Source organism: Nocardioides sp. YIM 152315, assembly GCF_029210375.1.
Taxonomy (GTDB): Bacteria; Actinomycetota; Actinomycetes; order Propionibacteriales; family Nocardioidaceae; genus Nocardioides.
This window is the reverse complement of sequence record NZ_JARGER010000033.1, coordinates 113,712-155,658: the sequence shown is the minus strand read 5'-3', so window position 1 is coordinate 155,658 and position 41,947 is coordinate 113,712. Positions and strand designations below refer to the sequence as shown.

The following is a 41,947-nucleotide window of genomic DNA, read 5'->3' as shown; positions in this document are numbered from 1 at the left end:
GCACCACAACCGCGCCCACGACCCCAGCTACGACACCACCTACCTGCCCACCGGGAAGGTCCAGTTCCACCGACGTACCTGACGGTCAGGCGGGCGCCGATCTCACCTGCTCGAGAATGCGGATCAGCCATCCGCGATATCCACCGAGTTCCTTCGGCGGTAGGTACTCACTGCCTTGGGCATCCAGGTACGCAGCGAGCTCGTCCTCGTCGTGGAAGTGATCGAGTATCCACTTGAGTTCGTTCTGCAGCTCGACCCGCTCTCTGGCGAAGTCCTCGAGGAACGCGTTGATCGACGCCTCTTCGCTGCCGTAGTCCTCCGGCCAGTCCTGGTTGAAGTAGATCCCGACCAAGTTCCAGAGCGCAGGTGTCTTGTTCATTGCCACTCCGTTACGGCTCCGGGAACGCTGTCTTGATCCAGTAACCCTCGGGCATCGATGACTCCCTGACAAGCACGATGCGGATGCCCTTGACCTCGGTCACGACCCCGGCACGATCTACCGATATGCCCGTGGCTTCGTCCAGGACAGCATCGAGCCGCTTTGTCCGGTCGCCCGACCGCAGCCACGCGACAACCTCGTCGGCGTGACGGTCGAGTGCCCGACTGATCGCACGATCGGCGGATCGCTCGTCGATTAAGGTTGACGCTCGTGTCGCGGTGGGATGCGTGGCCGCGCGATGACGCAGGTGCTCGATGGACTTCCCAACGTGTTTCGCGATTGTGTGCCCACGATTGGCTCCCTCGTGGGCGGCGATCTTGAGCGGTGTGCCCTTCCCTCCCGCTCCACTCGCCTCAATCAGCATCACGCGTGCGCGGGAGATCTTGCGCGTGTAGGCGCCGACCTCGCCGGCGGTGACGGCGACGGGGCGGGCCTGGAGGGCGGTGGCGGCCGTGAGGGCCCGGAGGCTGTCGAGGATGCCGCGGAACTTGCTGCTAGCCGACGCGACGCGGGCGGCGCCGGCGCCACTGCCGGCGACGAGTGCGGTGCCACCGGAGAGGAAGGTGAGGGTGCCGGCGGCGACGGCGCCGATGGCGAGCTCCTGGGCGAGGTCCTCGAGGAGCTCGACGAGCTCGTGGCGCTTGGCGTCGACGTGGTCGGCGTAGGTGGTGCAGGCGGCGGCGAGGTCGCCGAGCTGCGCGGTGAGGTCGCCGACGCGGCTGCGGAGCTCGGAGACCACGCCGAGGGCGAGGGGTGTCTCGGGGGAGCGCTCGTCCTCGAGCGCGGAGCTGGCCGAGTCGCAGTGGGCCGTGAGCAGGTGCAGCGCCTCGGCGGCCGCGGTCCAGGTCGAGGCGGCGGAGCGGACCCGATCGGTGTCGGCATTGGGCCAGAAGACGTCCTGGAGGGCGTCGAGCACGAGCCCGCTGAGGCCGCCGGGTGGCGAGGCCGAGGAGCCGCGGGAGGACGGCGGCTCGGGCAGCACGACGCCGACGGTGCGGGACGCCGCGGTCGGCGGCCCGACCAGCGGCCGCGCCCAGCCGGGCAGCACCGAGGAGGAGTCGGCGTGCGCGTGGTTGAGGCCCGTGGCCTCGACGAGCCGGGCCAGGGCCGCGAGCGCCCCGACCAGCGACTCCAGCGCCGCCACCGACGCGGCCGCGGCGTCGTCGTACGACGACGCGAACTCAGTCGCGGTGGAGTCGTCGCCCGCCATGCCGGCGTACGCCGCGAGCCGGTCGGCCAGCTTGACGGACGCCTGTGCCGCGAGCCGGTTGCCGTCGACCAGCGCCGTGACCGCCGACGCGTGTGCCTGCTCGCTGACCGCGACCCTCACGACACCTGTCCCCACATCAGCAGGTTGGTGTCGACGGCCGCGTGGTAGTTGTCGGCCGCGAGCTCGCCGGCCGCGCGCATCGCCGCCAGCCCCTCACGCATCGACTCGAACCCCGCCTCCCACTCCGCCTGCGCGGTCGCCTGGGCGTCGGCGGCGTCGCCCGTCCAGGTCGACTGCAGCGCGCCGACCTGCGCCGCGACCTCGGCGAGTCGCGCGTCGAGCGCCTCGCCGCAGTGCTTCATCGCGACCAGCGTCTCGGCGAGCAGGTCGAGGTCGACGGCGTGCATCAGCCGAGCCTCGCCGCGATCAGCGCGATCGACGACCCGCTGTCGTCGTCGGTCTCGACGAGGTCGGCGTCGGCCGCCCGCAACAGGCTCGTCATCGCCTCCAGGGCCGCCAGCACCTGGTCGGCCCCGTCGCGCCAACCGCTCCAGCCCTCGGCGTACGCCGTGGCCGCCGTGCCCCGCCAGCCGCCGTCGAGCAACGTCTCGACCCGGTGGGAGACGCGGTCGCGGTCGCAGCGGAGGCGCCCCGCGGCCGCGTCGACGCCGGCGAACGCGGTGAGGAAGGCATCGTGACTGGCAGTGATCCCGAGAGCCATGGAAGGCAGCATCCCCGGGCCGGGAGCCCGGGGACACCACCGTTCGTCGATCTGTGGATAACTCCCGACGAGGGAGATCGGGTCAGGGGAGCGGGTCGACCTCGTCGTACCCGGCGACGCCCGCGGCGAGCAGCCCCAGGTGGTGGTGGCCGTCGCCGAGCAGGTGGTCGAGCGCGGTGAGGTGACTGGTGTAGCTGCCGATGCTGTACTCCGCGGTCATGCCGATGCCGCCGTGCAGCTGGATCGCCTCCTGGCCGATGTGGCGACCGGCGCGACTGACGCCCAGCGACGCACGCGACGCGGCCTCGGCCGCCTGCTCGCCCGAGGCGGAGTCGTCGAGCACCATCGTCGCCCACAGCGCCAGGCTGCGCGCCTCCTCGAGCGACACGTACATGTCGGCCGCGCGGAAGGTCAGCGCCTGGAAGGTGTTGAGCGTGACCCCGAACTGCTTGCGGCTCTTGAGGTACTCCGAGGTCGTGTGCAGGGCGACCTCCATCGCGCCGACCGCCTCGCTGCACGCGGCGACGCGGGCGATGTCGACGACGCGCGCGATGATCTCGGTGCGGTCGTCGGCGGAGCCGAGCGGCGTCGCCGGTGTCGCGTCGAAGGCGACCTTGGCGGCCCGGCCCCCGTCGTGGGTGGCGTAGCCGACGCGGGTCAGACCCGACGCGTCGGGGCGGACGACGAAGAGCCCGGTGCCACCCGACGGCAGCGCCGCCGACACGACGAGCACGTCGGCGCGGGCGCCGTGCGGCACCGGCTCCTTCACGCCGCTCAGCGTCCAGGCGTCCCCGGAGGACGTGGCGGTCACCGCCGACGCGGCCGGCTGCCAGCGCGAGCCGGGCTCGGCGTGCGCGAAGGTCGGGACGCTCTCTCCGGAGGACAGCGCGCCCAGCAGCTCGCCCTTCTGCTCCTCCGACCCGGCCGCGGCGACCAGGCCGCCGGCCAGCACGACCGAGGTCAGGAAGGGTTCGGGAGCGAGCACCCGACCGAGCTCCTGGGCCACGATGCCGACCTCGACGGCACCGGCGCCCATCCCGCCGTGCTGCTCGTCGAACGGAAGCCCGAGGATGCCCATCTCCGCGAGCTGGGTCCAGACCTTCTCGCTGAACCCGGGGTCGTCGGCGACCGTCTGGCGACGGCTCTCGAAGTCGGCGTACGCCTTGCCGACCAGGCCCCGCACGGCCTCGCGCAGCGCCTGCTGCTCCTCGTCGTAGTTGAAGTCCATCGTGAAGCCCCCTCAGAGTCCCAGGATCGTGCGGGCGATGATCTGGCGCTGCACTTCGTTGGAGCCGCCGTAGATCGAGGCCTTGCGGAAGTTGAGGTACGTCGGGGTCGCGCGCCGGGTCCACCACGGCAGCGCGGAGTCGTCGCCGGCGCCGCTGGCCAGCGACGCCGGTCCGGCGAGGTCGACGATCAGCTCGGTGACCGCCTGCTGCAGCTCGGTGCCCCGCAGCTTGAGCACCGACGACGCCGGGTGCGGCTTGCCGTCGGCCGAGTGGGCGACGACCCGCAGCGCGGTGAGCTCGAGGGCGAGCAGCTCGTTCTCGAGCTCGGCGATCCGGGTCGAGACCAGCGGATCGTCGAGCAGCGTCGTGCCCTCACCGGTCGACACCGATGCCGCCCACTCCTTGGCCTGGGCCAGGTTGCGCTTGGTCGCGCCGACCGGGGCGACGCCGACGCGCTCGTTGCCGAGCAGGAACTTGGCGTAGTCCCAGGCGCGGTCCTCCTCGCCGACGAGGTTCTCGACGGGCACGCGCACGTCGGTGAACCACACCTCGTTGACCTCGTGGCCGCCGTCGATCAGCTCGATCGGGCGCACCTCGACGCCGGGGGAGGTCATGTCGATCAGCAGCATGGAGATGCCGGCCTGCTTCTTCACCTCCGGGTTGGTGCGGACGAGCGTGAAGATCCAGTCGCCGTACTGCCCGAGCGTCGTCCACGTCTTCTGGCCGTTCACGACGTACTCGTCGCCGTCGCGGACGGCTCGCGTCTTCAGCGAGGCGAGGTCGGAGCCGGCGTCGGGCTCGGAGAAGCCCTGGGACCACCAGATGTCGAGGTTGGCGGTCTTCGCGAGGAAGCGCTCCTTCAGCTCCTGCGAGCCGAACTGCGCGATGACCGGTCCGATCATCGAGGCGTTGAACGCCAGCGGCTGCGGCACGAACGCATGCTGCATCTCCTCGTGCCAGATGTGGCGACGCAGGGGGCTCCAGTCCTGACCGCCCCACTCGACCGGCCAGTTCGGGACGGCGAGGCCCGCGGCGTTCAGGATCTGCATGCTCTCCACGTACTGCTCCCGAGAGAGCTCGCGCCGCTCGGCGACGGCGTCGCGGGTCTCCTGCGGGATCTTCGTCGTGAAGAACTCCCGCATCCGGTCGCGGAACTCGGCGTCCTCGGCCGACAGCGCCAGCTGCATCGATGCACCTCCTGGTCGTGCGTGGGCGGGCTCCCGACGGGGCCGTTCCCATCATGCCGCACCTGGAAAGCGACCGCTCAGTAGGTTCGGAGTCTGGCAGTTCACGGTCAGTTTGGGGGAACGCCGGGGCCACGTCGGCGAAACCGACGTAGCCTTGGCGGAAGGGTCGGGAGCCAACGAACGGGGATAACGGTGCGTCGGGGAGTCATGGTCGTCGCCGCGGCTCTTGCCGCCGTGGCCGCGGGCACCGTCCCCGGAGCCTCCGCGGCCGGCAACGCCGACGTGACGGTCCGCGGCACCGCGTTCCCGCCCGGCAACCGGGCCCAGCTGACCGCGGTCGGCTGCGGCGACGTCTTCCAGCGCTCCACCGAGCCGCTGCGGCCGATGATCGGCCTGGCCACCGGGGCCGGCGCAACCGGCCAGCGCAGCCTCGGCTTCGACACCGGCGCCGGCACCGCGGCCGGCGTCGTCAGCTACGTCGAGGCGATCGGCGCGACCACCGTCGCCGGGGTCTCGGTCTCCGCCGCCGCGGGCACGACCGGGGTCGCGTACGTCGGCTACCAGGCGCCCGCGGACGCGGGGACGAGCAGGATGTGGATCGGCCGCGCCTCGCTCACCGTGCCGGCCTCCGCGGACTGGACCACGGTCGACGTGCCCGGCCTCGGCTACGCCTGGACGCAGTACGACATGGCCACGCACCGGCCGACCGGCGCCCAGGCCGGATCCTCCGGCGTCCCGGCCTTCGTGCAGACGATGGGCGGGGACGGCTACGGCTTCTACGTCGTGGGCTTCGGATGCGACGGCAGTCCCTTCGACGTCGACGCGTGGCGGATCGGCCGACCCGGCGCGACCACGACGTACGACCTCGAGGGCTACGGCACCCGTACGTCGATCGCCGGGCCGACCGGGACGGTGGCGGCCGGACAGAGGGTGACGCTCCAGAGCCGGGTCGTCGACGACCTGGGTGCCCCGATGAGTGGCGCGCGGGTGGTGCTCGAGGCGAAGCAGGACGACGGGACGTGGGAGACCGTCCGGGTCGCCGTCGGCGCGAGCGTCGCCGTGACGCTGCGCGTCGAGGAGACGACGACCTACCGCTGGGAGGTGTTCTCGACCCCGTCGACGCAGGGCAGCGTCTCGCAGCCGCTCGTGGTCACCGTCGAGGACCCCGCCACCGAGCCGTCCGAGGAACCGACGGACGAGCCGACCGACAAGACCGCGGAGAAGACTGCGGACAAGACTGCGGACGGCTCCTCGGACGGGGCGTCCGAGGAGCCGGCCGGCCCGGCGGGCGAGAAGTCGCCGACCCAGCAGCCCGCCCAGCAGCCCGCCTCGTCGGCGCCGCCCACGAGCCCACCGCCGACGAGTGCGGCGCCGACGAGTGCGGCGCCGACGAATGCACCGCCGACGGCCGAGCCGACGCCGGAGCCGACCGCCACGCCGACTGCCGAGCCGCCTCCCGCGTCCGACTCCGCGACCCCGGTGCCCGACGTCACGTCCACGGAGGCACCCGCGGGCTAACGTGACCGCATGCGTCCCCTCGTGGTGATGGGTGTCTCGGGCTCGGGCAAGTCGACGGTCGGCGCCGCGCTGGCGCAACGACTGCGGGTGCCCTTCGAGGACGCCGACGACCTGCATCCCTCCGCCAACGTCGCGAAGATGAGCCGCGGTGAGCCGCTCGACGACAACGACCGCTACCCGTGGCTCGCGCTCGTCGGCGAGTGGCTGGCCGTCCACGAGGACGGCGGCGTGATGAGCTGCTCGGCCCTGAAGCGGAAGTACCGCGACCAGATCCGCGGCCTCGCGCCCGACGTCGTCTTCCTCCTGCTGGACGGCACGCCGGAGCTGATCGCGGCGCGCCAGGCGGCCCGGCCCGGACACTTCATGCCGGCCTCGCTCCTCGCGTCGCAGTTCGCGACCCTCGAGCCGCTGGCGCCCGACGAGGACGGTGTGGTCCTCGACGTCGACCAGAGTGTGGACGCGATCGTGCAGGGGTACGTGGACCAGATGACCCGCGATGCCGAGGACCGCTGATGGACGTCGTCGACCCGGTCGCCCCGGGGTGGCAGCTGATCACCGCCGCACTCGTGGCGATCGCCCTGATCGTCCTGCTGATCACGGTCCTGAAGGTCCATCCCTTCCTCGCGCTGATCCTCGGCGGCCTGACCGTCGGCATCATCGCGGGGGAGAACGTCAGCGACGTGCTCGAGTCGTTCACGACCGGCTTCGGCGACACCGCGGCGGGGGTCGGCGCGCTGATCGCGCTCGGCGCGATGTTCGCGAAGCTGCTCGCCGACTCCGGCGGTGCCGACCAGATCGTCGACACGATCGTCGGTCGCGCCTCGGCGCGGATGCTCCCCTGGGCGATGGCGCTCGTCGGCGCGATCATCGGCCTGCCGATGTTCTTCGAGATCGGCCTGGTGCTGCTGATGCCGGTCATCTACCTGGTCGCCCGGCGCGCGCAGGTCTCGCTCATCACCGTCGGCATCCCGGCCCTCGCCGGCCTCTCGGCGATGCACGGCTTCGTGCCGCCCCACCCGGGACCGGTGACCGCGATCGACTACCTCGGCGCCGACCTGGGCGTCACCCTCGGCCTCGGCATCCTCGTGGCGGTGCCGACGATCGTCGTCGCGGGCCCGCTCTTCGGCACCCTCGCCGGACGCTGGGTGGTCGTCGAGCCGCCCGCCACCTGGGAGAGCCCGGACCGTGACGAGGCCACCCGCCCGTCGTTCGGGATCACCCTCGCGACCGTGCTGCTCCCGGTCGTCCTGATGCTCGGCAAGGCCGTCGTCGACATCGCGATCGACGACGAGGACGACCGGCTCCGGCAGGTCTTCGACGTGATCGGCAACCCGTTCGTCGCGCTGCTGATCGCGGTGCTGGTCGCGATGTTCACCTTCGGCGTCGGCACCGGCATGGACCGCGCGAGGATCTCCGACACCGTCGCCGGCTCGCTCGGCCCGATCGCCGGCATCCTGCTCATCGTGGCCGCCGGCGGCGGCTTCAAGCAGGTGCTCGTCGACACCGGCATCGGCACGCTGCTCGCCGATTGGGCCAAGGGCGCGAACTTCTCGGTGCTGCTGCTCGCGTGGGTCCTCGCCGTGCTGATCCGGCTCGCCACCGGCTCCGCGACCGTGGCGACGATCACCGCGAGCTCGCTGATGATCGGCCTGGTCGAGGGCATGCCCTCGGGCGAGGTCTCGCTGGTCGTGCTCGCGGTCGGCGCCGGCTCGCTCTTCTTCTCCCACGTCAACGACGCCGGCTTCTGGCTGGTCAAGGAGTACTTCGGCATGACCGTCGGTCAGACCGTGAAGACCTGGTCGTTGATGGAGACCGTGCTGTCGGTGACCGGCCTGGTCGTCGTGCTGATCCTCGGGATCTTCATCTAGCTAGAGCTCGTAGAGGTGACGGCTCGTCGGCACCAGGTCGAGGTCGCGGTCGGCGCCGATCCGGGCGACGCTGGCCATCAGCTCGCCGATGCGCCGGCCGAGCTCGGCGTCGTCACCGCGGCTGCCGTAGAAGGCGTGCATGTCGGTGACGGCGGCGGACGGGAAGAGCTCCTCCACGAGGCCGTCGACGGCGGGCGCGCCTGCGGTGAGGGGCGCGACGACGACGTTCTGGACGTAGCCGAAGGTCGCCTGGGTGCGGATGGCGACGGTGGTGTGGTCGACCATCCAGCGGCGCAGCCACTCGTCGTGGTCGAGCTCGGCGGGCCTGCGGAGCACGGCCACGTTGGCGAGCGCGTCGGCGCGGCTGCCGTCCCATGCCTCCGGCGGGTCGAGGCGGCGGTGCTCGTCGACGGCGTACCCGTGCACGACGCCCACCTGGCCGAGCACCTCGGCGACGGCGGCGGCGTCTGCGTCCCAGACGCTGACGAAGCCGGCGATCGGGTCGTCGACGTGGTCGATGCGCAGCGCGCCGGCGACGGGATCGTCGGTGACGTTGACCTGGAGACGGCGTACGCCGACCGCGGCGAGCCGCGCGTGCACCGCGCCGTCGCGGAGCGTGGTGGCGAGCTCGTCGCCCCACATCAGGAACATGCTCTTGCGCACGGGGCGACGCTAGCGGGTCATCGGAGCACGGACCGGTAGACCTCGACGGTTCGTGCGGCGATCGCCTCCCAGGAGAAGTCGGAGATCGCCCGCTCGCGGCCCGCCACGCCCATCGCGGCGGCGCGGGCCGGGTCGGAGACCACCGAGGCGAGGGCGGCGGCGAAGTCGGCGACGTACCGGTCCGGGTCGAGCGGCGTCCCCGTCCCGTCCGTCGCCTGCGAGATCGGGACCAGCACGCCGGTCACCCCCTCGACGACGACCTCCGGGATGCCGCCGGTCGCGGTCGCGACGACGGCGGTCTCGCAGGCCATCGCCTCGAGGTTCACGATCCCGAGCGGCTCGTAGATCGACGGGCACGCGAAGGCCGTCGCCGCGGAGAGCAGTGCCACGACGTCGTGGCGCGGGAGCATCTCCGGGATCCAGACGACCCCCGACCGCGAGGCGCGCAGGCCATGGACCAGCCCCTCCACCTCGGCGAGGATCTCCGGGGTGTCCGGCGCGCCCGCGCAGAGCACGATCTGCACGTCGGGTGGCAGCGACGCGCAGGCGCGCAGGAAGAGCGGCAGCCCCTTCTGACGGGTGATCCGTCCGACGAACGCGACCGAGGGGCGGTCCGGGTCGACTCCGAGCTCGCGCACTCGGTGGTGATCGTGGCGCGGGGCCCAGTCGGTGGTGTCGATGCCGTTGTGGACGACGTGCACCCGCGCGGGGTCGACGACGGGGTACGACGCCAGCACGTCGTCGCGCATCGCGGCCGAGACCGCGACCACCGCCGCCGCCTCCTCGTACGCCGTGCGCTCGGCCCACGACGAGATCGCGTATCCCCCGCCGAGCTGCTCGGCCTTCCACGGCCGCAGGGGTTCGAGCGAGTGGGCCGTGACGACGTGCGGCACGTCGTACATGAGCGACGCGAGGTGGCCGGCGAGGTTGGCGTACCACGTGTGCGAGTGCACGAGCTCGGTGCCGACGCAGCCGTCGGCGATGGCGAGGTCGACGCCGAGGGTGCGCAGCGCCGCGTTGGCCCCCGACAGCTCCGCGAGGTCGGCGTACGACGAGGTCAGCGCCTCGTCGCCGGGTTGGTCGTGACGGGGCGCGCCGAAGGCGTGCACGTGCGCCTCGACGTCGGACCGCGACCGCAGCGCCCGCACCAGCTCGGCGACGTGCACGCCGGCGCCGCCGTAGACCTCGGGTGGGTACTCGCGGGACAGCACGTCGACTCGCACATGGGCGAACCTATCCGTCGGGCACTAGGTTGAGAACATGCCGCCCAGCTCCCGCAAGAAGGTCCTCGCGATCGTCCTCGCGGGCGGGGAGGGCAAGCGGCTGATGCCGCTGACGGCCGACCGGGCGAAGCCGGCGGTGCCCTTCGCGGGCATCTACCGCCTCATCGACTTCGCGCTCTCGAACGTCGTCAACAGCGGCTACCTCCGGGTCGTCGTGCTCACCCAGTACAAGTCGCACAGCCTCGACCGGCACGTCACCCAGACCTGGCGGATGTCGACGATGCTCGGCAACTACGTGACACCGGTGCCGGCGCAGCAGCGGGTCGGCAAGCACTGGTACCTCGGCAGCGCCGACGCGATCTACCAGTCCCTCAACCTGATCCGCGACGAGAGGCCCGACATCGTCGTCGTGGTGGGTGCCGACCACGTCTACCGGATGGACTTCGGCCAGATGGTGCAGGCCCACTGCGACAGCGGTGCCGCGTGCACGGTGGCCGCGATCCGGCAGCCGATCGGGCTCGCCGACCAGTTCGGCGTCATCGACGTGCACCCCGACGACCCGACCCGGATCCGCGAGTTCCTCGAGAAGCCCACGGACGCGACCGGCCTGCCGGACAGTCCCGGCGAGGTGCTGGCGTCGATGGGCAACTACGTCTTCGACGCCGACGCGCTGGTCGAGGCGGTCACCCGCGACGCCACCGAGATCGGCTCGAAGCACGACATGGGCGGCGACATCGTGCCGGCGTTCGTGCGCCGCCAGCAGGCCGGCGTCTACGACTTCAAGGACAACGACGTGGCGGGCTCGACCGCCCGCGACCGCGACTACTGGCGCGACGTCGGGACGCTCGGCTCCTACTTCGCGGCGCACATGGACGTCGTCTCGCCGCTGCCGATCTTCAACCTCTACAACTTCAGGTGGCCGATCTACACCTCCTACGGCCCGCAGCCGCCCGCCAAGCTGGTGCAGGGTGAGGCGGGCGAGCACGCCCGCGTCGACGAGGCGGTGCTCTCTCCCGGGGTCGTCGTCACCGGCGGTCTGGTGCGGCGCTCCGTGCTGTCACCTTCGGTGCGCGTCGACGCCGGCGCCGACGTGGTGGGCTCGGTGCTGATGAACGGCGTGCACGTCGGCGCCGGCGCCGTGGTGCGCAACGCGATCGTCGACAAGTTCGTCGTCATCCCGCCCGGCGCCCGGCTCGGTCTCGATCCCGAGGAGGACCGGGCCCGCGGGTTCGTCGTCGAGGACGGGCTGACGGTGCTGGGCAAGGACCAGGTCTTCCCCGCCTGACAGTCACACGACCCCGGCCGCCCGCGCGGCCTCGGCATAGGCGACCGCCAGCGAGGCAACCGTCTCGTGGGCGTTGAGCCCGCTGGGGTTCGGCACGACCCACACCTCGGCGCCCTCGAGGGGCTCCGACTGGCGGCCGAGCGCGGCGCGGCGCTGGCCGAAGGCGACCCGGTACGCCGTGACCCCGGCGATCGCGACGACGCGCGGCGACGCGCGGCGTACGGTCTCGACGAGCTGCAGCCCGCCGGACCGCAGCTCGGCGTCGGAGAGCTCGGCCGCCCGGGCGGTCGCGCGGCGCACGATGTTGGTGATGCCGATGCCGCGGGCGCGCAGCCGGTCGCGGTCGGCGTCCGTCATGCCGTCCGACGGGCTGATCGGCTCGGTGACGATCCCGGCGAGGAGCAGTGCGGGATAGAAGCGGTTGCCCGGGTGCGCGAAGTGCGTCTGCGTCGCGGCCGTCCACAGCCCGGGGTTGATGCCGACGAACAGCAGCCGGAGCTCGGGATCGTCCGGGCCCGGCAGCAGGTCCGGGACCTCCGCGTCGCGGAAGGACTCCAGCTCGGCGCGGGTGAAGCGGGCCACGGCGGCAAGCCTGCCACGTCCGGCGGGGCTCGCCGGAACCCGGTGGCCACCACTACCGTCGAACCACCATGCGACGAACACTCGGGACGCTCGTGCTGGTCCTGCTCCTGACGGCGTCGGGCTGCGGTGACGACACCGGCGAGGGAGGCGATGCTCCCGGGGGAGTCCCGGGCGCTCCGGCGAGCACGGCGATCGAGGAGGTCGCCGTGCTGACCGGCACCTCCGCCGGTGGCCACGTGACGACCGAGCCGACCCTGCTGCCCGACGAGCCGGCGGTGCGGGCGTACGCCGACCAGTTCCGCAATGACCGCCTCCAGGGCGAGATCGTGCGGGCCGCGCGGCGGACGGACGTGCCGGAGGGGCGACGGCTGGCCGCGGCGGTGGTCGCCATCGGCTGCGAGGTGCCGACCCGGGTGACGGGGACGGCCACCGGGGACCAGCTCACCGTGCGGGCGGTGCTGCCGTCGCCGACCAAGCAGTGCTTCGCGCCGATCACCAGCGTGGCGCTCGTGCTCGTGCCGGCCTGAGCCGCCCGAGCCTGACCCGGGCTACGGCTTGTAGGTCACCTGGATCCCGTTCGCGACCCAGCGCTGGTAGCCGTCGGAGGGCCGGTTGAGCACCTGGTCGGCGCCGGTCGCGTCCCGCGCGATCATCGTCGACGAGCCACCGCCGTCGAGGTTGAGCGCCTCGTCGGCACCGAGGTCGATCATCAGGTTGGCGAGCTCGACCATCGTGTAGCCGCGACTCGCCGACGAGCGGCCGTCGATGACCAGCAGCAGGATCTGGCCGGACTCCCGGTCGACGCCGACCGCGGTCCGCGGATGCATCACGCGGTTGTCGACGACCTTGATGACGCCGTCGTCGATCAGCGGCCGGTCGCCGCTGATCGCCATCTTGGGGTGACCCTTGAGCCAGGCCTTGACGACGACCTTGCGGCCCTTCTTCAGCTTCTTCAGCTGCCGGGCGCCGTCGCCGCGGCCGACGAGGATCGTGCCGGGGATCTTGCGGTTGTTCTTCAGGACCCTGCGGACCTTGTAGACGCGGTGCTTGCGCACCCACACCACGCGGATGTGCTTCCGCTGCCCCTGGGTCATCGTGTAGCCGTCGGTCTTGCCCCACGCCTTCGTGTAGACGCCGACGCCGTTGCGCGCGACGAACGGCTGGTTGAGCCCCGTCACGTCGATGCGCCGGTGCTTGCGCACGCGGGCGATCATCGGAAGCTCACCGATCTGGGGGTCGCCGGACTTGTCGAAGTAGAAGGCGGAGTTCCACCCCTCTACGCGCCCGTGGAGCAGCTTCTTCGCCTTGGCCAGCCCCAGGCCGAGGGGGGCGCCGGTGCGGCCGATGTCGAAGAAGTCGCCGTTGACGCCGGCCACCGCCTTCGATTCGTCCTCGAGCATGGTCCCCAGCGGGGAGGTCTCGGCGACCCGCTTCGGTGCGAGGTAGTTGACCCCGACACCGGGAGCCTTCGGGTCGACGGTCAGCAGGTGGGCGACGATCGGCCCGCGCGCGTCGGTCTGCGTCCAGGTCGAGTAGGTCACGCCCGGCACGACGGCGTACGACGTCGCCTCGGTCTTGCGGGCCGGTGCGCGACGCTGCCCCGGGGAGAGCCGCGGCGCGATCCACCCCGGCTCGTCACCCGAGGTGTGCCGTGGGTTGAGCGAGCGTCCCTGCGAGTGGTCCTTCTGCACCGCGTAGTGCCGCCCCGACGTCGGCGGCCGGTCCGGTCCGGGGTCGCCGAGGGCGGGAGAGGCCGCGACGAGAGCACAGGCGGTGAGTCCGGCGGTCAAGGTAAGCCGAGTGCGCACCTGCCCAAGGGTAGGTCGCGCATGGGCGTGGATCGCTCACCCGGGTCACGTGTGTCTCTACGCTGCCGGTGTGGGCGAGCCGTGGAACGTCTTCGTCGAGGGCGACAACCTCGACGTGCTGCCGACGCTGCCGGCGCTGCTGGGCCGCGCCGTCGACCTGGTCTACATCGACCCGCCGTACAACACCGGCAACGACTTCGCCTACCGCGACGACTTCCGCGCGGATGGTTCGCGCCGCAGCCGGCACGAGGCGTGGGTGGCGATGATGCGGCCGCGGCTGGTCGCCGCCCGCGACGTGCTGGCCCGGACCGGCGCGATCTTCGTCAGCATCGACGACAACGAGGTGGCCCACCTGCGGCTGCTCATGGACGAGGTGTTCGGCGAGGACAACCTGCTCGCGCAGGTCGTGGTCAACCTCAACCCGAAGGGTCGGCAGCTGGGCAAGGGCTTCGCGACGAGCCACGAGTACCTGCTCGTCTACGCCCGCGACGTTCGCCGTACCGTCCTCGACGCCAGCAGCCCGGACACCGTCGACGAGCGCGACTTCCCGCTGACCGCGGCGGACGGGCGCCGCTACCGCCACCTGCCGCTGCGCAACACCAACAAGAAGTTCAACCCGGTCACGGCCCGCACCCTGCACTTCCCGGTCTGGGGCGACGCCGCGAGCGGGCGGGTGAGCACGGCGCCGTTCGAGGGTGCGGTGGAGATCACGCCGGTCTTCGGCGACGGCACGCCGGCCGTGTGGCGGTGGAGCCGGCCGCTGATCGAGGCGCGGCCCGACGACGTGGTCTGCCGGGTGGTGAAGGGCAGGACGGGGGAGCGGATCGACGTCTACCAGCGCGACTGGCTGCACCGTGACACCCCCGGCGGTCGTCGCAAGAAGCTGCGCACGATCTGGCTGGCGGAGGAGGTCGGCTCCACCGACACCGCCGTCGCCGAGCTCAAGGAGCTGGTCGGTCACGTCTTCGAGTCGCCGAAGCCGACCGGGCTGGTGCGGCGGATCCTGGGCACCATGCCCGACGACGCGCTGGTGGTCGACTTCTTCGCCGGCAGCGGCACGACCGGGCACGCCGTCGCGCTCCAGAACGACCTCGACGGCGGCACCCGCCGCTGCGTGAGCATCAACTCCGCCGAGCCCACCCGCGTCGGGTCGAACGCCCAGGTCGCCGGGCTCCGCACCGTCGCGGACATCACCCGCGCCCGGCTCCAGGCGGTCGCCGACACCGTCGGCGGCGGCTACGAGGAGCTGTCCTAGACGGCCGCGGCCTTCTCCAGGGCGGCGAGCTCGTCATCGAGGTGGGTGAGCATCCGCTGCAGGTGGGGCACGGTGCGACGGCAGCCGATCAGCCCGAAGGCGAGCTTGCCGTCGTACGACGTGCAGGTGATGTTGAGCGCCATGCCGTTGATCGGGATGGAGAGCGGGTAGGTGCCGTCCAGACGCGCGCCGTTCCAGTAGTGCGTGGTGCGCGGGCCGGGCACGTTGCTGATCACCAGGTTGTACGGCGGGCGCACCACGCCCTCCATCCGCAGCAGCGGCGCGATGATCGCGGGCGCCTGGCCGAGGGCGCTCATCGCGAGGATCTGGGCGGGCGTCATGCTCGAGAGCGCCTGCTTGCCGTCGGCCATCGACGTGTGGATGACGGTCAGCCGGTCCGCGGGGTCCGCCAGGTCGGTGCCGAGCTGGCACATCACCGAGCCGACCGCGTTGCCGCCGTCGGTCGACGCCGCGTGCGCCTGCCTCGCGTTGAGGCCGACCGGCACCATCGCCACGAGTGGTGCGTCCGGGAGGGCGTCGAGCTCGAGCAGGTAGGCGCGCACGGCGCCGGCGCACATCGCGAGCACGACGTCGTTGATCGTGGTGCCGGTCGCCCTGCCGATCGCGCGCAGCCGCGCGATCGGCCAGTCCTGCGCGGCGAAGCGGCGCGACCCCGTGATCTTCTGGTTGAAGATCGTGCGCGGCGCGTGCAGAGAGATCGACGAGGTCTCGTTGCGCACGCCCTTGGTCACGGTGCGTGCCAGGGCGCCCGGCATCCCCGCCGCCTGCGCCGCGATGCCCAGCGCCGAGCGGAGGGTGCGCGCCGGGAGGTCGGTGAGGTCGCCCGGCTCGGTGCCCGACGTACGGCGCTCCCGGGTGCGGGCGTCCCACGGCGCCGGCATGCCGGCGCGCTCGCCGTCGGTCGACAGCACGCTCTGCAGCAGCCGCATCGCGGAGATGCCGTCGACGAGCGCGTGGTGGGTCTTCGTGTAGAGCGCGATCCGGCCGTCGCGCAGGCCCTCGATGACCGTCGCCTCCCAGAGCGGGCGCTCCCACGCGAGACGGGTGCCGTGGAGCCGACCGGTGAGCTCGAGCAGCTCGCGGATCCGGCCCGGCTTCGGCAACGCGCCGTGCCGCACGTGGTGCTCGATGTCGAACTGGTCGTCCTCGACCCAGACCAGCTGCCCGGCCGTCGTCAGCGACCGGTGCGGGCGCTTGAGGAAGAGCGGCGCGACCTCCGCGACGTCGCGCATCGCCTCGTACATCTGCCGCCCGTAGCCGCGGCCGGCCCCCTCGGGCTTCTCGAAGAGGTGCAGACCGCCGACGTGCATGGGCATGCTGCGGCTCTCCGCGAGCAGGAACGCCGTCCCCGTGGGATCGATGAGTGAGACCACGCTGCACTATCGCCGCTCGTGACTGCCGCCACAACCCGTCCTCCGACGCAAGGGTTTCCACCGTTGCGCCACGCCGGGCAGTCGAGATGGGCTCGAGGCGAACATCGTCGACCCGCCCCGGGAGCACCCATGGTCCGCCGTCCGCTGCTCACTGCACTCTCCGTCCTCATCGCCGCCGGCGCCGCGACGGGAGCGCTCGTCGGCGGGCGCGGCGGGCGCAGTTTCATCAAGGGATGAAGGTCAGCCCCCGGTTCCCGTGGTGAGCTCGGTCGGGGAGGCGCGACGTCGACCACATCCCTTGATGAAGCCTCGATGAAGCCTCGATCAAGCCTCGATCAAGCCACGCCCGACCGCACCCCGGCCGCGGGGTACGACGGACTGCCGGCAGAGCCGGATTTCGTCCACAGGGGCCCTCCCGACGTCGTTCTCCCCAGGCGCCGGCGCCCCGGCCGGTCGATGTCGCCGAGCGCTCCTAGCGTCGTCGGCGCACCGGAATCGGCCGGTGCCCGAGCTTCCGGGAGGCACCATGCGCAACCTGACCGTCCTGATCGCCGCCGTCGTCGCCACCACCGGCTGCGGCTTCGGTGTCGCCGCGGCGGCGAAGGGGGACCCGCCGGCTCCGCGGGGCGACACGGTCGTCGAGGTCACCGGCGACGCCGAGAACGGGTTCGGCATCCGGCATCTCGACGGCACCGAGCTCTTCCCGCCGACCCGGTCCGAGGCGCGCGCCGAGTGCGGGGAGTACGACCGCCGCGTCGACCGGGTGCGCTGCCGCGCCGAGGTGCGCACCTGGTACGACGACCTCGCCGTCCTCCAGCAGGCGCTCGCGTGGGCGCACGCGTCGTGAGCAACGCGCCGGTCCCCGGGCGCAGTGAGCGCACCGGGCGCACCGGGCGGCCGACGCGCCGGTCGGGTCCGCCGATCGTGGCAGGATCGGCGCTGTGGAGGAGGCCGGACCGCTCGACCGGGCGTGGGACCGGGGCCGCACGTCCGTCCGGGCCCGTCTGCGGCGGTGGCGCTCGAAGTGGTGGCAGATCGGCCAGTGCGCCGTCGCCGCGGGCGCCGCGTGGTTCGTCGCCGCCGATCTGTTCGGACATCCGACGCCGTTCTTCGCCCCGGTCGCCGCCGTGGTCGCCCTCGGCACCTCCTACGGCCAACGGATCCGCCGGGTCATCGAGGTCACCGTCGGCGTCGCCGTCGGCGTCTTCCTCGCCGACCTGCTCGTCGTCTGGCTGGGCTCCGGGGCGTGGCAGATCGCCCTGATCGTGGCCTTGTCGATGACCGCGGCGATCCTGCTCGACGGCGGCCCGCTGCTGGTCACCCAGGCGGCGGTGCAGTCGATCGTGGTCGCCTCGCTGGTGCCGGACCCGGGCGCCGCGTTCACCCGCTGGACCGACGCCGTCATCGGTGGAACGGTGGCGCTCCTGGCCGCCACAGTGGTGCCCGCCGCCCCGCTGCGACGGCCCCGCGAGCAGGCGTCGGTCGTGATGCGCAAGATCGCCGGGCTACTGCGAGCGGCGGCGGACGTGATGGCGGACGGCGAGGCGGAGGCCGCGCTCGACCTGCTCGCCGACGCGCGCTCGACCGACTACCTGATCCGGGAGCTCCAGGCCGCCGCCGACGAGGGGCTCGACGTGGTCACGTCGTCGCCGTTCCGGGTGCGACACCGCGACGACCTGCGCAAGATGTCCGAGCTGGTCGACCCGCTCGACAGGGCACTGCGCAGCACCCGGGTGCTCGTCCGGCAGACCGCGGTCGCGGCCTACCACCGGCGGCCGGTGCCCCAGTCGTACGCCCGGCTGACACGCGACCTGGCCGACGCCGCCGAGCTGGCCGCCGCCGAGCTGGCGGCCGACCGGATGGCGGTGGCCGCCCGGCTGCCGCTGCTGACGGTCGGTGAGGCGACCGGTCGCGTGGAGCGCACCGACGTGCTGGCCTCCGAGGCGGTGCTCGCCCAGCTCCGGTCCGTGATCGTCGACCTGCTGATGGTCTCGGGCCTCGAGCAGCTCGAGTCCACCGACGCCCTGCCCCCGCCGCCCAGATGACGGTCCGTCAGGGTCCCGAGGGGCAGCCGTGGGTGCTGCACGTCGACCTCGACCAGTTCCTGGCGGCGGTCGAGGTGCTGCGCCACCCCGAGCTGGCCGGACTGCCGGTGGTCGTGGGCGGGCGGGGCGATCCGACCGAGCGTGGGGTGGTGTCGACCGCGTCGTACGAAGCACGCGCGTTCGGCGTCGGCTCCGGCATGCCGCTGCGGGTCGCGGCCCGCAAGTGCCCCGAGGCGGTGTTCCTCCCCGTCGACAAGGAGGCCTACAACGAGGCCTCGGCGCAGGTGATGGCGGCGCTGCGGGCCCTCACCTGGGGTGGCGCCCCGGTCGTGCTGGAGGTGCTCGGGTGGGACGAGGCGTTCCTGGCCCCCGGTCCGGCGCACGGGGAGCTCGGCGACCCGCGGGAGTACGCCGGTCGGGTCCGGAGCGCCGTGCTCGAGGCGAGCGGGCTGCACTGCTCGGTGGGCATCGGCGACAACAAGCTGCGCGCGAAGATCGCGACCGACTTCGGCAAGCCGCGCGGCGTGTGGCAGCTGACGGCGCAGAACTGGCAGGAGGTGATGGGCCGACGCCCGACGACGGCGTTGTGGGGCATCGGCAGCAGGACCGGCAAGCGGCTGGCCGCGCTCGGCATCGACACGGTCGATCAGCTCGCCGCCTCCGACGCCCGGGCGCTGGCGGCCGAGATCGGGCCCACGATGGGGCCGTGGTTCCACCGACTCGGCCGCGGCGTCGACACCAGCCCCGTGGACGCGACGCCGTGGGTGCCACGGGCGCACGGCCGGGAGGAGACCTTCCAGGAGGACCTGGAGGACTGGCACGAGGTGGCCGAGGCCACGCGGCGGATCACCCGGCGCGCGGTCGAGGACATCGACGCCGAGGGGCGCCCGGCCGCCCGCGTGGGCCTGAAGATCCGGCTGAGACCCTTCATCACGCTCAGCCGCAGCCTCACCCTGCCCGAGCCGAGCAACGACCCCGACGTGCTCGCCGAGGCCGCCGTGTCGCTGCTCGACCGGGTGGAGCACGACCGACCGGTCCGGCTGCTCGGTGTCCGCCTCGAGATGGTGCCGCCACCCGACGGCTACTGACGGCGGCCGACGGGGCGGCCTCCTGCCGTGGCTACCGGCCGGCGTAGCGCGGACCCAGGCTGGCGCGCAGCTCCCGCACGACCGAGTCGACCACCGCCACCAGGTCGCCCTCGGTGTCCGCGGCCACGGCCCGCTGGCGCTGGTACGACGCGCCGCCGTGCCAGATGTCGGCGACCGAGGCGAGCTCGGCGGCGCACCCCAGCCGCTCGGCGACGGGGGCGAGCCGCTCGAGCAGATCGGTCAGGTCGTCGGTGACGAGCCGCTCGTGGGAGTCCGCGTCGGTGATGATGATCGCGTCGAGGCCGTAGCGGGCGGCGCGCCACTTGTTCTCCTGCACGTGCCACGGCGGGAGGGTGGGCAGCTCCTCGCCGGCCGCCATCCGGGCGTCGAGGTCGACGACCAGGCAGTGCATCAGGGCGGTCAGCGCGGCCAGCTCGGCCAGCGTGGAGACGCCGTCGCAGACTCGGTTCTCGAGCGTGCCGAGGTGCGGGGCCGGCCGGACGTCCCAGCGGATCTCGGAGAGCACCTCGATCACCCCGGTGGTCAGCTGGTCCTGCACGAACGTCTCGAACTCCGGCCACTCGGTGAACTGGAAGGGCAGCCCCGCGGTCGGCAGCTGCTGGAACATCAGCGCCCGGTTGGAGGCGTAGCCGGTGTCGAGTCCGGCCCAGATCGGCGACGAGGCGGAGAGCGCCTGGAGGTGCGGGTGGTAGTTCAGCAGCGCCGAGAGCACGCCCATGACGCGCTTCTGCTCGGGCAGCCCGACGTGCACGTGCACCCCCCAGATCAGCATCTGTCGACCCCACCACTGGGTGCGGTTGATCAGCTCCTCGTAGCGGTGCCCCTCGCTGAGCTGCTGCACGGTCCACGACGCGAACGGATGGGTGCCGGCGCCGTAGAGGTCGATGTCGAGCTCGTCGCCGGCCGGGACCACGACCTCGAGGGTGCCGCGCAGGTCGGCCATCGCCTCCTCGACCGTGTGGCAGACGCCGCTGACGACCTCGACGGTGTTGCGAAGCAGCTCCTTGTGCAACCTGGACGGGTCCGCGAGCCGCGGCTTGACGCGGGCGAAGAGGTGGGTGGCGTCGTTGCGCAGGTCCCGGGTGCGGCGGTCGACGAGCGCGAGCTCCCACTCGACGCCCAGCGTCGGCTCCGGCGAACCGTGGAAGTCGATGCGCACGGCACCAGCGTTCCACACCTCAACGGGGCAACAAGTCCCCCAGCCGGGCGAGCCAGACGGTCGCACTGCCGTCGTACGGCGCGTGCCCGCGGGCCACGAGAGCGTGCACCCGGTCGCAGGAGGCCATGGCGGCCCGGGTGACCTCGTCGGGGTAGCCGAACCGGATCCGGTGGTCGGCGAACTCGTCCTCGTCGTCCACCCACGCCCGGCCCGTGTGGCCGAGGATGACGTCGAGGTCGAGGTCGACCGCCCGGAGCGTCGGGCCGTCCCAGGTCGGTGGGGTGGTGATGTCGACGTAGACCCGCACCGGCCCGCCGACGTCGTGGATGGTCGCGAGCCATCCGCGCTCCGCGTCGGGTCCGGCCGGGGGCACCAGGCCGACCTGGTGGGTCGGCGCGACGTAGGTCGCGCCGGGTCGCGCCATCGCGGTGCCGGCCGGGATGCCGAGCCAGTCGCCGTGTGGGTCGCTGCCGAGGAAGATCGCGTCGAACTCCCAGTGCGGGCGGTCTCCCCACTTGGACATCACGACACGGACGTCGTCTCCCCGGGCGAGTGGCACGTGCACAACCTAGACCTGCGAGCATGGCGGCCATGTTGGAGGCTCGCGAGCTGAACCTGACTCTCGACTTCTGCCTCCGCGTCGGCGAGCTGCTTCTCTCCTCGGGCGCCGGCGCGGCGGACGTCACCGCGACGATGCAGGCGCTGTCGTGGCAGCTCGGCGTCCGCCACCCCGAGGTGGACGTGACGTTCACGTCGCTGTCGATGAGCTTCCAGCCCGACCCGGAGCTCCCGTCGTTCGTGCTCATCCGGCAGGTCAAGCAGCGTGACATCGACTACGAGGACCTGACGCTGGTCGACCACCTGGTGCGCGACGTGCTCCGCGGCGAGGCCGACCTCAAGGACGCGCGGGGCCGGCTGGCCCGCATCGTCTCGTCCGGCCACACCCTGCCGCGCTGGGCGGCGACGCTCGGCTGGGGCGCGATGTGCGCGGGCGTGGGCCTCCAGCTCGGAGGTGGCTGGGAGGTCGTGTCGATCGCGTTCGTGGCGGCGGTCTGCATCGACCGGCTCCAGATGGTGATGGCCCGGCGACGACTGCCGTTCTTCTACCTCCAGGTCGCCGGTGGCGGGGTCGCGACCCTGATCGCCGTCGCGGTCGCCGCCACGCCGGCCGACCTCGACCCCTCGGTCGTGGTGACCGCGAACATCATCATGCTGCTCGCCGGCATCGGCTTCATGGGCGCCCTGCAGGACGCCCTGTCCGGCTTCTACGTCACCGCCGGCGCCCGGCTGACCGAGGCGCTGCTCGCGACCGCCGGCATCATCGCCGGCGTCGGCGGCGGCCTCCAGATCGGCACCGTGCTCGGCGTCGACGTCGGCCGTCTCGACCCGGGTGCGGCGGCCGACCTGAAGCAGGCCTCGGTCGCGGCGATCGGCGCCGCGATCTGTGCGGCGGCGTTCGCGTTCGCCTCCTACGCCCCCCGCCGCGCGCTGGCCACCATCGGCCTGGTGGCCGCGATCGCGATGCTGATCTCGCAGTCGGCCAACGTCAGCGGCATCGGCCGTTCGTGGCCGACCGCGGTCGCGGCGTTCTTCGTCGGGCTGGTCAGCTACGGCGTCGCCGCCCGGCTGCGGGTCCCGCCCCTCGTCGTGGTCGTCCCGGCGGTCGTGCCGATGCTGCCGGGCCTCTCGATCTACCGCGGCCTGAGCCTGCTCTCCGAGGGCGGCGCCGCCACGTCGGAGGGGCTGCTGGCGCTCTTCACCGCCGGCTCGGTCGCACTCGCGCTCGCGGCCGGGGTGATCCTCGGGGAGTACGTCGCCCAGCCGATCCAGCGCGAGGCCCGCAAGCTCGAGAGCCGGCTCGCCGGCCCGCGCCTGGTCGGACCGCTGCGCATCAAGGCGCGCAACCGGAGCGAGACGAGGCTCAGACGATCGTCGTCTTCGCAGGCATGACCTTGCGGTAGCCGCGCGCCACGATGTCCTGGTAGCGCGACCCGGTCAGCTTCGCGAGGTGGTGCACGGCGTGGGCGTCGAGGCCGACGAGCACGCGCGCCTTGTCCTTCTCGACTCCGGCGACGATGATCTCGGCGGCCCGCTCGGGGGTCATCTTCGCGAGCTTCTCGTCGAACCTCTTCGCGCTCTCGACGCCGTCCTCGGCCGCCGAGTAGCGGGCGTTGCGGGCGATCGCGGTCTTGATGCCGCCCGGGTGCACGACGGTGACGCCGACCCGGTGGCCGGCGACGAGCATCTCCTCGCGCACCGCCTCGGAGAGTCCGCGCACGGCGTACTTCGCCGAGTTGTACAGGCTCTGGCCGGGCATCGACACCAGCCCGAAGAGCGAGGAGATGTTCACGAGGTGGCCGTCGCCGGACGCGATCAGGTGCGGCAGGAACTCCTTCGTGCCGTGCACGACACCCCAGAAGTTGATGCCCATGATCCAGTCCATGTCGTCGTACTCGAGGTCGACGAGGTCGCCGGCCAGGGCGACGCCGGCGTTGTTGACCACGAGGTTCACCTGACCGAAGTGGTCGACCACGGTCGCGGCGTACGTCGCGAACGCGGCCCGGTCGGCCACGTCGAGGTGGTCCGAACGGACCTCGCGCGCACCCGCGCCCTTCACGAGGTCGACGGTCTCGGCGAGGCCGTCGTCGTTCACGTCGGAGATCGCGAGCCGGGCGCCGCGGCCGGCGAGGTTGACCGCCAGCGCCCTGCCGATCCCCGAGCCGGAGCCCGTGATCACGACGACCTTGCCGTTGAAGTCCTTCACGCTGTCATCTCCTGTCGTACGTCGTAGGCGTCCGCGTCGAATCGGGCGAGCCGGCGCCGGAAGGTGAACGTCGCCTTCGGCCACAGGGTCGTGTTGTGGCCGTGTTCGTCGAGGTACCAGCTCCGGCAGCCGCCGCGCGTCCAGACCGTGCGCTTCATCCGGCGCTGCAGGTCGGCGTTCCAGCGGCGGAACGCGCCCGCGCGCGGCTCGACGGCCGCCCAGCCGCGCTCGCGCAGGGTGCGGATGGCATCGCGGATGTAGGCGACCTGCGCCTCGATGATGAAGACCATGCTGGTGTGGCCCTGGCCGGTGTTGGGGCCGACGATCATGAAGAGGTTCGGGAAGCCCGGCACGGTCGTGCCCTTGTAGGCCGCCATGCCGCCCTCGCGCCAGACGTCGGCGAGGCTGCGCCCGGCCGGGCCGGAGATGTGTTCGGTCACCGGCAGCTCGGTCGTCCAGAACCCGGTCGCCACGACGAGCACGTCGACCGGCCGCTCGACGCCGTCGGCGGTCACGATCGCGTCGCCGGTCACCTTCGCGACCGGGTCGGTGACCAGCTCGGTGTTGTCGGCGGCGAGCGCGGGGTAGTAGGTGTTCGAGCGCAGGATCCGCTTGCACCCGATCGCGAAGTGCGGCGTCACCTTCGCGCGCAGCGTCGGGTCGCCGATGCCCTTGCGGATGTTGGCCTCCGCGGCCTTGCGGGCGGGCAGCGCGATCCTCGGCTCGATCGTGAACGCCGGCACGTAGGCCTCGTGGGCCCAGTAGATCCCGGTCCGGTAGAGGCGTCCCAGCGCCGGGACGCGGCGCAGCGCCTGCCGCTCGAGCGCGCCGTACCTGCGGTCGTTGCGGGGAATCACCCACGGCGCCGTGCGCTGGTAGACGTCGAGGTGGCCGCCGGTGGCTGCCAGGGTCCGCTGCAGCTCCGGCACGATCTGGATCGCCGAGGCGCCGGTGCCGATCACCGCGACCCGCTTGCCGGCGAGGTCGACCGTGTGGTCCCAGCGTGCGGAGTGGAAGAGGGGCCCCTGGAAGGTCTCAATGCCCTCGATGTCGGGCAGCCGCGGCTCCGAGAGCCCGCCGGCGCCGACGATCAGCGTGCGGGCGCCGATGGTGCGCCGGCCGGCCGGACCGGTGACCTGCACGATCCAGCGAGCGGTGGCGTCGTCCCAGGCGGCGTCGTCGAACGAGGTGTCGAGCTCGAAGCGGTCGAGCGTGCCGGAGCGCTCGGCGACCCTGCGCAGGTACGCCTGGATCTCCGGCTGCGGGCTGTAGGACATCGACCACTCGGGGTTGGGCGCGAACGAGAACGAGTAGAGCTGGCTCGGCACGTCGCACGCCGCCCCGGGGTAGGTGTTGTCGCGCCAGGTGCCGCCCACGTCGGAGCCCTTCTCGACGACGAGGAAGTCGCGCTCGCCGTCCTCCTGCAGCTTGATCGCGGCGCAGAGGCCCGCGAAGCCGGCGCCGACGACGAGGTGGTCGACGAGGTGGTCGACGAGGTGGTCGACGAGGTGGTCGACGTGCTGGACACCCATGGCGTCGACGGTACTGGCGCTATTGAACGGACGTCAATAGAGTGGTCGCGTGACCACGACCCCTCGTACCCGGCTCTCGCCGGAGCGGCGCCGCGAGCAGCTGCTCGACCTCGGCGTGCGCCTGCTCGCTCACCGGTCGCTCGACGAGCTCTCGATCGACCTGCTCGCCGAGGAGGCGGGCATCTCCCGGGGTCTTCTCTACCACTACTTCGGCAGCAAGCAGGCCTTCCACGAGGCGGTCGTACGGCACGCCGCCGACGACCTCATCGCGCAGACCACGCCGCCGACCGACGGCGACCCCCTGGAGCGACTGCTGACGTCGGTGACGGCGTACGTCGACTACGTGGTCGCCAACCACGAGGGCTATGTCTCGCTGGTCAAGGCCGCCGCGGGCGGCAACGAGAGCCTCCGCGCGATCTACGAGGACGCCCGGTCGGCGCTCAACGGCCGCGTGTTCCGCGAGGACGTGCATGGCGAGATCGTCCCCGACACCCCGGCCAACAGACTGGTGGTGCGCGGCTGGTCCGCGATGGTCGAGGAGCTCGTGCTGTCGTGGATCGACGATCCGCGCGGCGTCACCCGTGCCGACCTGCTCGCGATCGTCACCGGCTCGCTGCCCGCGATCGTCGGGGTCACGCCGGGGCGGTGACGCTCAGGCCCGCATGTGCCGCACGGCCAGCGAGGCGAACACCATGGCGGACCCGAGCGGAGCGCCCGGTCCGGGGTAGTGCGGGCCGAAGACCGACGCGGCGCTGTTGCCCGCGGCGTACAGGCCGGCGATCGCCGTGCCGTCCTCGCGCAGCACCCGGCCGGCCGCGTCGGTGACGAGCCCGCCCTTGGTGCCGAGGTCGGAGAGCACGAAGCGCGCGGCGTAGAACGGCGCCCGGTCGCAGGGCGTGGGCCCGGCGCCGCCGGTGAAGAACGTGTCGTACTCGTCCGCGCCGCGGCCGAAGTCCTCGTCGACGCCGTTCGAGCAGAGGTCGTTGAAGCGGTCGACGGTCGCGACCAGCGCGTCGGCAGGTACGCCGATCCGCTCGGCCAGCTCCGCCACGGTGTCCGCGCGAACCCAGGTGCCTGCCTCCAGGTGCGCGGCCGGATCGCCCTCGGGCATCGCGATCGCGGGCAGCCGCCCGCCCTCGCGCGAGTCGAAGACGAACCAGGACGGGATCCGCTCCTCCCGCTCGGCCATGATCCGCCCGAAGCGGTCGTAGGGCAGGCACTCGTTGGCGTAGCGGTGCCCGGTCGCGTCGACCATCAGGCCGGACCGGAAGCCGAGCGTGAACGACCCCGCGCCGTCGGGCTGCTCCAGCCCCGGGCAGAACCACCCGACGCCGCGGTAGTCGGTCGCGGCGCCGATCGCCACCGCCGCCGCGATCGGCTCGCCGGTGTTGGTGCCGCGCGGCGCCATCGTCCACGCGACGTCGCCGGGCACGCCGTGCGCAGCGCGCTCCCCGGCGTTCCCCTCGAAGCCGCCGGCGGCGACCAGCACGCCGCGCCGCGCCCGGATCTCGACGGGTCCCTCGGGCGTCATCCCGGCGACGCCGACCACCCGGTCGCCGTCGGTCACGAGGCCGGTCACCGGCAGCTCGGTCAGTACGGTGCCGCCCTCGCGGAGGAAGCCGGCCAGCAACCGGGCGATCAGCGACTGGCCGCCGCTGAGCGTGCGTCGGCCCGCCTCGCCGGCGCGGTCGCGCTCGACCGGGGGCCGCACCAGGTCGCCGACGCCGGCCGGCAGCTCGTCACGCCGGACGTCGGTCGGCTGGATCGACCGACCGGCCGGGACCCGGCCCGGCGCGTCGTAGTACTCCGGGAACGGCAGCCACTCGAAGTCGATCGCGTCGTCGGCCTCCAGCTCCGCGACCAAGGCGGGCGCGTGCGCGAGGAAGGCCTCGACGTCGTCCCGGTCCGGCGCGTCCAGCACCGCGGCCAGGTACTCCCGGGCCGACTCGGTCGAGTCGGCGATGCCCGCCCGCTGCTGCACCTGGCTGCCGGGCAGCCAGCAGGCGCCGCCGGAGTACGCCGAGGTGCCGCCCAGCAGCGCGGTCTTCTCGACCACGACCGTGGCCAGACCGGCCAGCTGGGCGAGGAACGCGCCCGTCATCGCGCCCCCGCCCGAGCCGACCACGACGACGTCGTACTCCTGAGCCTCCGCCATGGGGCGATACTAGAACAGGTTCCACTTGCGGTGGTTTCGAGACGGGACTTCGTCCCTCCTCAACCACCGTGGCTTCGGTGGTTGAGGAAGGCGCGCTGGCGCCTGTCTCGAAGCCACCACCGACCGGGCAGAATGGGCCGGTCATGTCCGCGTCCTCTCCCCAGCTCCAGATCGCCTACCCGCCGGAGCTGCCGGTCACCCAGCGCCGCGATGACATCGCCGCGGCGATCCGCGACCACCAGGTCGTGATCGTCGCCGGGGAGACGGGGTCCGGGAAGACCACCCAGCTCCCGAAGATCTGCCTCGAGCTCGGCCGCGGTGACCGCACCGGATCCGGGGGAGGCCTGATCGGGCACACCCAGCCGCGCCGGATCGCCGCGCGGTCGGTCGCCGAGCGGATCGCGAGCGAGCTGGGCACCGAGCTCGGCGACCTGGTCGGCTACCAGGTGCGCTTCACCGACCGGACCTCGAAGAGCAGCCGCGTGAAGCTGATGACCGACGGCATCCTGCTCGCGGAGCTCCAGCGCGACCGGCAGCTGCGCAAGTACGACACGATCATCATCGACGAGGCCCACGAGCGCAGCCTCAACATCGACTTCCTGCTGGGCTACCTCAAGCGGCTGCTGCCGCGCCGGCCCGACCTGAAGCTGATCATCACCTCGGCCACGATCGACGTCGAGCGGTTCGCGAAGCACTTCGACGCCCCGGTCGTGGAGGTCTCCGGCCGCACCTACCCCGTGGAGGTCCGCTACCGGCCGCTCATGGCCCTCGACGAGCAGGACGAGGAGGGCGAGGTCGTCGTCCGCGACCAGACCGAGGCGATCGTCGACGCGATCAAGGAGCTGTCGGCCGAGGGGCCGGGCGACGTTCTGGTCTTCCTGCCCGGCGAGCGCGAGATCCGCGACACCGCCGACGCCCTCGGTGACCTGCCGCGCACCGAGATCCTGCCGCTCTACTCCCGGCTGACCGCGGCCGAGCAGCACCGCGTCTTCAGCTCCCACGGCAACGCCGTACGCCGAGTCGTGCTGGCCACCAACGTCGCCGAGACGTCGCTGACCGTGCCGGGCATCCGGTACGTCGTCGACACCGGCGTCGCCCGGATCAGCCGCTACTCGGTGCGCACGAAGGTGCAGCGGCTGCCGATCGAGCCGATCAGCCAGGCCTCGGCCAACCAGCGCTCGGGTCGGTGCGGCCGCGTCGAGGCCGGCATCGCGATCCGGCTCTACTCCGAGGAGGACTTCGAGGGCCGCCCGGAGTTCACCGACCCGGAGATACTCCGCACCAACCTGGCGAGCGTCATCCTCCAGATGACCTCGCTCGGCCTCGGCGACATCGCGCGGCTCCCGTTCGTCGAGCCGCCCGACCGGCGCAACGTGCAGTCCGGCGTCCAGCTCCTCGAGGAGCTCGGCGCGCTGAGGGAGGGCCGGCTCACGAAGCTCGGGCGGCGGCTCGCCCGGCTGCCGATCGACCCGCGCCTGGCGCGGATGATCATCGAGGCAGAGCGGCTCGGCTGCGTCCGCGAGGTCATCGTGATCGCCGCCGCGCTGTCGCTGCAGGACCCGCGCGAGCGGCCGGGCGCGGACCACCCGAAGGAGCAGGCGCAGGCAGACCAGCTCCACGCCCGCTTCAAGGTCGACGGCAGCGACTTCCTGACGTGGCTCAACCTCTGGCGCTACCTCAAGGAGCAGCAGAAGGAGCTGTCATCCTCCGCCTTCCGGCGCATGTGCAGGCGGGAGTTCCTCAACTACCTGCGCGTCCGCGAGTGGCAGGACTTCGAGTCCCAGCTCCGCCAGGTGGCGAAGGAGATGAGGATCCAGGTCGGTCACGCGGCCGACAGCCCGGATGCAGATGGGATCCACCAGGCGCTGCTCTCCGGGCTGCTCAGCCACATCGGTCTGCTCGAGGAGCGAGACAGGAAGGAGCGCGGACCGCGGGAGTATCTCGGCGCCCGCGGCGCGCGCTTCTCGGTCTTCCCGGGCAGCGTGCTGCACCGCAAGAACCCGCAGTTCCTCATGGCCGGGGAGCTCGTCGAGACCAGCCGCCTGTGGGCGCGCCAGAACGCCGCGATCAAGCCGGAGTGGGCCGAACGGCTCGGCCGCGACCTGGTCAAGCGCACCTACTCGGAGCCGCACTGGAGCAAGAAGCGCGCGGCCGTCCTGGCCTACGAGCGCGTCACCCTGTACGGCGTACCGCTCGTCGCCGACCGCCTCGTCTCCTACGGCAAGGTCGACGCCGCGCTCGCCCGCGAGCTCTTCATCCGGCACGCGCTCGTCTACGGCGAGTGGCACACTCGCCACCGCTTCATGGACACCAACCGCCGGCTGCTCGAGGAGGCCGAGGAGCTCGAGCACCGGGCCCGGCGCCGCGACATCGTGGTCGACGAGCACACGCTCTTCGACTTCTACGACGAGCGCGTCGGCGCCGACGTCGTCAGCGGCGCGCACTTCGACCAGTGGTGGAAGCAGGCGCGGCGGACGACGCCCGACCTGCTCACGTTCGACCTGTCGATGCTGACCCACGACACCGCCGACGAGGTCAGCGAGGCGGACTATCCGGAGCAGTGGGTCGGGGAGACCCTCACGTTCCCGATCAGCTACCACTTCGAGCCCGGGGAGGCCGACGACGGCCTCACCATCGACGTGCCGGTCGCGACGCTGAACCGGGTCGAGTCCGACGACTTCTCCTGGAACGTGCCGGGCCTGCGCGAGGAGCTGGTCACCAGCCTGATCCGCAGCCTGCCCAAGAGCCTGCGGGTCAGCTTCGTGCCGGCACCCGACCGGGCGCGGGAGTTCCTCGGAGCCGTGCCTCCGGGGGAGGAGCCCCTGCTCGACGCCCTCGAGCGCTGGTGCCGGTCGACGACCGGGGTCGTCGTCCCGCGCGAGGCCTGGGACTGGTCGAAGGTGCCCGAGCACCTGCGACCGACCTACCGCGTCGTCGACGACGACGGCCGCGAGCAGGCGCGCGGCAAGGACCTGGAGGCGCTCAAGGAGCCACTGCGCCCGCAGTTCGCCGAGGCGATCGCCGAGGTCGCCACCGACAGCGGCCTCGCGCGCAGCGGTGAGACCGCCTGGACCTTCGGCACCGTCGAGCCGTCGTTCACCCGGAAGCGGGCGGGTCACGAGGTCCAGGTGTTCCCGGCCCTGGTCGACGAGGGCGCGACGGTCGGACTCGAGGTCTTCGGCTCGGCCGACGAGCAGGAGGCGCGGCACCGGCTCGGCGTACGTCGCCTGCTGCTGCTCGCGCTGCCCTCGCCGGTCAAGGCGATCGTCGACGGGCTCACCAACGTCGAGAAGCTCGGCCTCGCCGGCTCGCCGTACCCGGGCGTCGCCGACCTGCTCGAGGACGTCCGCGCCGCGGTCGTGCAGGACGTCGTCGACGCGCACCCGCCGGTGCGCGACGAGGCGGCGTACGACGCGCTGCTGGCCGCCGCCACCCGCGACCACGAGGCCCGGGTGCGGGCCACGATGGCCGACGTGATCCGGGTGCTCGACGGGTGGCGGCGCGCGGAGAAGGCGCTCAGCGGCCGCGCCGAGATGACGATGCTGCCGGCCCTCACCGACATGCGTGCGCAGCTGGCCCGGCTGGTGCACGCCGGCTTCGTGGGCGAGGCGGGGGCGACCCGGCTGCGCCGCTACCCGACCTACCTCGCCGCGCTCGAGCACCGCCGCGACCGGCTGGCCGGCCAGATCAACCGCGATCGGCAGCTCATGGACCAGATCGGCGACGTCCAGGACGCCCACCTGCACCGGCTCGCCGCACTGCCGGAGGGTCGCCCGCCCGGGGACGCCCTGCGTCAGGTGCGCTGGATGCTGGAGGAGTACCGCGTCTCGCTGTGGGCGCAGCAGCTCGGCACGGCGTACCCGGTCAGCGACCAGCGCATCCGACGTAGCCTGCAGGGGTGATGCAGCCGTGACGGACCGCCAGCACCACCGGCCGATGACGCCCGGGAGCAACTTCTTCGAGGCGCTCACCGGTGGCGCCGATCCGGCGCTGGTCAGCGAGGCCGCCGACCGCGCGGCGCACCTGCTCGTGCGCGGCGCCCGCGGCTCCGACGACGCGGCCGTCGCCGAGCGGGTGCTGCGGCTGGCCGACAGCGAGGGCATCGAGACGATCGCGGAGGTCTGGTCCGGCGCGCCGGCCGACTCGCTGGCCGGCTGCCTGTGGCGGCTCTACCTGCTGCGGTCGTGGGTGTACGCCGATCCGGTCGCGGTCTCCCGCGAGTTCGAGGCCGGCCAGCGCGGCGCGCCGGTGGCGCGGGTCGTCGCCGGCGTCGCCGAACCGCCCGGGCCCGAGCAGCTGCGGGCGATGATCGACGCGGTGCTGCGCGGCATCGCGGGAAGTGACTTCGCCGACGTCCTGCTGCGGGCGGCGGCGTTCGCGCGGGTCGTCGCCACCGGGCGCGCGGCGCTGAGCGGCCCGACCGAGGCCGAGGTGCAGCGGATGCTGGTGCTCTCCGAGCAGCTCGAGGCGGCCGGTCACGCCGAACTGGAACATCCGCTGGCCTGAGGCCGTTAGACTGCTCGGAGCACGCCGGGCCGCGGCAGCCCCGGGTCCCAAAATCAGCCGCTTCGAGCGGCCACGCGCCGTGAGGCGCTCCCGGTCCGGCGTGCTTCTATCCTCGAGACCATGCGTCTGCTTCGCCGGTTGGTCCGTCGTCGCTCCGGTTCACCGGTGGCCGTCTCGTACGCGCCACGCGCCGACGGCCGCCCCGACCCGGGCGAGGTCGTGTGGGGCTGGGTGCCCTACGAGGACGACCCCCACCGGGGCAAGGACCGTCCCGTGCTGCTGGTGGGCGTCCAGGACGGCCAGCTGCTCGGCCTGATGCTGACCAGCAAGGACCACGACCGCGACGCCGCGCAGGAGGCGCGCTGGGGCCGCTACTGGATGGACGTCGGGGCCGGCGGGTGGGACCGGTCGCGGCGGCCGAGCGAGGTGCGGCTGGACCGGCTGATCCGGCTCGACGCGGGCGCCGTGCGCCGCGAGGGCGCGGCGCTCGACCCCGCGACGTTCGCGCGCGTGACCGACGCCGCACGCCGTCACCACACGTTCGACTGAGCGGAGGTCACCCGCAGGTCGATATGGTGGCCGCGCCCGGGCGTGGCCCCGGGCGCCTGTCTGTGGGCACGTCGGCGAGAGTCGCTGGGTGAGGGTGAGGAGGAACGGTTGAGGAAGAACCGGATGGTGGCGATCGTCGTGGTGGCGGCGGTCCTGACCACCGCGGCCTGCACCGGTGACTCCGAGGAGCCCACGCCGCCCGACCCCACGACCAGCGCCGCGCCGCCGGTGCCCGAGCAGCTGACGTTCGGCGTCGTGGGCCCGCACGACGTGCAGCGCGCCTTCAAGGCCACCGTCGACCCGTGGAACCTCGACCCCGACAACGTCGACGTCGAGATCCGGAGCTGGCCCTCCCACGAGGCGATGCGCACCGACATCGAGGACGGCGCGGCGGTGCCGGACGTGTTCCTCGCCTCGCGCTCCGACCTGCGCTGGCTGCTCGACAACGAGTACACCCAGCCTGTCGACGAGCTGCTCGACGAGCGTGGTGTGGAGTTCGGTGACAACTACACGCGCAGCGCGCTCGAGGAGCTGAGCGCCGACGACCACCTCCAGTGCATGCCGTACGGCGTCACGCCCCACGTCGTCTACTACAACAAGCGCCTCGTGAACTTCGACCGGATGCGCAACCGTGGCCTGGAGGCCCCCGACGAGGATGCGACCGGCTGGTCGTTCGAGCAGTTCGTCGCGGCCGCCGAGTTCGCGAGCCGCCCGGCCCGCGGCGCCAAGGGCGTGCACATCGACGCGACGATCGAGGGGCTCGCGCCGTTCATCGACTCCGGTGGCGGCTCGGTCTTCGACGACTCCGAGGCGCCGACGTCGCTGACCTTCTCCAGCGACGGCAGCAAGGACGCGCTCGAGAGGACCCTCGAGCTGCTCCGCAACCCGCAGGTCACCCTGGACGAGACCCAGCTCGACGAGGCGCCGGCGCGCCGGTGGTTCCTGCGCGGCAAGCTCGGCATGATCGCGGGCGACCGGTCGCTCGTGCCGGTGCTGCGCGCGAAGGCCGACCTCGACTTCGACGTGCTGCCGATGCCCCGACTCGACGGCGCCGCCACCGTCGGCGACGTGACCGCGCTGTGCATGTCGGCGACCACGCCGGCGCCGTCGATCGCGGCCGACTTCATCGTCCACGAGATCGGCGCCGACTCCGTGTCGCTGGTGAGCCGCACGGGATACCTCCAGCCCGCGAACGTCGAGGTCGCGCTCTCCGACGACTTCCTCCAGCCCGGCCGTCGGCCCGAGCACGCGGAGCTCTTCAACTCGAGCGTGCGCTCCATGGCGGTCGCACCGCTGGTCGACACGCTCGCCGAGCTCGAGGAGACCGTCGCGCCCCAGCTGCGGCAGCTGGTGTTCGGCGTCGGCGTCCTCGACCTCGACGCCGTCACCACCGAGATCGACGAGGCGTCCCGCCCGATCCTCGACCCCGAAGCGGCCTCCGAGTCGGCCTCCGAGTCGCCGGAGCCGAGCGAGACCGACGCGCAGTAGCCCTCAGCCGGTCTCGCTGGCCGCAGCCTCGGACTCTGCGGTGATGATCGCGTCGGTGAGGATCGGGGCGTCGATCTCGATCTGCCACGGACGGGCGCCGTACCCGGCCAGCCGCTCCGCGACCGCGGGAGCGAGCCGGACGGCGTCACGGGTCGACGGCGGCGTCCAGAGGGTGCGGCGCAGGTAGTCGGGGGTGAGCAGGTTCTCGACCGGCACCGAGAGCTCCTCGGACCGTTCGGTGAGGCCCTGGCGGGCGAGTGCCAGCCGGCGTGCGGCCACCGGGTCCTTCTCGGCCCACGCGCGAGGGAGCGGCGGGCCGTTGCCGCGCGGGGTGCGCGTGGGGAGGTCGGACTCGTCCATCTCGGCGACGCGGCGCAGCGCCGCGACCCAGCGGGAGGCATAGCGTTCGGCGCCGCGCCCGTGGAAGCCCTGGGTGCCGAGCAGCGCGTCGCGCTCGGTCGGCATCGCGGTGGCGGCGGCGACGATGGCCGCGTCGGGGATGATCCGGCCCGGTGTCACGTCACGCTCCGCGGCGATCGCGTCACGGGTCTGCCAGAGCTCGCGTACGGCGCCGAGGGGTCGCCGGCCGCGCACCCGGTGGACCCCGGAGGTGCGTCGCCACGCATCGGTGCGCGGCACCGGCTCGAAGCCGCGCAGGTACTCGAACTCCTGGCGCGCCCACTCGCCCTTGCCGGCCTTCTCGAGCTCGGTGCCGAGCAGTCCGCGGAGCTCGACGAGCACCTCGACGTCGAGCGCGGCGTACTCCAGCCACGGCGCCGGAAGCGGCCGGGTCGACCAGTCGGCGGCCGAGTGCTCCTTGGCCAGCCGCGAGCCGAGCAGCTGCTCGACCAGGGTCGCCAGGCCGACGCGCGGGTAGCCGAGCAGGCGGCCGGCGAGCTCGGTGTCGAAGAGCAGGGCCGGCCGCAGCCCGACCTCGGCGAGGCAGGGCAGGTCCTGCGTCGCGGCGTGCAGGATCCACTCGGTGCCGTCGAGGGCGCGCTGCAGGGGCTCGAGCGACTCGAAGGCGATCGGGTCGACGAGGAAGGTGCCGGCTCCCTCGCGGCGCAGCTGGATCAGGTAGGCGCGCGAGGAGTAGCGGTAGCCGGACGCCCGCTCGGCGTCGATCGCCACCGGTCCGCTCCCGGCGGCGATCGCGTCGGACACCTCGGCCAGCCCGGCCTCGGTCTCGACGACGGGCGGCAGGCCGTCGCGCAGCGTGAGGAGCGGGGGAGGGGGCGTGGTGTCGTCGTCGGACATCGGGTCAGTGTCCGCCACCGGGCCCACCGCCTCGCTGCCCCCGACGGCTCGGCATCACGGCCACCCCGTCGGGCACCGGCGGCAACCCGGCCGCGGTGCACAGCAGCTCACCCCAGGCCTCGACGTGCGGGGCGAGGTCGAGCGGGGCGAGGTCCGGGGCGGCCTCGGGAACCACCGGCGTCCAGGACGCGCGGATCTCGACCTGGGCGGTGCCGCCCTCGTCGGCCATCCCGCCGAAGCTCTCGGTGGCGACCCGGGTGACCGTGCCCGAGGCCGCGACGTACGACGCGCCGTGCTCCTCCAGGGCCTCCGTCAGCCAGGTCCAGCCCACGGCCGCCAGCATGGGGTCGGAGATCAGGTCGAGGTCGACCTCGGCGCGGGCGTAGGCCACGCAGCGGAAGGTGCCCGACCACGCGTCGTTGCCGGCCGGGTCGTGCAGCAGGATGATCCGACCGGTGCCGATGTCGGTGCCCTCGACGGTCACGTCCGCGGAGAGTGCCGACGCCCACGGGGCGATCCGCTGTGGCGCGGGCATCTCCTCGCAGAGGACCTCGGGCCGCAGCCGCGCGGCGTGCATGGTGGCCACGGCCTCGCGGAACTCCGCGGGAGCCGCGCCCGCACCCGTTCCCGGGTGGGTCTCCTGACCGACCACCATGGGTTCACAGTAGGTCGGTCCGCGCGTCGTGGATGTGCGAACACGCCGACCGACCTGCGAGGCTTCGCTCATGCCGGCCCCGAACGACCCCCTCCCGGAGCAGCTGCGGGACAGCGCCTTCCTCAAGGCGGTCCGGGGTGAGCCGGTGCCGCACACGCCCGTGTGGTTCATGCGCCAGGCCGGTCGCTCGCTCCCCGAGTACCTCGCCGTCCGCGAGGGGATCGGCATGCTCGAGTCCTGCATGGACCCCGCGCTGGTGACCGAGATCACGCTGCAGCCGGTCCGGCGGTACGGCGTGGACGCGGCCATCTTCTTCTCCGACATCGTGCTGCCGCTCAAGGCGGTCGGGGTCGACCTCGAGATCAAGCCCGGCGTCGGTCCGGTCGTCGCGCGCCCGGTGCGCACGGCGAAGGACGTCGCGCGCATCCCCGACCTCACCCCCGAGCACGTCCCCTACATCGCCGAGGCGGTGCGCGACCTCGTGGGCCAGCTCGGCGGCACCCCGCTGATCGGCTTCGCGGGCGCGCCGTTCACGGTCGCGTCGTACCTCGTGGAGGGCGGGCCCTCCAAGGACCACGCCCGCACCAAGGCGATGATGTTCGGCGCCCCCGACGTCTGGGACGCGCTGATGCGCAAGATCGCCGGCATCTCCGCTGCCTACCTCGAGGTGCAGGTCGGCGCCGGTGCCTCGGCGGTCCAGCTCTTCGACTCGTGGGCAGGTGCGCTCACGCCGGGCGACTACCGCGAGCACGTCATGCCGCACTCCGCGCGGGTGCTGGCCCGCGCCGGCGAGCTCGGCGTGCCGCGGATCCACTTCGGCGTCGGCACGTCGAACCTGCTCGGCCTCATGGGCGAGGCCGGTGCCGACGTGGTCGGCGTCGACTGGCGCACGCCGCTGGGCGAGGCGATCACCCGCGTCGGCGACCGCGCCGTGCAGGGCAACCTCGACCCCACGCTGGTCTTCGCGCCGACCGAGGTGATGACCGCGCGCGCCGGCGAGATCATCGACGCCGGCCGGCAGGCCCGCGGCCACGTCTTCAACCTCGGCCACGGGGTGCTGCCCACCACGGACCCCGACCAGCTCGAGCGGCTGACCGAGTTCGTGCAGGGCTACCCGCTCGGCTGACTCACTCGGCCGAGGCGTCACCCGGCGCCGCCGGCGGCGTACGCCGTCGCAGCGACCGCACCAGCAGCAGCGCCGGCACGCCGACGACCGTTCCGACCACCAGCCACGGCAGCAGCGCGCCGAGGGCGGTGGCGAGGCCGACCGCGAACGTCGACAGCGCGCCCCACCCCGCGGACAGGCCGGCCAGGAAGCCCGTGTCGTCGTCCTCCACCGGCTCGCTGCGCTTCGCGGGGACCCGGTCGATGCTGACGACGATCGTCGACATCGAGGTCTGGTCGTCGAGGTAGGCCGCCTGCTGCTGCAGCGACTCGAGCTCGGCCTGCCGTCGCGAGAGCTCGGACTCGATCGCCATGATGTCGCGGATGCTCTCCGCTCGCTGGAAGAGGATCGAGATCCGGTCGATGCTGCGCTCCTGCACCTTGATCCGGGTCCGGACGTCGATGACCTCGGTCGTCACGTCGTCCTCGTTGGTGTTCGCCGACTCGAGCTCGCCGATCCTCTTCAGCTCGGTGACGGCGTCGGCGAAGTCGTCGGACGGCACCCGCACCACCAGACGCGTGTACGCCGCGTCGCCGTCGTCATCGGACTGGGTCTCCTCCTCGGTCACCTCGCCGGCATGACGGTCGACGACCTTCTGCACCTCGATCCGCGCCCGGCCGACGTCGTCGGCGCGCAGCGCGACGTTGCCCTTGCGGATCACGGCGCGGGGCACCTCCGGGGCGGCCTCCTCGCGGGCCGCGGCGTCCTCGGCGAGGCTGGCCGCGCCGGCCCGGTCGGCGTCGGCCACCTCCGGGGCTCGCGCGGCCGCCGGGCTGTCCGAGGTGCCGCCGCTGTCGCTGTCGCTGTCGCCGGAGCAGCCGACCAGGGTTGCGGCCAGCGCGGTCCCGAGGATCGCCGTCGCCACGAGACGCATGAGTGAGCGGTTCATGCCGGCTCGGACGGCGCGTGCACCCGGTCGGTTCCGCCGCGGCGGGTCTGACAGAGTTGGGCGCGTGGTCAGCGTGGTCGTGGTCGGTGCCGGCGTGGCCGGCCTGACCGCCGCCCGCCGCCTGGTCGCCGCGGGCCACGACGTCGTCGTGCTCGAGTCCTCGGCGCGCGTCGGCGGCAAGCTGCACCGGGTCGCGGTGGCCGGCGTGACGGTCGACGTCGGCGCCGAGGCGATGCTCAACCGACGACCCGAGGGCGTCGACCTCGCGCGCGAGATGGGGCTGCCGATCGAGCACCCGACGACCGCCTCGTCACGGATCTGGACCCGGGGCGCGCTGCGCCCGCTGCCCCGCTCGCTCATGGGGGTGCCGCTCGACCTGGGGCAGCTCGCCGCGTCGGGGGTCCTGTCGCCGGAGGGCGTCGAGCGGGTGCGCCGCGAGCCGTCGCTGCCGCCCGAGCACCTGGTGGAGGACGTCTCGGTCGGAGCTCTGGTGGACCGCCGCTTCGGTGCCGAGGTCACCGACCGGCTCGTCGAGCCGCTGCTGGGTGGCGTGTACGCCGGCAACGCCCGCCTCATCTCCGCCGGCGCGGCCGTCCCGCAGCTGGTCAGCTACGCCTCCCGCGGGTCGGTGCTGGAGCAGGCGGCATCGGCGCCCACGGCGTACGACCGGCCGGTCTTCGCGGGCATCCCGGGCGGGATGGGTCAGCTCCCGGAGGCGCTGGCCGCGGGACTGACCGTGCGGACCGGCGCGACCGTGCGCGAGCTGCGTCGCGCCGTCTCGGGCTTCGAGCTGGTGGTCGGTCCGACCACCGCACCCGAGCTGGTCGCCGCGGACGCGGTCGTGCTCGCGACCCCCGCCGCGCCGACCGCCCGACTGCTGTCGTCGGTCGCGCCCGTGGCGGCGGCGGCGCTGGCGGAGGTGGAGTCGGCGTCGATGGCCGTGGTGACCTTCGCGTTCCGCGCCGCCGACGCGCCGGCGCTCGACGCCACCGCCTCCTCCGGCTTCCTGGTGCCGCCGGTCGACGCGCGCCGCATCAAGGCGTCGACGTTCTCGTTCGCCAAGTGGGGCTGGGTCCGCACGGCCGGCGGTGTCGACGGGGCGGAGCTGCTCCTGCTGCGCACCTCGCTGGGCCGGTACGGTGAGGCGACGGCGCTCCAGGCCGCCGACGAGGAGCTGGTCGCCTGGTCGCTCGCCGACCTCGCGGAGGCCGTCGGGGTCACGGCTCGCCCCGTCGACACCCACGTCCAGCGCTGGGGCGGCGGCCTCCCGCAGTACGCCGTCGGCCACCTCGACCGCATCGCCCGCGCCCGCGCGGCCGTGGCCGCCGTCCCTCGCCTCGCCCTCTGCGGTGCCGCCTACGACGGCGTCGGCATCCCCGCCGTCATCGCCTCGGCTCACCGCGCAGTGGCCGGCCTGGGCGATAGTCCCTGACGATTTCGGGGGTGTGGGAGCGGGCGGAGACCCCGAAAACGTCAGGGACTATCCCGACCTGCGACCACCAGCGTCCCCTCGACAGCCGTGCGCTCGGCATACGCCGTGGCGAGCCTGGCGACGAGCGGGCCGGGGCGACCGGAGCCGATCGTGCGGCCGTCGACGGTGAGGACCGGGGTGACGCCGCCCATGGTGCCGGTGACGAAGACCTCGTCGGCGTTGTAGACCTCGGTCAGCGAGAAGTCGCCGACGGACACCGGGATGTCGGATCCCGCGCAGATCTCGAGGATCGTCTCGCGCGTGATGCCCTCCGGGCAGGCGCGTGTGGTGGAGGTGCGGACGGCCCCGCCGCGGACGTGGAAGACGTGGGTGGCGTTGGTCTCGGCGACGAACCCGTCGTCGTCGAGCATCAGGGCGTCGTCGGCGCCGGCGACGTTGGCCTCCACCTTCGCCAGGATCGAGGTGAGCAGGTTGTTGTGGTGGATCTTCGGGTCGAGCGAGTCCGGTCGGGTGCGGCGCACCGACGAGGTGACCAGCGAGATCCCGCTGTCGTCGTAGACCGGCGACTTGAACTCCGCCAGCACGATCAGCGTCGGGCCGGACTGGTTGAGCCGGGGGTCCATGCCGCTCGTGATCTTCACCCCGCGGGTGAGCGTCAGGCGGATGTGCACGTCGTCGGTCATCTCGTTGGCGGCGAGGACGGCCCGCAGGCGCGCGACGATCTCGTCGTCCGACGGCACCGACGTGAAGGCCAGCGCGTGCGCGGAGCGGCGCAGCCGCGCGAGGTGCTCGGTGAGCTTGAAGATCCGCCCGCGGTGCAGGCGCAGCCCCTCCCAGACCGCGTCGCCGCCCTGCACGACCGAGTCGAAGGGGCTGATCCCCGCCTCGTCCCGGTGCACGAGTCGGTCGTCGATGCCGACGACCAGGTCGCGGTTGCGCTCGTCCCACTGCTGCTGCATCAGCTCTCCTCGGTCTGCCGTGGCGGTCGAAGCCGGTAGGGCGCGAGCGCCTCGTAGTAGGGCAGGCACCGCTCGAGCAGCGGCGCCAGGCGGTCCGGCAGCGGGTCGCCCGAGCCGGGGGAGTACGGCGCGAAGCCGGTCGACGCCTCGACGCCGGCGTACCAGTGCGGCGCCCACACGCCGTCGGTGTCGCGCGGTCCGGCCGGCCACGCCAGCATGTCGTCGTCGAAGGGGATCCCGAGGGCCGAGCAGAGCACGCCCAGCGTCCCGCGCGGGTCGCGCAGCACGTCGGCCGCGTCGACCACCGGCCCGCCGTAGGTCTCGAACAGCTCCAGCTGCTGCGGCAGCCCGAGGTCCTCCAGGGTGGGCTCGTCGCGCACCTTCGCGTACGACGTCAGCACCCGCTCCGGGTCGCGCACCAGGAACGCGTGGGTGAGCGAGGCGAGCGGCCCGCGCGGCACCGACGGCAGCACGTGGTGGGTCATGTGCTTCTGGTACTGCACCGCCGTCGACACCGACCCCGACGTCAGCGCGTCGACGACGGCGGCCGGGTCGGTCGGCTGCGAGGCGACGACGGCGTCCCGGTCGGGGTGGTCGAGGCCGGTCGCCGCGAGGTAGGCGGCGTACAGCGGCTCGTCCACCACCGAGCAGTCGGCGCGGTTCTCGAAGCTGCGCATCATCGCCGTGGACAGGTTGCGCGGTCCCGACCACATCGCGATCCGAGTCGTCATCGGGCACGAGTCTGCCCCGTTGTCCCTCGTCGCCGGGACATCGGGCCCGCGAACCTCTGGTCATCGAGCAGCACCCACTCACAGGAAGCGCACCACGATGACCACTCACATCACCACCGACAACCCCGTCCGATCGGACGTCCCCACCCTCACCCCGCGCCCCGCCCGCCCGTCCCGCTCGTGGGCGTTCGCGGGCGTCGGCGCCGGCCTGGCCGGCATCGGCGTCATCGTCACCAGCGGCATGGTCAACGCCGTGTACGACGAGGAGCTCGTCGGCGACACCCCGGCGATCGCGGCGAAGCTGGCCGACCAGACCGGCCCGATGTTCGCGTTCCACACGTTCGCGATGGTCGGCGCCGTGCTGACGGTCGTGTTCGCGGCCGGCCTCTTCCGCCGCCTGCGCGCCACCCTCGGCGACGGCTCGACCGCGCCGCTGGTCGCGTTCAGCGGCCTGCTCGGCACCGCGGTCGTCACCGTCCTCGGCAGCGGACTCGACACCGAGTTCATCATGGCCCTCGTCGACGACCCGGAGATGGTCGACCCGGCCAACGCGGCCCTCTTCAACCACTGGATCGGCACGATCCCGTGGCTCTGGGCGCTCGCGGGCCTCAGCGGGCTCGCCGTCTACGTCGCCAGCCGCGCCGCCGCGGCTCCGCGCTGGATCGGTCGCGTCGGGCTGGTGCTCGGTGGCGTCACCCTGCTGCTCGGCATCTCGCCGCTGCAGTACATGGCCGGCATGACCGGTCCCCTCTGGCTCATCGTGACCGCGGCCGGGTTTGCCCTCGGCGACCGCGCGTTCCGGTCATGATGTGCCGGTGAGCCACACCGCGGGCAGCACCACGCAGCGACCGGCCTCCTGGCCGGTCGCTGCGGTGCTGCCCGTCCTCTGCCTGGCCTGCGTCGTGGGCGTCCTCGTGCTCGAGGGCCGGTCGTACGGCGAGCCGGCGCTCTGGTCCTTCGGCGAGGGCATGGAGGTCGGCCACGGCATCGGCACCGGCCTCGTCGGCCTCGTGCTCGGGATCCTCTCGACGATCGTGCTGCGCCACCCGGGGCACCGGGTCATCGGCTGGACGCTCGGTGGGGTCGGTCTCTTCTGGGCGCTCGACGGGCTCTCCGAGGCCTACGTGCGCCTCGGGGTGGTCACCGACCACGCCCTGCCCGCCATGACCT

General features: G+C 72.8%; 40 protein-coding genes (1 of these 40 running past the window's edge). 19 read left to right on the top strand and 21 right to left on the bottom strand.

Features of this window, described 5'->3' with window-relative positions; all coding sequences use genetic code 11:
- Nucleotides 1-85 precede the first annotated feature (85 nt).
- The 6 genes from PZ894_RS10845 to PZ894_RS10820 form a co-directional block, all read right to left on the bottom strand.
- On the bottom strand, nucleotides 86-379 hold the full coding sequence (locus tag PZ894_RS10845) for a contact-dependent growth inhibition system immunity protein (protein ID WP_275744663.1): 294 nt from the start codon (nucleotides 377-379) through the stop codon (nucleotides 86-88).
- A 10-nt stretch (nucleotides 380-389) separates the two neighbouring features.
- Entirely contained in the window at nucleotides 390-1,769 is a 1,380-nt protein-coding gene (locus PZ894_RS10840; protein ID WP_275744661.1) for an RNase A-like domain-containing protein, read from the bottom strand.
- A complete protein-coding gene (locus tag PZ894_RS10835) occupies nucleotides 1,766-2,056 on the bottom strand; it encodes a WXG100 family type VII secretion target (protein WP_275744659.1) in 291 nt (96 codons plus the stop codon). Before PZ894_RS10835 ends, PZ894_RS10840 begins: the two co-directional genes overlap by 4 nt.
- Nucleotides 2,056-2,370: a WXG100 family type VII secretion target gene (locus tag PZ894_RS10830; RefSeq protein WP_275744658.1), complete on the bottom strand. Its 315-nt coding sequence runs from the start codon at nucleotides 2,368-2,370 to the stop codon at nucleotides 2,056-2,058. The genes PZ894_RS10835 and PZ894_RS10830 overlap by 1 nt, the downstream gene beginning before the upstream one ends.
- An 82-nt stretch (nucleotides 2,371-2,452) precedes the next feature.
- Nucleotides 2,453-3,598 carry an acyl-CoA dehydrogenase family protein gene (locus tag PZ894_RS10825; RefSeq protein WP_275744656.1) on the bottom strand — a complete coding sequence of 382 codons (1,146 nt, stop codon included), beginning with the start codon at nucleotides 3,596-3,598 and terminating at the stop codon, nucleotides 2,453-2,455.
- Nucleotides 3,599-3,610: 12 nt separating this feature from the next.
- Nucleotides 3,611-4,786 (bottom strand): acyl-CoA dehydrogenase family protein, encoded by a 1,176-nt coding sequence (locus tag PZ894_RS10820; RefSeq protein WP_275744654.1) that lies wholly within the window; start codon nucleotides 4,784-4,786, stop codon nucleotides 3,611-3,613.
- A gap of 207 nt (nucleotides 4,787-4,993) precedes the next feature.
- Here PZ894_RS10820 and PZ894_RS10815 point away from each other — a divergent pair, with 207 nt between their 5' ends.
- From PZ894_RS10815 to PZ894_RS10805, 3 genes are read left to right on the top strand one after another with little or no spacing between them, the layout of a single operon-like run.
- Entirely contained in the window at nucleotides 4,994-6,304 is a 1,311-nt protein-coding gene (locus tag PZ894_RS10815) for a hypothetical protein (protein ID WP_275744652.1), read from the top strand.
- Nucleotides 6,305-6,313: 9 nt separating this feature from the next.
- Nucleotides 6,314-6,817: a gluconokinase gene (locus PZ894_RS10810; protein ID WP_275744650.1), complete on the top strand. Its 504-nt coding sequence runs from the start codon at nucleotides 6,314-6,316 to the stop codon at nucleotides 6,815-6,817.
- Nucleotides 6,817-8,172, top strand: a complete 1,356-nt coding sequence (locus tag PZ894_RS10805; RefSeq protein WP_275744648.1) for a gluconate:H+ symporter — start codon at nucleotides 6,817-6,819, stop codon at nucleotides 8,170-8,172. Before PZ894_RS10810 ends, PZ894_RS10805 begins: the two co-directional genes overlap by 1 nt.
- On the opposite strand, the gene PZ894_RS10800 is transcribed toward PZ894_RS10805, so the two are convergent.
- Both PZ894_RS10800 and glgA read right to left on the bottom strand, forming a co-directional pair.
- Entirely contained in the window at nucleotides 8,173-8,835 is a 663-nt protein-coding gene (locus tag PZ894_RS10800; protein WP_275744646.1) for an EthD domain-containing protein, read from the bottom strand.
- Between the two features lie 17 nt (nucleotides 8,836-8,852).
- Nucleotides 8,853-10,058, bottom strand: coding sequence for a glycogen synthase (gene glgA, locus PZ894_RS10795; protein WP_275744645.1), 1,206 nt, complete (start codon nucleotides 10,056-10,058; stop codon nucleotides 8,853-8,855).
- A 37-nt stretch (nucleotides 10,059-10,095) separates the two neighbouring features.
- Between glgA and PZ894_RS10790 the strand changes: the two genes are divergently transcribed.
- The gene (locus tag PZ894_RS10790; RefSeq protein ID WP_275744644.1) at nucleotides 10,096-11,343 is read left to right on the top strand and encodes a glucose-1-phosphate adenylyltransferase; all 1,248 of its coding nucleotides are present in this window, start codon (nucleotides 10,096-10,098) and stop codon (nucleotides 11,341-11,343) included.
- A 3-nt stretch (nucleotides 11,344-11,346) separates the two neighbouring features.
- Here the strand turns inward: PZ894_RS10790 and PZ894_RS10785 are convergent, their stop codons facing one another.
- Nucleotides 11,347-11,925, bottom strand: coding sequence for a mismatch-specific DNA-glycosylase (locus tag PZ894_RS10785; protein WP_275744642.1), 579 nt, complete (start codon nucleotides 11,923-11,925; stop codon nucleotides 11,347-11,349).
- 68 nt (nucleotides 11,926-11,993) lie between these two features.
- Here PZ894_RS10785 and PZ894_RS10780 point away from each other — a divergent pair, with 68 nt between their 5' ends.
- A complete protein-coding gene (locus PZ894_RS10780) occupies nucleotides 11,994-12,452 on the top strand; it encodes a hypothetical protein (protein WP_275744640.1) in 459 nt (152 codons plus the stop codon).
- Nucleotides 12,453-12,473: 21 nt separating this feature from the next.
- Here PZ894_RS10780 and PZ894_RS10775 read toward each other — a convergent pair whose 3' ends face one another.
- A complete protein-coding gene (locus tag PZ894_RS10775) occupies nucleotides 12,474-13,733 on the bottom strand; it encodes a phosphodiester glycosidase family protein (protein WP_275744638.1) in 1,260 nt (419 codons plus the stop codon).
- 70 nt (nucleotides 13,734-13,803) lie between these two features.
- On the opposite strand from PZ894_RS10775, the gene PZ894_RS10770 reads away from it, so the two are divergent.
- Nucleotides 13,804-14,988 carry a site-specific DNA-methyltransferase gene (locus PZ894_RS10770; protein ID WP_275744636.1) on the top strand — a complete coding sequence of 395 codons (1,185 nt, stop codon included), beginning with the start codon at nucleotides 13,804-13,806 and terminating at the stop codon, nucleotides 14,986-14,988.
- Here the strand turns inward: PZ894_RS10770 and PZ894_RS10765 are convergent.
- Complete coding sequence (locus PZ894_RS10765) at nucleotides 14,985-16,382, bottom strand: wax ester/triacylglycerol synthase family O-acyltransferase (RefSeq protein WP_275744634.1); 1,398 nt, start codon at nucleotides 16,380-16,382, stop codon at nucleotides 14,985-14,987. The genes PZ894_RS10770 and PZ894_RS10765 overlap by 4 nt on opposite strands.
- A 526-nt stretch (nucleotides 16,383-16,908) precedes the next feature.
- Between PZ894_RS10765 and PZ894_RS10760 the strand changes: the two genes are divergently transcribed.
- The 3 genes from PZ894_RS10760 to PZ894_RS10750 all read left to right on the top strand — a co-directional run bounded on the left by PZ894_RS10760 (nucleotide 16,909) and on the right by PZ894_RS10750 (nucleotide 19,515).
- On the top strand, nucleotides 16,909-17,229 hold the full coding sequence (locus PZ894_RS10760; RefSeq protein ID WP_275744632.1) for a hypothetical protein: 321 nt from the start codon (nucleotides 16,909-16,911) through the stop codon (nucleotides 17,227-17,229).
- A 94-nt stretch (nucleotides 17,230-17,323) separates the two neighbouring features.
- Nucleotides 17,324-18,427: an FUSC family protein gene (locus PZ894_RS10755; protein ID WP_275744630.1), complete on the top strand. Its 1,104-nt coding sequence runs from the start codon at nucleotides 17,324-17,326 to the stop codon at nucleotides 18,425-18,427.
- Nucleotides 18,424-19,515, top strand: coding sequence for a DNA polymerase IV (locus PZ894_RS10750; protein ID WP_275744629.1), 1,092 nt, complete (start codon nucleotides 18,424-18,426; stop codon nucleotides 19,513-19,515). Before PZ894_RS10755 ends, PZ894_RS10750 begins: the two co-directional genes overlap by 4 nt.
- A 31-nt stretch (nucleotides 19,516-19,546) precedes the next feature.
- Here PZ894_RS10750 and PZ894_RS10745 read toward each other — a convergent pair whose 3' ends face one another.
- Together PZ894_RS10745 and PZ894_RS10740 are read right to left on the bottom strand one after the other, a co-directional pair.
- Nucleotides 19,547-20,695: a glutamate--cysteine ligase gene (locus tag PZ894_RS10745; protein ID WP_275744628.1), complete on the bottom strand. Its 1,149-nt coding sequence runs from the start codon at nucleotides 20,693-20,695 to the stop codon at nucleotides 19,547-19,549.
- 19 nt (nucleotides 20,696-20,714) lie between these two features.
- Nucleotides 20,715-21,254 (bottom strand): DUF402 domain-containing protein, encoded by a 540-nt coding sequence (locus tag PZ894_RS10740; protein ID WP_275744627.1) that lies wholly within the window; start codon nucleotides 21,252-21,254, stop codon nucleotides 20,715-20,717.
- 23 nt (nucleotides 21,255-21,277) lie between these two features.
- Between PZ894_RS10740 and PZ894_RS10735 the strand changes: the two genes are divergently transcribed.
- A complete protein-coding gene (locus PZ894_RS10735; protein WP_275744625.1) occupies nucleotides 21,278-22,645 on the top strand; it encodes a threonine/serine exporter family protein in 1,368 nt (455 codons plus the stop codon).
- On the opposite strand, the gene PZ894_RS10730 is transcribed toward PZ894_RS10735, so the two are convergent.
- Nucleotides 22,617-23,459 carry an SDR family NAD(P)-dependent oxidoreductase gene (locus tag PZ894_RS10730; RefSeq protein ID WP_275744623.1) on the bottom strand — a complete coding sequence of 281 codons (843 nt, stop codon included), beginning with the start codon at nucleotides 23,457-23,459 and terminating at the stop codon, nucleotides 22,617-22,619. The genes PZ894_RS10735 and PZ894_RS10730 overlap by 29 nt on opposite strands.
- Nucleotides 23,456-24,991: an NAD(P)/FAD-dependent oxidoreductase gene (locus tag PZ894_RS10725; RefSeq protein WP_275744621.1), complete on the bottom strand. Its 1,536-nt coding sequence runs from the start codon at nucleotides 24,989-24,991 to the stop codon at nucleotides 23,456-23,458. The genes PZ894_RS10730 and PZ894_RS10725 overlap by 4 nt, the downstream gene beginning before the upstream one ends.
- Nucleotides 24,992-25,040: 49 nt before the next feature.
- Here PZ894_RS10725 and PZ894_RS10720 point away from each other — a divergent pair, with 49 nt between their 5' ends.
- A complete protein-coding gene (locus PZ894_RS10720; RefSeq protein WP_275744620.1) occupies nucleotides 25,041-25,640 on the top strand; it encodes a TetR/AcrR family transcriptional regulator in 600 nt (199 codons plus the stop codon).
- A 3-nt stretch (nucleotides 25,641-25,643) separates the two neighbouring features.
- Here PZ894_RS10720 and PZ894_RS10715 read toward each other — a convergent pair whose 3' ends face one another.
- Nucleotides 25,644-27,146: an FAD-dependent oxidoreductase gene (locus PZ894_RS10715; protein WP_275744619.1), complete on the bottom strand. Its 1,503-nt coding sequence runs from the start codon at nucleotides 27,144-27,146 to the stop codon at nucleotides 25,644-25,646.
- Between the two features lie 143 nt (nucleotides 27,147-27,289).
- Here PZ894_RS10715 and hrpA point away from each other — a divergent pair, with 143 nt between their 5' ends.
- From hrpA to PZ894_RS10695, 4 genes are all read left to right on the top strand, one after another.
- Nucleotides 27,290-31,048, top strand: coding sequence for an ATP-dependent RNA helicase HrpA (gene hrpA / locus PZ894_RS10710; RefSeq protein ID WP_275744617.1), 3,759 nt, complete (start codon nucleotides 27,290-27,292; stop codon nucleotides 31,046-31,048).
- Between the two features lie 7 nt (nucleotides 31,049-31,055).
- Nucleotides 31,056-31,652 carry a hypothetical protein gene (locus PZ894_RS10705; RefSeq protein ID WP_275744615.1) on the top strand — a complete coding sequence of 199 codons (597 nt, stop codon included), beginning with the start codon at nucleotides 31,056-31,058 and terminating at the stop codon, nucleotides 31,650-31,652.
- Between the two features lie 165 nt (nucleotides 31,653-31,817).
- Complete coding sequence (locus tag PZ894_RS10700; protein ID WP_275744614.1) at nucleotides 31,818-32,201, top strand: type II toxin-antitoxin system PemK/MazF family toxin; 384 nt, start codon at nucleotides 31,818-31,820, stop codon at nucleotides 32,199-32,201.
- Nucleotides 32,202-32,309: 108 nt separating this feature from the next.
- A complete protein-coding gene (locus PZ894_RS10695) occupies nucleotides 32,310-33,689 on the top strand; it encodes an extracellular solute-binding protein (protein WP_275744613.1) in 1,380 nt (459 codons plus the stop codon).
- 3 nt (nucleotides 33,690-33,692) lie between these two features.
- On the opposite strand, the gene PZ894_RS10690 is transcribed toward PZ894_RS10695, so the two are convergent.
- Together PZ894_RS10690 and PZ894_RS10685 are read right to left on the bottom strand one after the other, a co-directional pair.
- Nucleotides 33,693-34,946 carry an HRDC domain-containing protein gene (locus PZ894_RS10690; protein WP_275744611.1) on the bottom strand — a complete coding sequence of 418 codons (1,254 nt, stop codon included), beginning with the start codon at nucleotides 34,944-34,946 and terminating at the stop codon, nucleotides 33,693-33,695.
- 4 nt (nucleotides 34,947-34,950) lie between these two features.
- On the bottom strand, nucleotides 34,951-35,601 hold the full coding sequence (locus PZ894_RS10685; protein WP_275744609.1) for a DUF3000 domain-containing protein: 651 nt from the start codon (nucleotides 35,599-35,601) through the stop codon (nucleotides 34,951-34,953).
- 70 nt (nucleotides 35,602-35,671) lie between these two features.
- On the opposite strand from PZ894_RS10685, the gene hemE reads away from it, so the two are divergent.
- Nucleotides 35,672-36,727, top strand: a complete 1,056-nt coding sequence (gene hemE / locus PZ894_RS10680) for a uroporphyrinogen decarboxylase (RefSeq protein ID WP_275744607.1) — start codon at nucleotides 35,672-35,674, stop codon at nucleotides 36,725-36,727.
- A 1-nt stretch (nucleotide 36,728) separates the two neighbouring features.
- Here hemE and PZ894_RS10675 read toward each other — a convergent pair whose 3' ends face one another.
- The gene (locus PZ894_RS10675; protein WP_275744605.1) at nucleotides 36,729-37,655 is read right to left on the bottom strand and encodes a DUF4349 domain-containing protein; all 927 of its coding nucleotides are present in this window, start codon (nucleotides 37,653-37,655) and stop codon (nucleotides 36,729-36,731) included.
- A gap of 64 nt (nucleotides 37,656-37,719) precedes the next feature.
- Here PZ894_RS10675 and hemG point away from each other — a divergent pair, with 64 nt between their 5' ends.
- Nucleotides 37,720-39,087: a protoporphyrinogen oxidase gene (gene hemG, locus PZ894_RS10670; RefSeq protein WP_275744603.1), complete on the top strand. Its 1,368-nt coding sequence runs from the start codon at nucleotides 37,720-37,722 to the stop codon at nucleotides 39,085-39,087.
- 41 nt (nucleotides 39,088-39,128) lie between these two features.
- Here hemG and PZ894_RS10665 read toward each other — a convergent pair whose 3' ends face one another.
- Nucleotides 39,129-40,046, bottom strand: coding sequence for an aminotransferase class IV (locus PZ894_RS10665; RefSeq protein ID WP_275744601.1), 918 nt, complete (start codon nucleotides 40,044-40,046; stop codon nucleotides 39,129-39,131).
- Nucleotides 40,046-40,777 carry an HAD family hydrolase gene (locus PZ894_RS10660; RefSeq protein ID WP_275744599.1) on the bottom strand — a complete coding sequence of 244 codons (732 nt, stop codon included), beginning with the start codon at nucleotides 40,775-40,777 and terminating at the stop codon, nucleotides 40,046-40,048. Before PZ894_RS10660 ends, PZ894_RS10665 begins: the two co-directional genes overlap by 1 nt.
- A 97-nt stretch (nucleotides 40,778-40,874) precedes the next feature.
- Here PZ894_RS10660 and PZ894_RS10655 point away from each other — a divergent pair, with 97 nt between their 5' ends.
- Together PZ894_RS10655 and PZ894_RS10650 are read left to right on the top strand one after the other, a co-directional pair.
- The gene (locus PZ894_RS10655; RefSeq protein WP_275744597.1) at nucleotides 40,875-41,585 is read left to right on the top strand and encodes a hypothetical protein; all 711 of its coding nucleotides are present in this window, start codon (nucleotides 40,875-40,877) and stop codon (nucleotides 41,583-41,585) included.
- 7 nt (nucleotides 41,586-41,592) lie between these two features.
- A protein-coding gene (locus tag PZ894_RS10650) for a GAF domain-containing sensor histidine kinase (protein WP_275744595.1) crosses the window boundary here: on the top strand, nucleotides 41,593-41,947 show its beginning. It continues 1,709 nt past the right edge of the window; 355 of the gene's 2,064 nt are visible here — the first part of the coding sequence; its start codon is at nucleotides 41,593-41,595; its stop codon lies beyond the right edge, outside the window.

Coding starts and splice junctions, on each gene's coding strand:
- PZ894_RS10805 (WP_275744648.1), top strand. CDS start 6,817: ATGGACGTCGTCGACCCGGTCGCCCCGGGGTGGCAGCTGATCACCGCC.
- PZ894_RS10750 (WP_275744629.1), top strand. CDS start 18,424: ATGACGGTCCGTCAGGGTCCCGAGGGGCAGCCGTGGGTGCTGCACGTC.
- PZ894_RS10835 (WP_275744659.1), bottom strand. CDS start 2,056: ATGCACGCCGTCGACCTCGACCTGCTCGCCGAGACGCTGGTCGCGATG.
- PZ894_RS10660 (WP_275744599.1), bottom strand. CDS start 40,777: ATGACGACTCGGATCGCGATGTGGTCGGGACCGCGCAACCTGTCCACG.
- PZ894_RS10760 (WP_275744632.1), top strand. CDS start 16,909: ATGCGCAACCTGACCGTCCTGATCGCCGCCGTCGTCGCCACCACCGGC.
- PZ894_RS10845 (WP_275744663.1), bottom strand. CDS start 379: ATGAACAAGACACCTGCGCTCTGGAACTTGGTCGGGATCTACTTCAAC.
- hemE (WP_275744607.1), top strand. CDS start 35,672: ATGCCGGCCCCGAACGACCCCCTCCCGGAGCAGCTGCGGGACAGCGCC.
- PZ894_RS10675 (WP_275744605.1), bottom strand. CDS start 37,655: ATGAACCGCTCACTCATGCGTCTCGTGGCGACGGCGATCCTCGGGACC.
- PZ894_RS10735 (WP_275744625.1), top strand. CDS start 21,278: ATGGCGGCCATGTTGGAGGCTCGCGAGCTGAACCTGACTCTCGACTTC.
- PZ894_RS10790 (WP_275744644.1), top strand. CDS start 10,096: ATGCCGCCCAGCTCCCGCAAGAAGGTCCTCGCGATCGTCCTCGCGGGC.
- PZ894_RS10690 (WP_275744611.1), bottom strand. CDS start 34,946: ATGTCCGACGACGACACCACGCCCCCTCCCCCGCTCCTCACGCTGCGC.
- PZ894_RS10715 (WP_275744619.1), bottom strand. CDS start 27,146: ATGGCGGAGGCTCAGGAGTACGACGTCGTCGTGGTCGGCTCGGGCGGG.
- PZ894_RS10780 (WP_275744640.1), top strand. CDS start 11,994: ATGCGACGAACACTCGGGACGCTCGTGCTGGTCCTGCTCCTGACGGCG.
- PZ894_RS10825 (WP_275744656.1), bottom strand. CDS start 3,598: ATGGACTTCAACTACGACGAGGAGCAGCAGGCGCTGCGCGAGGCCGTG.
- PZ894_RS10810 (WP_275744650.1), top strand. CDS start 6,314: ATGCGTCCCCTCGTGGTGATGGGTGTCTCGGGCTCGGGCAAGTCGACG.
- PZ894_RS10830 (WP_275744658.1), bottom strand. CDS start 2,370: ATGGCTCTCGGGATCACTGCCAGTCACGATGCCTTCCTCACCGCGTTC.
- hrpA (WP_275744617.1), top strand. CDS start 27,290: ATGTCCGCGTCCTCTCCCCAGCTCCAGATCGCCTACCCGCCGGAGCTG.
- PZ894_RS10815 (WP_275744652.1), top strand. CDS start 4,994: ATGGTCGTCGCCGCGGCTCTTGCCGCCGTGGCCGCGGGCACCGTCCCC.
- PZ894_RS10725 (WP_275744621.1), bottom strand. CDS start 24,991: ATGGGTGTCCAGCACGTCGACCACCTCGTCGACCACCTCGTCGACCAC.
- PZ894_RS10655 (WP_275744597.1), top strand. CDS start 40,875: ATGACCACTCACATCACCACCGACAACCCCGTCCGATCGGACGTCCCC.
- PZ894_RS10665 (WP_275744601.1), bottom strand. CDS start 40,046: ATGCAGCAGCAGTGGGACGAGCGCAACCGCGACCTGGTCGTCGGCATC.
- PZ894_RS10685 (WP_275744609.1), bottom strand. CDS start 35,601: ATGGTGGTCGGTCAGGAGACCCACCCGGGAACGGGTGCGGGCGCGGCT.
- PZ894_RS10820 (WP_275744654.1), bottom strand. CDS start 4,786: ATGCAGCTGGCGCTGTCGGCCGAGGACGCCGAGTTCCGCGACCGGATG.